General features: G+C 61.5%; 40 protein-coding genes, 7 pseudogenes and 1 other annotated feature (1 of these 48 running past the window's edge). Of the genes and pseudogenes, 21 read left to right on the top strand and 26 right to left on the bottom strand.

The features are described from left to right. Positions 1 to 743, top strand: the 3' portion of a protein-coding gene (locus ACG10_RS23400) for a helix-turn-helix domain-containing protein (RefSeq protein ID WP_089170238.1). It extends 412 nt beyond the left edge of the window; only the last 743 of its 1,155 coding nucleotides appear in the window; its start codon lies off the left edge, out of view; the stop codon is at positions 741 to 743. A gap of 34 nt (positions 744 to 777) precedes the next feature. Then, a pseudogene (locus tag ACG10_RS24690) lies at positions 778 to 927 on the top strand (GrpB family protein); the annotation flags it as partial. Between the two features lie 46 nt (positions 928 to 973). Here ACG10_RS24690 and ACG10_RS23395 read toward each other — a convergent pair. Further along, positions 974 to 2,458 carry a hypothetical protein gene (locus ACG10_RS23395; RefSeq protein ID WP_089170237.1) on the bottom strand — a complete coding sequence of 495 codons (1,485 nt, stop codon included), beginning with the start codon at positions 2,456 to 2,458 and terminating at the stop codon, positions 974 to 976. Positions 2,459 to 2,627: 169 nt separating this feature from the next. On the opposite strand from ACG10_RS23395, the pseudogene ACG10_RS23390 reads away from it, so the two are divergent. After that, positions 2,628 to 3,263 (top strand): annotated as a pseudogene (locus tag ACG10_RS23390) (IS5 family transposase); the annotation flags it as partial. Positions 3,264 to 3,436: 173 nt separating this feature from the next. Then, positions 3,437 to 3,898: a hypothetical protein gene (locus tag ACG10_RS23385; protein WP_089170236.1), complete on the top strand. Its 462-nt coding sequence runs from the start codon at positions 3,437 to 3,439 to the stop codon at positions 3,896 to 3,898. 609 nt (positions 3,899 to 4,507) lie between these two features. Here the strand turns inward: ACG10_RS23385 and ACG10_RS23380 are convergent. Further along, positions 4,508 to 5,491: a tyrosine-type recombinase/integrase gene (locus tag ACG10_RS23380; protein ID WP_232487331.1), complete on the bottom strand. Its 984-nt coding sequence runs from the start codon at positions 5,489 to 5,491 to the stop codon at positions 4,508 to 4,510. Between the two features lie 243 nt (positions 5,492 to 5,734). Here ACG10_RS23380 and ACG10_RS23375 point away from each other — a divergent pair, with 243 nt between their 5' ends. Continuing rightward, positions 5,735 to 9,379, top strand: coding sequence for an AAA family ATPase (locus ACG10_RS23375; RefSeq protein WP_089170235.1), 3,645 nt, complete (start codon positions 5,735 to 5,737; stop codon positions 9,377 to 9,379). 138 nt (positions 9,380 to 9,517) lie between these two features. On the opposite strand, the gene ACG10_RS23370 is transcribed toward ACG10_RS23375, so the two are convergent. Then, entirely contained in the window at positions 9,518 to 14,647 is a 5,130-nt protein-coding gene (locus ACG10_RS23370; RefSeq protein ID WP_232487330.1) for a hypothetical protein, read from the bottom strand. A gap of 743 nt (positions 14,648 to 15,390) precedes the next feature. Between ACG10_RS23370 and ACG10_RS23365 the strand changes: the two genes are divergently transcribed. Both ACG10_RS23365 and ACG10_RS23360 read left to right on the top strand, forming a co-directional pair. Then, a complete protein-coding gene (locus ACG10_RS23365; RefSeq protein WP_089170233.1) occupies positions 15,391 to 16,032 on the top strand; it encodes a nucleotide-binding protein in 642 nt (213 codons plus the stop codon). Next, positions 16,029 to 16,340 carry a ribbon-helix-helix domain-containing protein gene (locus ACG10_RS23360; protein WP_175559803.1) on the top strand — a complete coding sequence of 104 codons (312 nt, stop codon included), beginning with the start codon at positions 16,029 to 16,031 and terminating at the stop codon, positions 16,338 to 16,340. Before ACG10_RS23365 ends, ACG10_RS23360 begins: the two co-directional genes overlap by 4 nt. Positions 16,341 to 16,409: 69 nt before the next feature. Here ACG10_RS23360 and ACG10_RS23355 read toward each other — a convergent pair whose 3' ends face one another. After that, on the bottom strand, positions 16,410 to 17,327 hold the full coding sequence (locus ACG10_RS23355; protein ID WP_232487329.1) for a replication initiation protein: 918 nt from the start codon (positions 17,325 to 17,327) through the stop codon (positions 16,410 to 16,412). Between the two features lie 521 nt (positions 17,328 to 17,848). Between ACG10_RS23355 and mobH the strand changes: the two genes are divergently transcribed. Then, on the top strand, positions 17,849 to 20,266 hold the full coding sequence (gene mobH / locus ACG10_RS23350) for a MobH family relaxase (RefSeq protein WP_089170232.1): 2,418 nt from the start codon (positions 17,849 to 17,851) through the stop codon (positions 20,264 to 20,266). A 2,359-nt stretch (positions 20,267 to 22,625) separates the two neighbouring features. Here mobH and mobI read toward each other — a convergent pair. After that, on the bottom strand, positions 22,626 to 23,096 hold the full coding sequence (gene mobI, locus ACG10_RS24685; protein ID WP_089170230.1) for a conjugative transfer protein MobI(A/C): 471 nt from the start codon (positions 23,094 to 23,096) through the stop codon (positions 22,626 to 22,628). 1,805 nt (positions 23,097 to 24,901) lie between these two features. Then, on the bottom strand, positions 24,902 to 25,258 hold the full coding sequence (locus ACG10_RS24020) for a hypothetical protein (RefSeq protein ID WP_157731526.1): 357 nt from the start codon (positions 25,256 to 25,258) through the stop codon (positions 24,902 to 24,904). A 238-nt stretch (positions 25,259 to 25,496) separates the two neighbouring features. Between ACG10_RS24020 and ACG10_RS23330 the strand changes: the two genes are divergently transcribed. The 3 genes from ACG10_RS23330 to ACG10_RS23320 all read left to right on the top strand — a co-directional run bounded on the left by ACG10_RS23330 (position 25,497) and on the right by ACG10_RS23320 (position 26,643). Continuing rightward, positions 25,497 to 25,832: a hypothetical protein gene (locus tag ACG10_RS23330; RefSeq protein WP_089170214.1), complete on the top strand. Its 336-nt coding sequence runs from the start codon at positions 25,497 to 25,499 to the stop codon at positions 25,830 to 25,832. Between the two features lie 231 nt (positions 25,833 to 26,063). Further along, positions 26,064 to 26,303, top strand: a complete 240-nt coding sequence (locus ACG10_RS23325; RefSeq protein WP_089170248.1) for a hypothetical protein — start codon at positions 26,064 to 26,066, stop codon at positions 26,301 to 26,303. Between the two features lie 49 nt (positions 26,304 to 26,352). Then, a complete protein-coding gene (locus ACG10_RS23320) occupies positions 26,353 to 26,643 on the top strand; it encodes an HU family DNA-binding protein (RefSeq protein WP_089170229.1) in 291 nt (96 codons plus the stop codon). 87 nt (positions 26,644 to 26,730) lie between these two features. On the opposite strand, the gene ACG10_RS24015 is transcribed toward ACG10_RS23320, so the two are convergent. The 11 genes and pseudogenes from ACG10_RS24015 to ACG10_RS23260 all read right to left on the bottom strand — a co-directional run bounded on the left by ACG10_RS24015 (position 26,731) and on the right by ACG10_RS23260 (position 34,630). Continuing rightward, positions 26,731 to 26,919 carry a hypothetical protein gene (locus ACG10_RS24015; protein WP_157731530.1) on the bottom strand — a complete coding sequence of 63 codons (189 nt, stop codon included), beginning with the start codon at positions 26,917 to 26,919 and terminating at the stop codon, positions 26,731 to 26,733. A 33-nt stretch (positions 26,920 to 26,952) separates the two neighbouring features. After that, positions 26,953 to 27,558, bottom strand: coding sequence for a 3'-5' exonuclease (locus ACG10_RS23310; RefSeq protein ID WP_089170228.1), 606 nt, complete (start codon positions 27,556 to 27,558; stop codon positions 26,953 to 26,955). Beyond that, a complete protein-coding gene (locus ACG10_RS23305) occupies positions 27,558 to 28,508 on the bottom strand; it encodes a DNA-binding protein (protein WP_089170227.1) in 951 nt (316 codons plus the stop codon). Before ACG10_RS23305 ends, ACG10_RS23310 begins: the two co-directional genes overlap by 1 nt. 633 nt (positions 28,509 to 29,141) lie before the next feature. Beyond that, a complete protein-coding gene (locus ACG10_RS23300; protein ID WP_089170226.1) occupies positions 29,142 to 29,423 on the bottom strand; it encodes a helix-turn-helix domain-containing protein in 282 nt (93 codons plus the stop codon). A 112-nt stretch (positions 29,424 to 29,535) separates the two neighbouring features. Continuing rightward, positions 29,536 to 30,132 carry a putative adenosine monophosphate-protein transferase Fic gene (locus tag ACG10_RS23290; RefSeq protein ID WP_089170225.1) on the bottom strand — a complete coding sequence of 199 codons (597 nt, stop codon included), beginning with the start codon at positions 30,130 to 30,132 and terminating at the stop codon, positions 29,536 to 29,538. A 2-nt stretch (positions 30,133 to 30,134) separates the two neighbouring features. Then, a complete protein-coding gene (locus ACG10_RS23285) occupies positions 30,135 to 30,302 on the bottom strand; it encodes a YhfG family protein (RefSeq protein WP_089170224.1) in 168 nt (55 codons plus the stop codon). A 197-nt stretch (positions 30,303 to 30,499) separates the two neighbouring features. Next, positions 30,500 to 31,456 carry a quinone oxidoreductase family protein gene (locus ACG10_RS23280; RefSeq protein ID WP_089170223.1) on the bottom strand — a complete coding sequence of 319 codons (957 nt, stop codon included), beginning with the start codon at positions 31,454 to 31,456 and terminating at the stop codon, positions 30,500 to 30,502. Between the two features lie 87 nt (positions 31,457 to 31,543). Beyond that, the gene (locus tag ACG10_RS23275) at positions 31,544 to 32,272 is read right to left on the bottom strand and encodes a pirin family protein (protein WP_089170222.1); all 729 of its coding nucleotides are present in this window, start codon (positions 32,270 to 32,272) and stop codon (positions 31,544 to 31,546) included. Between the two features lie 48 nt (positions 32,273 to 32,320). Then, positions 32,321 to 32,743 carry a DoxX family protein gene (locus tag ACG10_RS23270; RefSeq protein WP_089170221.1) on the bottom strand — a complete coding sequence of 141 codons (423 nt, stop codon included), beginning with the start codon at positions 32,741 to 32,743 and terminating at the stop codon, positions 32,321 to 32,323. Between the two features lie 267 nt (positions 32,744 to 33,010). Then, a pseudogene (locus tag ACG10_RS23265) lies at positions 33,011 to 33,317 on the bottom strand (tyrosine-type recombinase/integrase); the annotation flags it as partial. Positions 33,318 to 33,355: 38 nt separating this feature from the next. Further along, the gene (locus ACG10_RS23260; RefSeq protein WP_089170220.1) at positions 33,356 to 34,630 is read right to left on the bottom strand and encodes an ATP-binding protein; all 1,275 of its coding nucleotides are present in this window, start codon (positions 34,628 to 34,630) and stop codon (positions 33,356 to 33,358) included. A gap of 261 nt (positions 34,631 to 34,891) precedes the next feature. Between ACG10_RS23260 and ACG10_RS23255 the strand changes: the two genes are divergently transcribed. Continuing rightward, positions 34,892 to 36,205, top strand: coding sequence for an IS4 family transposase (locus ACG10_RS23255; RefSeq protein ID WP_089170247.1), 1,314 nt, complete (start codon positions 34,892 to 34,894; stop codon positions 36,203 to 36,205). Positions 36,206 to 36,390: 185 nt separating this feature from the next. On the opposite strand, the gene ACG10_RS23250 is transcribed toward ACG10_RS23255, so the two are convergent. Next, positions 36,391 to 37,374 carry a tyrosine-type recombinase/integrase gene (locus ACG10_RS23250; RefSeq protein ID WP_089170219.1) on the bottom strand — a complete coding sequence of 328 codons (984 nt, stop codon included), beginning with the start codon at positions 37,372 to 37,374 and terminating at the stop codon, positions 36,391 to 36,393. Next, complete coding sequence (locus tag ACG10_RS23245; protein WP_089170218.1) at positions 37,367 to 37,606, bottom strand: hypothetical protein; 240 nt, start codon at positions 37,604 to 37,606, stop codon at positions 37,367 to 37,369. Before ACG10_RS23245 ends, ACG10_RS23250 begins: the two co-directional genes overlap by 8 nt. 832 nt (positions 37,607 to 38,438) lie before the next feature. On the opposite strand from ACG10_RS23245, the gene ACG10_RS23240 reads away from it, so the two are divergent. Beyond that, complete coding sequence (locus ACG10_RS23240; RefSeq protein WP_089168266.1) at positions 38,439 to 38,957, top strand: helix-turn-helix domain-containing protein; 519 nt, start codon at positions 38,439 to 38,441, stop codon at positions 38,955 to 38,957. A gap of 29 nt (positions 38,958 to 38,986) precedes the next feature. Then, positions 38,987 to 39,538 (top strand): transposase, encoded by a 552-nt coding sequence (locus ACG10_RS23235; RefSeq protein WP_089168265.1) that lies wholly within the window; start codon positions 38,987 to 38,989, stop codon positions 39,536 to 39,538. Positions 39,539 to 39,548: 10 nt separating this feature from the next. On the opposite strand, the pseudogene ACG10_RS23230 reads toward ACG10_RS23235, so the two are convergent. Next, positions 39,549 to 39,851, bottom strand: a pseudogene (locus ACG10_RS23230) (transposase); the annotation flags it as partial. Between the two features lie 187 nt (positions 39,852 to 40,038). Between ACG10_RS23230 and ACG10_RS23225 the strand changes: the two are divergent. Further along, positions 40,039 to 42,912 carry a CHAT domain-containing protein gene (locus ACG10_RS23225; RefSeq protein WP_157731528.1) on the top strand — a complete coding sequence of 958 codons (2,874 nt, stop codon included), beginning with the start codon at positions 40,039 to 40,041 and terminating at the stop codon, positions 42,910 to 42,912. 70 nt (positions 42,913 to 42,982) lie between these two features. Here the strand turns inward: ACG10_RS23225 and ACG10_RS23220 are convergent, their stop codons facing one another. Further along, positions 42,983 to 43,366, bottom strand: a complete 384-nt coding sequence (locus tag ACG10_RS23220) for a hypothetical protein (protein ID WP_157731527.1) — start codon at positions 43,364 to 43,366, stop codon at positions 42,983 to 42,985. 262 nt (positions 43,367 to 43,628) lie between these two features. Between ACG10_RS23220 and ACG10_RS23215 the strand changes: the two are divergent. Then, positions 43,629 to 43,859 (top strand): annotated as a pseudogene (locus ACG10_RS23215) (transposase); the annotation flags it as partial. A gap of 259 nt (positions 43,860 to 44,118) precedes the next feature. Beyond that, positions 44,119 to 44,205: a sequence feature (AL1L pseudoknot), on the bottom strand. Here ACG10_RS23215 and ACG10_RS23210 read toward each other — a convergent pair. The 3 genes and pseudogenes from ACG10_RS23210 to ACG10_RS24005 form a co-directional block, all read right to left on the bottom strand. Next, positions 44,127 to 44,483 (bottom strand): annotated as a pseudogene (locus tag ACG10_RS23210) (transposase); the annotation flags it as partial. Its footprint overlaps the feature before it by 79 nt. Positions 44,484 to 44,563: 80 nt before the next feature. Beyond that, positions 44,564 to 46,102, bottom strand: a complete 1,539-nt coding sequence (locus ACG10_RS23205) for a CAP domain-containing protein (RefSeq protein ID WP_089170246.1) — start codon at positions 46,100 to 46,102, stop codon at positions 44,564 to 44,566. A 1,970-nt stretch (positions 46,103 to 48,072) separates the two neighbouring features. Then, positions 48,073 to 48,429 (bottom strand): hypothetical protein, encoded by a 357-nt coding sequence (locus tag ACG10_RS24005; RefSeq protein ID WP_157731526.1) that lies wholly within the window; start codon positions 48,427 to 48,429, stop codon positions 48,073 to 48,075. 238 nt (positions 48,430 to 48,667) lie between these two features. Between ACG10_RS24005 and ACG10_RS23195 the strand changes: the two genes are divergently transcribed. From ACG10_RS23195 to ACG10_RS23175, 5 genes are all read left to right on the top strand, one after another. Next, the gene (locus ACG10_RS23195) at positions 48,668 to 49,003 is read left to right on the top strand and encodes a hypothetical protein (protein WP_089170214.1); all 336 of its coding nucleotides are present in this window, start codon (positions 48,668 to 48,670) and stop codon (positions 49,001 to 49,003) included. A 201-nt stretch (positions 49,004 to 49,204) separates the two neighbouring features. Next, complete coding sequence (locus tag ACG10_RS23190) at positions 49,205 to 49,474, top strand: transposase (protein ID WP_232487327.1); 270 nt, start codon at positions 49,205 to 49,207, stop codon at positions 49,472 to 49,474. 37 nt (positions 49,475 to 49,511) lie between these two features. After that, on the top strand, positions 49,512 to 49,826 hold the full coding sequence (locus ACG10_RS23185; protein WP_332460708.1) for an HU family DNA-binding protein: 315 nt from the start codon (positions 49,512 to 49,514) through the stop codon (positions 49,824 to 49,826). Positions 49,827 to 50,302: 476 nt separating this feature from the next. After that, the gene (locus ACG10_RS23180) at positions 50,303 to 53,794 is read left to right on the top strand and encodes a galactose oxidase-like domain-containing protein (protein WP_089170212.1); all 3,492 of its coding nucleotides are present in this window, start codon (positions 50,303 to 50,305) and stop codon (positions 53,792 to 53,794) included. A gap of 42 nt (positions 53,795 to 53,836) precedes the next feature. Beyond that, the gene (locus tag ACG10_RS23175) at positions 53,837 to 55,456 is read left to right on the top strand and encodes a hypothetical protein (RefSeq protein WP_157731525.1); all 1,620 of its coding nucleotides are present in this window, start codon (positions 53,837 to 53,839) and stop codon (positions 55,454 to 55,456) included. Between the two features lie 351 nt (positions 55,457 to 55,807). Here ACG10_RS23175 and ACG10_RS24850 read toward each other — a convergent pair whose 3' ends face one another. After that, positions 55,808 to 55,957 carry a peptidase dimerization domain-containing protein gene (locus ACG10_RS24850; protein ID WP_332460707.1) on the bottom strand — a complete coding sequence of 50 codons (150 nt, stop codon included), beginning with the start codon at positions 55,955 to 55,957 and terminating at the stop codon, positions 55,808 to 55,810. 630 nt (positions 55,958 to 56,587) lie between these two features. After that, positions 56,588 to 57,671, bottom strand: a pseudogene (locus ACG10_RS23165) (transposase); the annotation flags it as partial.

The raw sequence follows: 57,671 nt of genomic DNA, 5'->3' as shown, positions 1-57,671 counted from the left end.
GCAGTGCCCAAGCGCCAGAGGCTGCGGCGGAGATGCTTAGGGCACACTGGGGCCTAGGTGAGCAGCCGGTCAAGAACATGATTGCGCTTCTCGAATCGAAAGGCGTTCGTGTCTACTCACTGGCGATTGATGCGAAGGAAGTCGACGCATTCTCGATGTGGAGTGGTGGCCGTCCCTTTATGTTCTTGAATACCTTCAAGTCGGCCGAGCGTTGCCGCTTTGACGCAGCCCATGAATTAGGACACTTGGTTATGCACCAGCATGCCCACCCACAAGGGCCTGATTTAGAGCGTGAGGCGAATGCCTTTGCGTCGGCTTTTCTGATGCCACGTGCAAGCGTTCTAGCGATGGCTCCACGCTCGATCACCATCAAAAGCCTCATCAAATACAAGAAGCTCTGGTCCGTTTCTGTGGCAGCCTTAAATTACCGGCTTCATAGCCTGGGACTTTCCACGGAGTGGGCGTACCGAACGCTGTGTATTCAGATTGCTCAAGAGGGCTACCGAACCGAGGAGCCGGAATCTATTGCTCATGAGCGGTCAGTGGTCCTAGAGAAGATTTTCGCCGCGTTACGAGCCGATGGGCTTGGGAAAGCTGGCGTCGCGGGAGAACTGTCAATCAGTCCCGAGGAGATCAATGAGTTGACGTTCGGCTTGATGTTGAACGTTTTGAAGGGACAGAGCGCTAACCGCTCAGACTCCAGTGGGAAATCAGGTGCCCATCTTCGTTTGATCAAGGGTTGAAGGGGTTTCAATGGGGTCAGAACGTTGTCCTAAGTTCCGAGACTTGCTCAGCAGCGAAGCTTCGATCCGCCAGTAGTATCAAGACTTGAAGCTTGAGCTGGAAGCCATCAACACCGGCGGTATGGCTGAGTATCTGGAGATTAAGATCTCATTTATCTTCGCGCTGGAAGAACCTGTCGACTAGGGAAGTGGCGCGTTGATAGGCTGATCGAGCGTCTGCTAATGGCCCCCTATTCATGATGGCCGTGGCCGTGGTAGTGTTCTTCGTTCGGCTCGCGGACGTCGCCCGGTCCCTGGGTGAATCCGTCGTGGAAGGAGTATCCCTCGTGGAACGTCGTGACCTCCACCCTTGCGGTTTGGCGTCCAATCTCTTCCGCAATCTCCGCGAGTGACCTCAGCGCGAGGTCCGGCGTCCCGAAGTGATCGGCGACCTCGAGGGCGGCGGCGTATCGTTCGAAGCGCTCGCGCAGTCTCGAGATACGGGGGTCGCCACTCATTCGATCGACGGGTCCGGGGTCGCCCAGGTGCGGCGGCCATTCTGGGGCCACCTCATCCGGAATGCGGATGCGCCGTACGGTCTGCTCGACGCGCAGCGTCGAGCGCCGCGTCTTCTCGTCGATGGAGATGACCGTCACCGTGACACTCGGGCCGAGAACCGAGAAGCTCTTGAAGACCCTGCCGGCGACGAGGTCGTTCGCACCGTCCTCCGCCGCCATGAGGTAGGACCGGTTGCCCTGGACCCGATGGACCAGCACGCACGAACGCGGGATGCCAGCATCCCACCGGTCTTTCATTCTGACCTCGATGAGGAATCCGGCGATATCGAGCGCCGCGGCCTGCAGGCCACGGTCGTGCAGGGGTCCGAGAACGATGTCGCGCGTGACGGGCACGGTGCGCGGGATCACAACCACGCGGTCCTCGTTAAGCCATCCGCGAAGACGCATGTTGACGGCGTTGAGCCCTGGGCCGATCCGCGAGTAGTCCGCGTTCGGAGCGCTGTACGGGCTCCAGGTGCTCATCGTGTCCCAAGGATCGCCGTACTCGGCGGTCGAGCCGTCGAGGCCGGAGTGGTCGGAGCCGTACCCGTGACTCATCTCCTGTCCGAGCAGGTCGGGCGACAGCGAGTTGAGGTCGCACAGCGCCGCCATGCCGCCGACCCATCCGCACAGATCGAGCGGTGTGTAGCCGCACACGACGACCCCCGAGTACACGGTGAGGTCGATTTTGTGGGCGGATGCCGCGGCCCGGCCGGCATCGAGCACTCCACTGCGATTGATCTTGCCCGGTTGCGGTGGCACATTGCCGATGTAGTCGGCGCGCTTATAGGGGATCGTGTAGACACCGACGACCTCCGAATCGGAGACGTCGATCTTGCCGTGGCTGTTGTCGAGGAAGTAATCGACCATGTTCATGGTGCCCGTGCCGGCCTTCGTGAAGAGCCGTCGGTGGTGCGCGAGCACGTCGATCTTCTTGCCGTTTGGCAGTCTGTCCAACACGAAGATCGGCGGATCGTCTTTGAAGCGGATGACGACGACGAGCCATGGCGTGCGTTGGCGAGCCAGCAGCCCCGAGAAGAATCCCGCGATGACCGGCGACAAGAACGCGGATTCGGAGATCGTCGTCGCATAGTCGAGTTCCAATCCGTGGTGATGCGCGCGGGGCTCGAAGTTCACGAGCGCGGTTGCCGACGAGATCTCCTGCGTGATCCGAGCCATTAGGTCCTCCAAGGGGTCATGCCGAGATAAGGCAAGAAATAGGACATTTGCGAAGCAAGGATTGATCTGTAAAGGTTAGGGGGTGTTGACGTTTTGAGCCAGCGGAACGATGAGGAGGAAAAAACCTGCAAAATCAAGGTTCCCACACCGCCCCCTCCGCAGGCTGGCAATGCCCCGATTGATGCTCACTGATGAACTCTGGTCGAAGCTGGAAAAAGTTCTGCTCCAGCAAGCCATCTACCAAAAGCCGGATCTGCGCATCACGGTCGAGGGCATGCATCTACCGGATGCGCGCAGGCTGCCTCTGGAGAAACCTGCCCAGCGCCTTCGGGCGCTGGAACTCGGTCTACAAGCGCTTCAATGCGTGGTCGGCGGCCGGCAAGTGGCTCAAGGTTTTTCCAGGCCTTGATCGAGGAGCCCGATCTCGATTGGGCGTTCATCGACGGTACCTATGTGAAGGCCCACCAGCACAGTGCCGGTGCGGTCAGCGAGCAGCCCGAAGCCATTGGCAAAAGCCGTTCGGGACACACGAGCAAGATTCACCTGGCCGTCGATGCGCATGGACTGCCCGTGGCTTTCGAGATCACCGGGGGCGAGGTCAATGACTGTAGCTCGGCCCCTGAGCTGATTACCCAGCTGCCGTCCGCCGAGGCGATCGTGGCCGACAAGGGCCATGACAGCGAGCGCATCCGCGAACAGATCGAGGCGCAGGGCGCACGGGCGGTCATTCCCCGAAAGCGCAACTCGATCAAGGGCAATGGCGACCTGGACCGGGCTGTATCGCTACCGGCATCTGGTCGAGAATGAGTTAGGGCTCATTTTGATGTTTCCTGATGCAACTGCACCGGGATCTATGATCCTCAACCTGACGGTTCGAGGCTGATTTTCTGTGTTTTCCCCGCTTTGGAAAGTCGCGGCAGGTGACCGGTGGCGTGCGTGGCACAATAGCAGCACTTCCTGCGGATCTTGGATTTATTCGTGTCGCACTATTCCCACGGCCTTAAAGACAATGCGTTGGTGTTCCACCCTTGCGGGGTATGCAGCTTCGGCACGATTCCAGAGATGCCCCAATACGGTTTACCCGGTGGTGATGTGTTTCTGCGGGCTGGCGTGCACTTGGGCCCAAATAGGGGCTTCGGGGTGCGTCACATCTGGGAAGCCCATCAGGCTGATCTAGCGAAGCATGGCTGTATGTCGATCGAGGGGGTAGCGGCTCACATCGCTTCAATCGTGGTGCCCAATGCCCCGATCTACTGTGAATTTCGAGAGTTGCGTGGTGGTCAGCGCCTGGCCGTGCTCAAGCTCAAGATGGGCTCGCTGATCTTGGAGCCGCGTCAGGAGCGTCGAGGCTTTGGTTATTACGTGGTGACCTGGTATCCAAAGCCCAGGCCGAACGGGACATTGGTTGGCCGAATCGTGGATCCAACTCGCCAGAAATGACAAAGGCGCCCCCTCTGAGGCGCCTTTGCGAAAAATATTGAGGAGCGGTCGCAGCGATTCTTTAGCACCCGGCTTGCGCCTTCGGGTTCAGAATCCGATCTCATTGATCGTCACCGCTTCGGAGAGTGCCAGTTTCTCCGCTGCCGAATTCGAGGGGGCCAATGACTGGCAAGCCAAGCCTCAAGATGCGCAGTTGCAGTCCTCAAATTCAGATTAGCAATTTGTATAACTTTAAGTCAAACAGATTTGAGCAGTGGTGATCGGTGGAATCCATTAATGACGCGGTTTTCAGCGATTTTTCAAGGGGTTTGCGAATTAGCGCAGCGCGTCTCTAAGCGAGACCTTTCCGTGCGCGTACTGCCCCGCAGAATTTCCTGCGGTCAGGCGCGGTGCTCCTGGAGCAAGCAAACGACCAAACGACCGTTCTGCGCAGGGTTACATGTGTGCGGCGAAGCCTGCTGGCGTTGCCGGGCCTGCCAGAGGCCCTTTAGCCCGCCGGGGCTATGGGGGACCCCGGCGCGTGCCGGGGTAGCCTGATCCGCATTGTGCGGCCTGACAGCCGGGGCCGATCGGGCCGAGCAAGTCATGCTTCACGCCTTCCCCTACAACCTACAGCCGAATCCTCTCCACCTCGTCGAGGCTGATCTCGTCGCGGCGCCGGTCGTAGAGCTGGGTGGTGCGGGTCGAGGCATGGTTGGCCATGGCCGCGGCGTTTTCTAACGTCCCCCCGTTCTTCAGGTAGGCGGTGATCCCGGTGGCGCGGAAGCTGTGGTTGCCGATCGGCGTGCGGATTCCTGCCGCCTGGGCCCGGCGGCGAACCATGGCATGCGCATTGGCCTGGGCCAGGGGCCGCGCGCTGAGCTGGCCGGTGCCGCGCTGGAGGGTGCGGAACAACGGGCCCCTGGGGTCGTGTTCGATCCCGGTCCCCTCCAGGTAGGCGTGCAGGTACTCCTCCAGGCTGTGATGGCAGGGCATCGCATGGGCCTTGCCGCCCTTTTCGCGCAGGCGGATCCACAGTCGCCGGTTCTGCGTGTAGACGTCCTCGACGCGCATGGCCAGGGCCGCGCCGACCCGGGCGAAGGCGAACACCATCAGCCCGATCAGCGCCCGGTCGCGCAGGCCGATCGGCGTGTCGGTCTCGATGCTCGCCAGCAGCTGCCGGGCCTCGGCCGGCTCGAGCACCGGGGTCTTGCCGGTGCGCGCGCTGTGCCGCGGCCCGCGCACCGCGGCGGCCGGATTCAGTGCAATCACCTGCCCCGTCACCAACCAGTCGAAGAGATGGCGCACTGCGGCCAGGCGCAGCTTGACCGTCGGCGCGGCGTGGGTGCGCGTCTGCTGCTCGACCCAGGCCGCCACGTGCAGCGGCTGCACCGTGTCCAGGGTCGGCACCCCGGCCGCCTGGCACCAGCTTAGGAAGTCCCCCACCGCGCGGGCGTAGGCCCGCCGGGTGTGCGGGTTGCGGATCTGCGCGGTGAAGAACTCGAGAAAGCGAAGCTGGGCGCGTTCGCCGGCGGCGACCACCAGGGCCGGCAGCCGCTCGAGGGGGCCGGCGGGGAGCAGTAGCGGGGGAGAGTCTGGGGGGAGAGCAGGCACGGGCGGGCTCGGGGGTGTGTCTATGTGATAAAGGACATTATCACATATAGCCGGAGCGGCAAGCGGGGGGTGGACACGCAAGAAGGCAGAAGCGGCGAACGGGGACACGGCAGGCAAGAGGCGGCCAACAGCGGAAGTTAGCCCGGTAAACTGCGGCAGTTAACCGAGAGTGGACGTCAAGGTCCTTCGAATTGGCAGCAGTCCATAATACCGCAGGCCAGAAAGCTACAGGGGGAGTAACAGATGGGGTGGCACTTAACGGCGCGACTGGCATGGCACGACGACGGCTGGAATGGCCACGTCTGCAGCGCTCCACAGAAGAACACCTACTGCGTCGGTGCGCACTCGTACCCAGGGGACATGATTGCGGAACGCCGTGATCTGGCATGGGAGCAATCCTGCGCAGGCAAAGCCTGCTCCGGCCTTAACGAAGCGCCCCCCTGCATCTACAGCATCAATGCCTTTGGTGCAGAGGCCCTAATAGCGTTTGCCGATCCTCCTTCCTTCTTCAACAAGGAAAGCAAGCGGCGTGACTGGGCATTGCCTCCGGCGACGGTCTGCGTTTGGCCCTATGAGGAGATGTACCGGGACGAAGTCCGCGATGGCAACCGCTACGACGCACGTACACGGAAGAAGTACGCTGACGACTTCTTCGCCAAAATCGAGAAGAACGCAAGCCTGATCTTCTACTACTCAAACTACTCCAACCCGTTTAGTACGGACGAAGAACCGCGCTATGCACTGATCGGTCTGTCCAGGGTAGTGGAGATAGGAGGCGAACTGTTCTACGACGGCTGCGACGAGCGCACCATGGATCGGTATGGTGGCTATGTCTGGGACCGCAATATCACCTCGGCCTACCCGGAGCAGGGGCTGCGGCTGCCCTATCATCTATACAAGGACGATCCTTGCATCGAGCGGTTTGCGGTCTTTCCCGACAATCCTCTCCTATGCAAGTACGGCTCGAAATTGCTAACCGATGACGAGGCCTTGGGACTTGTCGAGCAGTTTCACCAAGCAGTGCTGGTACTGATCGAACTTGGTGACACCAGCGAAAATTGGGAGGCCAGGCGCAAGTGGCTCGAAAGCGTCATTAGCGAGCTATGGCAACGGCGTGGTGCCTATCCCGGCATGGCCGAGATCTGTGTCTACCTCAAGCTGCACGAGGCAATTCCGTACCTCAAGAACCAATTTGCGCTTGGACGGGAGATCAAGGCCGTCGAGGCTATCTGGTTGCTCCTGGAGGGCAAGTCAAACACTCTGGGGGGCAAGTCGCTGAGCAAGAGCGCGGTTAGTGCCGCACACCGATCTTGGAGGCTCTTGGAGGCGGAGAGTCAGGCCCTGCTGAAGAACGTGCTGGCTCGTCTCGACATCAATGCCGAGACGATCACACGAATCATCGAGGGTCCGTACTACCCGCATGGCTTGTATGCCAGGACCGCTGACATCGCGGCGAACCCGTATCTGCTGTCGGAGCAGTACGTCGGGCTCAACACGGACGATCGGATCACCTGGGGCAAGCTCGATCGTGCGGCAATCCCGTCACCTGAGCTGGGTGTGCCCGAGCTCGTAGGGCACGACTCGCCACAACGACTGAGAGCCCTGGCCGTGGAGTGCCTATTACGCGTGAGCGGACACACGTTTGTCGAGGAGAGTGGGCTCGTCGCACTCATGAATCGGCGTCTGCAGAGTGTTCCGGAGTGGAAGCAGGTCCAGTTTCGTGCGAAGTACTTCGAGGTCGACGAGACCGAGTACTCCGATGCCTTGTACTTCCGCAGCGAGGATGACGGCAACTATGTGTACCTGCGTATACATCAGCAGGCAGAGCAGCGCATCGAGCGGGAGATCAAACAGCTGATCCAGCGCCAGGACATCGCCTTGCGTGTTCCGATGACCGAAGAGAACTGGCGCGACTTCCTGTTCAAGGCTGACAGCCCGCTCGCGATGCGCGCCAAGAAGGAATACGACGAAGCGATCGAGACTCAGGTGGCGACCTGCTCGCAGGTATTCACCCGAGGGTTCTCCGTTCTGTGTGGCGCAGCAGGAACAGGCAAGACGACAGTTCTCGCCTCGATCGTTAGGGCAATCCGCAAGGTCGATGGTGTCGGCGCGTCCGTCATCGCGCTGGCGCCCACGGGTAAAGCGGCCGACCGTGCCCGCGAGGTATTCGAGCGAGATGCAGCGCTCGGTGGCGCCGTGGAGACGGCAACGATTCACTCGTTCCTTGCCAAGCGCGGTTGGCTCAACGACAACTTGACCTTCAAGCGAATTGGAGGCGAACAGGAGACCGAGCGCCAAACGATCATCATCGACGAATGTTCAATGATGGATCTTCAGCTCTTTGCCACGCTGTTCCTGGCGATCAAATGGTCGACGGTGAAACGGTTGATCTTGGTCGGAGATCCCAACCAACTGCCGCCGATCGGAACGGGGCGGGTATTCGCAGATATTGTTCACTACTGTCGAATCAAGGCTCCGGGGTCCATTTCAGAGCTAACCGCGAACCTGCGGCAGCTGGAAAGCCGTGCGGAAGGCAAGGGGACCGGGATCATTGATCTGGCGAGCCTCTACAGGCAGTCGGACGTTTCCGATGAGAAGGACGAGGATAAGGAGGCGGCCATTGAAGATCTGCTGCGGCGCGTTCAGGCCTCAGGCGACGTCGACAAAGACCTTAGGGTTCTCTACTGGCAGGAACCGGAAGACCTCTCGTCGCTCTTGCTGCAGCGCATAACAGCGGATATGGCTGAAGATGCAGGTGTCGATCCCAGCTCGGTTCCTTTCTTCAAACTTTGGGACCAAGCCTACGACTGGCGTCCGGAGTACGCACAAGTCTTGAGCCCCTACCGTGGCGAGCTCTACGGTATCGAAGCGCTGAACTTGGCCATTCAGCTGCACAAGAGCGGAGATATGATTAAGCGCAAAGGCACACTGGATGGCATCGCCCTTTTCGACAAGGTTATCCAGATCCGAAACCGGACATCTTCGGATCCCATCTATGGGTATGACTTCCGTACACAGCGTGTGGATCAGTGCGATGTGTTCAACGGTGAGCTGGGCTTCGTCGGGCCTCACGGTTATGACAAGTCTGAGTGGAAAAAATGGAACTTCCGTCTACAGCGCTTTGCGGTCAAGTTCTCCCGCAAGGGAGACATTCGGCTCAATTATGGAGCCGATCTTGGTAAGGACGCTCGCGGCCGTTACCTTCCGAATCAGCGAGTCGAGGAGAATCTGGAGCTTGGGTACGCGATCTCGGTCCACAAGGCTCAAGGAAGCGAGTTCGACCGCATCTATGTCGTCATCCCGGCCTCGAAGCGTCAGCTGCTGAGTCAGGAGCTGCTCTACACAGCGCTCACACGAGGCAAACGCCACTGCACCCTGCTGATCCAACGTGACGCAGGGGCACTCATCGACATGCGGCGCCGAGAGCGATGCTGGCTGAGTCGGATCAACTCATCGCTTCTGGGGTGGCATGTCGCACCGCCTCAGCTTCTCAAGTTGGAAGAAGGTTGGTACGAAGCAGGCAAGATCCACAAGGCTCTGTCAAACGACATGGTTCGAAGCAAATCCGAAGTGATTATTGCCAACATGCTTCATGAGCGAGACATCACCTTTTTTTACGAGAAGCCGCTCTTCGCTTCTGATGGAACTATGTATCTTCCCGATTTTACTCTGGTATGGCAAGGTGAGGAGATTTACTGGGAGCATGTCGGCCGATTGAATGATCCGATTTACGTTGAAAAATGGATTGCGAAGCGAGCTTGGTACGAGAAGTTCTTCCCCGGAAAGCTCAGGACCACGTACGAGAAGAACCCTGGCAACGCGCCAGGTGCACCAAAGGCTCCGCTGGACGTGAGCCTCCAGGCTGACGCAATCATCAGACAACTGTGAGTTCGGTTGAGCCTAATGCTGAGCTCACCGACCAAAGCGACCAATGTCTGCTGTTCAGGCCAAGGTTGCTACTGGGACGGACTATCTATATTGGCTGATTGCTGCCGGTATAGATGGTGGTTATCTTGCTGCTAGTTGTCAGGCGTCTGCATTTCGACGGGCCTCGAGGTGCTCCTCGAGCACCCTCGCCAACGGCGTACCACATTGCACTAGGATGTCGACAATAGAGGTGAGTTCCGCGCTATCAAGCACCGTCGGCGAGACAGGCGAGCCAAGCACCGCCTTGTCGATCCACTCGCACAGGCGACGCCCGATCCCGTGATCGATCCAGAACTCAGTATTTGCGCCCTGCACCCGCCACCACGCAGCCACCACACGGGCTATAAATATCAGCCGATTCGCGTGCGGTTCGATCTCCAGCAATTTTAGGAACGCGATAGCGACGAACGTGGACCCGGCTGCCTGCTCGGCCAATTGCGTGAGCATGGGCAGGAGCAAGTCAGCGCGGGCGGCTCCAGGGGGAAGGACGTAGCAGCGAGCTCCTCGTCTTATGTCGTGCTGCCCCATGAACATCGCGGTAACTGCTCCGGCAACGTGAATGCCTATGCCCACGGAGCGCTCGGACGCCAAGTGGCGCCATGACCAAGTCGCCATAAGCCGCTGCGCCAGCGCCTCGCGGATCGACACGGCAGTGCTGTCCGATACCACGCCGCCGTTCAGCCACAGCTGATCCAATGTATGCAGCACGGTCTCCGCGGCATCGAGGAATCGCTTTTCCGGCAATTGGGCGAGGGGATCAAGCACGTACTCCTCAATACCTGCGTTTCCGATCGAGACCCCGGCTGCGAGCGCGGCTGCGAAATAGGCATCGTTCCATTCGAATGCCAGCTCGCTAGGCTCCTCATTGGGCCCACAACCCACGCCATTCGCGCCGGCGGTCCATGGCCAGCAATACCGTACCACCGCGCAGAGCAGATCGGGATTAGACACACACCAGAGTTCGACCGCGAGCGATAACCATTGCGCCGCTGCCACTTCGTCCAGCGCGAAAACACGTGACTGCACAGGGGATCGCTTCTGTCGCGGCCGCGGCTTGCTCAGCGAGATTCCACGTCGCTCTTTGGGTGGGTACGGATCGGGCAGTTCAGGCCAGCTGGGCTCTGGACCGTCGCCTGCGAGCCAGTGTAGTTCCGCCGTCACCGCACTCTGCAGCCTCTTTTGTTCAGCCTCCTTGCGCACGGTCTCTAGCGCTTGCTGGCGCACAAGATAGTCATCGATGCTACCGAAGTTATCGTCATCGTCATCGTCATTGCGTTGCGGCACAGCATAGATAGCAGATGCCACGCCAAGGCGAACCAGCGACCGTGTGAGTTCCGGACGCAATGGGCGCTGCGCTGCTACCTCGGCGCGAAGCACCGATGTCATGCCCGTATCGGGTCTGGCCGCCAAGTGAAGCAGGCGCGGCAGGTCCGGATGTTCATGGTCGTCGCGGTATGCAGCCAGAAACCCGATCGCCGCGATCGCGGCGACGTTGTACGGCAGTTGCCTCACAACACCGATATCGTCCGGTTTGCGCATTGCCGCTTCTACCAGTTGCGCGTGCGCCCAATCACCCTGCGCGGCCTTCAGCTCCCGCGAACCATCGCGTATCACCAGCGCGGCAACGATGAACCGCGTGCGCTCGATCCATCCCTGCTCATCCTTGTCCGGATCAGCCTGCGACGCTGACGCGTCGCGTGTCGCCCAACGCACGCCCTGTTCGAGAAGCTGCGCCGGACAGCGCGGTTCGGTTAGGGCTTGCATGAGTTGCCCGCGAATCGCAACCTCGGCGCCGCCGAGCAGCCCCTTCCTCTGGAGCTCGGCGAGTAGTCGCGCTTCGTCAGCGGGTGGCACGTACTTGACAGTCGACTGGCCGTCCTCGTCCGCGTCTCCCGGCACGTAGTTCGCGGCATCAAGCTGATTCAGTGCGCTCATGGCGGCAAACCTCGGATCGGCCATGCCGCTGCTGTTGCTATCCGGCGCTCCGATTCGTGCCTCCTCGCCCCGTAGTGCCTGCTGCATCGCTTCGCGCACGTCGGCGGGTCCATGCAACCCAAACTCTAAGAGCACGACATCAAGCGCCATGTGGCGCGAGGGCCGACGTCGCAGGCTGTCCAGCCTGATCGTTCCGGCCGGCTCAGGGCGCCCCCAAGCGGTGTAGATGTCGTTGCTGTTCACGGTGTCGTAGGCGAACCGCTGACGATCCATTGCCAACAAATCGGCCGATGCTGCAAACGGCCACAGGCACTCTCGCGTCTTTGGCCAATGCGACAGCATCACGTCGACCGCGACGAGTAGATAAGCCGCGGAGGATCCTTCGGGGCCCAGAACGTCATCGATTACTGCCTGCACAGGCTCCCCGCGCTCAATGCGCAGGTGCGCCCACGCTTCCAAGGCCATCAACGCCGACGCGACGATGTAGCTGTCCTGCGAGCGGGCCCACATGTATGACTGGTACCAGGGGAACGAGCGCCGCCCGCTGGGAAGTGGAACCTCGATGCGGTTGTCGTCTGGCTCACGGCCGCGAGAGCGGTGCCGTACAGCGTGCGCGACGACACCGCGCACCAACCGCAGCCCTTGCTCCTTGTTCGCATTCAGCAGATCGAGGAAGGGCGCGCGCGCCGGCGACGCAGGCAAATACATCAGATCCCATGTCGAGAACGGGTTCCGCATCCGCGATCGTCGATCATCTTCTTCATTGTCCCCTCTGAGCAATGCTTGCAGGAACAGATCGGCCATGGCTTGCGGAGCCGCGTACGGCGCAGTGCCCACGAACGGCAGCAGCTGGCGGAATAGAACGTGCAAATGCGGATGGGTGGCCAACCCCTGCAAGTACGACTCTGCGTCGGCCGGGCGAAGCTTGCACCACAGGAGAAAGGCCGTTCGAAGGTCGCTCTCCTGCGCCGTCGTCATCGACAATCCGGGCGCCTCCTTGGCGGCCATCCACACCTCGAAGCCTGACGCCTTCGAATGGTTTTTCGCCTCAACCTCGACCAGCCACGTATACAGGCGCGCTACCAGCAGAGGCGACAATGCGTCCTGCCCCGCAAACGCGCTGCACCAGCGGCTGTAGAGGTCGACGAACTGAGGCACCGCAGCGTGAGGCAGGCGGTCTCCGATGGCGAGCGACCAGGCAATCAGGTTGAGCCACGCCGGACCACACGGCACGACGAAGTCATCGGTGAGCTTGCTCGTGTCGGCACCGAGTGCCGCCCAAAATGGTGCGGCCGGCTGGGAGTCGACAGTGATGGCTGCACGGATGAGATCAGCAAGCAACTCTGCGTTGTCCGCGGCCAGTGCGGGTAAGCAGCGGTTCAGCGCCTCTCTCGCGCGTTCCGAACGCGCGAGAGCAAGCAAGACGGCACGTCTCCACGAGCCGTGCGCACCGGGCACGCTCACCTGATCAAGCAGCCCCCCCCATGCCATTGCGTTGCTGTCGAACTCCGCATGCAACCGCGCAGCAAGTTCCACGCCGCGCGCAAGGCGCACCGGCGCAGGACTCTCCAGCGCCAACGCAGCGAAGTGCTTTGGATCTTCATACAGCAGGCAACCGATCGCCCAGTCGCGCAGCACATCGTGTGCGGGTTCGACGCGAACCGAGCTGAGCGCACGAAGTGATCCGGTCTCGGTCAGCGCAGTGATCGCCCCCGCCGGCGAGGTACTGGTATCCATCGGTGCCGACGAGGCCAGCGAATGCACCGCCAACGACCGCAGCAGGCGACACCGCTCCAGGCGACCCATCGCTTCTGCCGAATCGCCCGTTGTCCACCACTGCCATGCCATCTGCGCTTCGCTGAAGGGCGCTGCGGCTTCGGCTGCTACGCCGCGCGCCAGCCGCTCCAAACGGTACAGGTTGCGCACTAGCTTCTCTGCAGGGTGCCCAGGCCGCAGTAACGCGGCAAGCGCGGGGTCTGCATCCCGAAGCCGAGCCACCTCGTCGTCGCCGAGCTCATTGATGACCAGCGGTGACGCTTCGCGGAGTTCCTGCAGCGCCTGCGCCGGCAGCCACGCGCGCGCATCAGCAGCGAAGTCCAGCCGAGCAGTGACCACTACCCGGAACCCGCGTACCTGCGCAGCCGCACGGATCAGATCCGCGACGGTGGCCCGCTGCCCGGGGTCATCGAAGCGATCAAGACCATCGATGAACAATATTCCCCCACCGTCGCCCGCCAAGTCGGTCAGCAGCTCGCGCGCGTTCGCGTCGCAACCGAGCTGTGCCTGCAGCGCCGCCCAACCTCCCCCGGGAACACGATGCGGTGCGACGACGAGAACGCGGGACTCAACGCTGATACGCTGTGCGAGATCCTTTAGCACCCCCGACTTGCCGACGCCGCCGCTGCCGCGGATCTCAAGATACCTGCCTTGCTCAAGTGCTGAGAGTGCGGCGGCAACATGGCCGGAACGGTCGATTGCCACGCTGTGCACGCGCGAGCTGATGGTAGCCAGCGTGTTCTCCGCGCTCTCGGCGAGCCGCTCGCGTGCGACGTGCAAGCGCCGGTCGCCCGCGAGCCGGTAGCCGCGCTTCCCGGCAAGTCGCTCGCGCAGTGCGGGAGCGTCCAGGTCCCCGCCAGCGGCATCGGCCTGCAACGCAATCTGCTGCAGCGAGTCCCACAGCTCGCCAGCTCGCACCGCGTCCTGAGGCACAAGTTGCAGCGCGCAGCGCTCGCGGGCCAGCTGCACGCAGACCGAGCCGGGCTGCTCGAAGTCGAATGCCAGCACTTGGAAGCGAGACAGCAATTGCCACACGGCCGCGTCGTCATGCGCCGCGCCGGCCGTATGCATGTGGCCACGGAACGCCGCGACAAACTCGCCCATCGCCTGGTGCGTGGCACCGGGCTGGTTCAGTCGGCCAAAGAAGCCTTCAGCGTCCTGGTACTCACGCGCCCACTTAAGCACCTCCTGGATGTGCTGCTCAATCTTGGTGGACGTGCGTGCAATCGCCACTGCAAGCTCGTAGCGCGTCGTCTCGAACTCAGGCTTGGTCACAGCCCGACAGGCCAGCGCGACCACTTCCGCGAAAATCTTGTCGCTCGCAGTGAAGGTGATCGTGCGCTTCGCTTGCAGTTCGAGCGTGGCCGGGCAGCCTTGACGATCGTGGCCAGTGACGATGACGTCGTCCATTGGATGGTTGAAGCCAGCCCGTTGGAACGCCACGCGAGTAACCACGATGCCCGGCAGTCCCCGCGCCTCCCCTCCCGACAGCAGCGGCAACAGGTACTGCGCGCCCACATGACCCTCTAGCAGAGGGCCGGAAGGCCCGGTTGCGGCCGGACTGGCGATGGCGGGCGCGTCATCGGTGCGGCGGGGCACGCACGCACGCTTTGCCGCCATCGCTCCGGATTCCTTGGCGGCGGCTTTCTTGCGCTTGGGCGCGGACTTGGAGGATTTGGTCTCGGGTGGGCTCGCCATGTTCGTCTGTCGCGTCTGTGTCGCTCGCAGCCAGCGTCGGATTGATTTAGCGCGCGATAGGTAATTACAGGGATTCTCGCACAGTACGCCAGAGTCAGTCTGGCCAATAAATTTCCGATTATGGGGCGGAGCCGAATACATACTCTCCCGTATTAAGCGTGGTACACACCGCACCAGCCGCCAACCTCCGCTGTGGGGACTGCCGTGCTTGCCCTTGATAAGGGCGCCTTATCCCAGGGGATAGAAAACCGGCAGCAAAAACCCACCATCAGGGCCGCTCACAGCAGTACGGCTGAGTGTACGGCCGGAGCTAGGCGAGCCCCTCCCCGGTTTCCACCAGCTTGGCAACAAGCTTCGCCACGAGGTGCTTTTCCTCATCGCACTCATAGAAGAGTGCGGTAACCGCTGATTTAGCCCTATGTCTATCCGGTAGCCGGGGGCCGCTTGCTTGCGCAAGTTATGGCCATTACGTAATTTGCGACGCTTGCTTCACTGATTGCACTTACATAAGTATCATCAGTTACATCACTAGTTTCAGCTGCATAACTTACGGAGCTTCAGTAATGATTCTTGTCTTGGGTGGGGAGAAAGGTGGTAGCGGCAAGAGCTGCCTGGCGCAGAACTTAGCGGTCTGGCTGCAGCGTCAAGGGCATGACGTGCTTCTAGTGGATGCGGACCCCCAAGGCACATCGTTGGATTGGGCGCGGGAGCGCGAACAGAACCCAGACTTGCCGGACCTTCGGATCGAGACCGCCCAAGGTGATATCCGCAAGACGCTGCTGGATCGAATCAAGCGCTACGAGAAGATTGTGGTGGATGCCGGCGGGGCCGACTCAGTGGCCTTGCGCTCGGCCTTGACCGTGGCCACTCATGCCCTGTTTCCCTTCCGGCCCAAGCGTCGGGACCTCAAAACCCTGGCGCATGCCGAAGAGATGATCACGCTGGCCCGGTCGGTGAACCCGGGGCTAATTGCCCGCTCAGTGATTACCCAGGCCCCTTCCCTGCCCAGCCAAGTGAAACGCATCCTGGATTCCAAAGACGCCTGTACCAGCTACGGGTTCGAGCCGCTGCAGTCGTTCACGACTGCCAGGAATGTGTATGACGATGCTGATGAGGCCGGCTCGTCGGTTCTGGAAGCAGGTACAGATGCCAAGGCGGTCGAAGAGATTGAACAGATCGCTGCCGAACTGTGGGGGACTGAATGATGGGGGTCGGTAATCTCAAAAAGCCAATCAACCCAGCGGCCACGTCGCCCGCCGCAGATGACTTTATTAATGGAGCGAAGGTGGATGGCAAAAAGCCAATGCAGGTGGCGTCGGCCCGTGAGCGGACCTACAAACGCATTACCTTCAGCCTGTCAGATGAGTTGGACCGGGAAATCGAGCGCTTGAGCTTGATCCCCCGTGACTTCCGGGCCAGTCGCTCGGACGTGATCCGAGCAGCCGTGGCTCTGCTGGCCGCACAGGATGAGGCAGAAATTGCACAACTTATGAAAGAGGCACAACAAAAGTAAGTTACGTCAGTTATTGTGATTACGTAAGTTACATGGCTTGCATAAATTATGTTGATTACGTAATCAGCTTCAACAAAGAACAGCATGCAGGCGGCGCAGGGCGCCTTCGCGGGATTCGCCAGGGTATGCCAGGCGACTTAGCTCGGCCTCAGTAAGGAGACGCGGTTGCTCCAAGTCGAGCACTTGCTTTGGTGTGCCCTTAGCTTTTGCCTTGGTCCCAGGCTTGGTCTTGGCTGTTGTTGAGGCGGCTGCTTTAACCGTGAATGTGAAGATGAAGTGAGTGACGGTCCGACCGTTCTTGCGCTGTGTCCAACTGACCTGAAGAGGGCTGTGCTCGTTCACTTGCTTGACTGCGGGATCGATGACCCATTTCTTCAGATCGGCAAGCAAGGGGTAGCGGTCTTCGAGCTGGAAAGCCCGGCGCAGCCACGCTACCTCAATCTCGCGCTGGCCGGCGCCACGCCATTGCACCAGCAGCTCGTACAGACGGATACCGTGGGCGGAGGTCATCTTGGCTACATCGGTGATCGGGTAGATGGTATAGCGCTCAGATAGGTCGGCCAGATACGGAAGGATGTCGGCGGCAAAGCGCAACCGTACCAGCCCCTCGGTCGGCACATAATCGACCATCTGGACCCAGCGAAAGCGACGCACCGAGGCGCGTTCTCCCTTGGGGCCATAGAGTACCGAGACATACCGTTCAAACAGCGTCTGCGCTGAAGCGGTCAGCTCCTGATAGGCGCCTTGTCGGGTGATGCCGGCATATTCCGCGATTTCTATAGCTCGGATTGTATAGATGATCTGGTCACTGATTGGCTGATCACGTCGAACCTGGGCAATGCAAGCCAGAATGATCCGATGCTCCCCAAGAGTGAGTTTGTACCCGGCTTCGACTAAGGCGTTTGACTTGCAAATGCGCCATTCGTCCATGGGGCGTGCTTTGGAAGCCTGTGCGGAATCAGGATTGGTGGCTGCCTTGTGAGGCATGTGTGGCTCCTTGGATGCTCCTCTGGCACAGAGCCTACTCATATATGGAGGCCGAGTTCAACTCTCCACATATGGGTAAATTTCTCTCCACATATTGGTAAGTTTTTCTCCGCATATGGGTAAATTTCTCTCCACATATTGGTAAATTTCTCTCCACATATTCTGGCTGAAAGCCACGGATTACGCGGGTTCTAGAGGTCTTAAAAGGAAAAAAGGATTAAAAGGAAAAAGAAGAGCTTTCTTTAAAACTTTGGAAAAGCCGAAGAGCTCATGAGGTCGAAGGCGGTAAGATTTTCTCCACATATTTGAACGATCGTCCCGCTATGAGCGGTAAGTTTTTCTCCACATATCGGCCTACACCTCAGGGACTTCCTCCCATTCGTCGCCCCTGAACAGCCGTCCCACCTGCAGCTTTTTGCTTTTCGTGCTTCCTTTCGAGCCAAAAAGTGGCGCGAAATGGCCGCACAGCCGCCATTTGATTGCCGATCATCAGGGCTCCATCCACTGAAGCGAGAGTCCTCATGTTCCTGTCCTTCCTCAAACGCTGGTTGTTCGGCGACAACCACGCATCGCCCTTCGCCAAGGCACCCCATCCGGCCGAGCGGCTGATTCCCCCGGAGCTTCGCCCCTACCTGGAAAACCATAACTGGCGGAACCTGCGCTACCCCCCTTACCAGGAAGGCTATCCCGGCAAGGTGACGGGCGAGTGGTTAATGCGCCACTACCAGCACAAGCTGATCGACCGCATCGCAGGCTCCATCGGCCTGCCGAAGGACGAGTACCAGCGCTACGTCGAACCGATCCTGATCAATTTCGCGGAGCTGGCGCACCTGCTGCCGGCCTCGGAGAACCATCACCACGCCGGTCCCGGCGGGCTGCTGCGGCACAGCCTCGAAGTCGCCAACCTCACCCTGGATGGGTGCCTGACCACCGCCTTCGACACCGCCGAGACGCCGGCCCGGCGCAGCACTCGCCGGTGGCGCTGGAATGTGGCGGGCGTCGCGGCGGCCCTGCTGCACGATGCCGGCAAGGCCATCACCGACCTGCGCGCCACCGACTTCGAGGGCAAGCTCGAGTGGAACCCCGGACGGGAAACCCTCCACCAGTGGGCGATGCAGCACAAGCTCGATCGCTACTTCCTGCACTGGAATGCCCAGCGCCACGAAAAGCACGTCCAGGTCTCGGTCGCCCTGGCACATAAACTCATCCCCGATGAGACTGTCGCCTGGCTTATGGAAGGCGGGCGGGACATCTACGAGGCCCTATTCGATGCGATTGCGGGCAACGCGAACCCCGCGCCCCTGACCGAATGGGTGCGCCGGTCGGACTCGGCCTCGGTCAGGCGCGATCTGCTCAAGGGGCCGGGTAATGCCCGAGGCGGGGATACCGGCGTGCCGGTCATCCGCCTGGTCAGCGACGCCATGCTGTGCCTGCTCGGCACGGGACGCTGGACGGTCAATGTGCCGGGCAGCCGGGTATGGGTGGCCACCGATGGCGTCTATATCGCCTGGCACAGCGCCGCCGAGGAGATCGTCCGCCTGCTGGTGAAGGACGGGATCGTGGCCATCCCGCGCTCGCCGGAAATGCTCCTGGCCATCCTGGCGGATCATGGCCTGGCCCAGCGCCAGGACGATGGCGAGCTCTACTGGCTCGTCACCCCGCACGTCCTGTGCAGGAACGGCAAGGGGCCGGTTCTGCGCTGCCTGAAGCTCAGCTCCCCGGACGTGCTGTTTCCGCATGTGCCGGTCCCGCCGCCGACCTCCATCCGCCTCGGCAAGGAGGGCGAGCAGGTCGAGCTGATCGCGCCCAACGAAAAAGGCCTTCTCGATCGCCGGACGCCGGTTTCCGCGGCGACCGGGGTCGCCGTCGGGCGGCCCGTGCTCGAGGCGGGGGAGGCCACGCCGAACCGGCTCAACGCCGATCCCGCCCCGGAGCCAGCGCGAAGCGTCATTTCGACGCCCAGCCGGCCGGCCGAGCCCCGTATCCCTTCGACACCGGACCCGGCTGCCGTCAAGGCACAGCCCAAGCCTGCCGCCCTCGAATGGGCCAACCAGAACGCCCAGCCAGGAGAGAACGATCCGGATACGGCCCCGGAAAGGAGGCAGCCGGCAACGAGCCCGCCTGTGCCCGTTGCCGAACCGCTGCCCATGGCCCACGCCCCCGCGGACTCCGCGTCCGAACCGCAACCGCCGGAATTTCCCAGGAAAAACGCCCGTGGCCAGATCTCGCTGGCCGAGCTGCTGGGGGAACCGAGCTGCCCGCCGCTCCCCCAAAACCCGCCCCAGCCGCATCCGGAGCCCTCCAGGCCGCGGCTCAAGCTCCAGGGGCACGCCGCTGGGCGGGTGACACCCAGCCAGGAGGCCCGGCTGACGCCGGCGGAAATCGCCTTGCTCAACGCCCAGCCGGTGTTGGCCGGCAAGTTCGTCGCCTGCCTCGATCGGGTGGAAGAACTGCGCCCGGTCGCCGACCGGGTCTTCGTGCCCTTGTACAAGACGCCCTTCGACGACGACGACCTCCAGCCCTTGTTCGACAGCGACTGGCTCTGGCGGGACTTCACGCAAGAGGGGGCACCGCTCACCCGGCGGGTCAACCGCCGCCGGGGGTTCCTGCTGACGATTCCGCTGAGCGCGCTGTTCTGCCAGTTGGGAGAGCTCGACTGGGGGATTCCCGACATCGGCTCTCTTCCAGAGGCCAAGATCGCCCGCTACCACGGCTACCTGGCCGCGGTCCTGGAGAAGGCGCGGCCCGAAACGCTGGGGGACGTCGACACCCTGGCCATCAGCGAGAGTCAGGTCGAGGCACTGGCCCGGCAGCTGAAAGCCTTCCCGGAAGACGTCGAAGCCGCCGTGCTGGGCCTGCGCGATGCCGTCAGGATCCCGGTTCGTAAAACGCTCTATATCCGCGCCCGGCCCGAGGAGGTGGCGTCCCGGCCGGGTTGAGGTCGTCGCCCTGGCTCAGCGGCGGCGAAGGCCAGCCTTCCCTGGAAAGGGCTGGCCTGCCTCCGAGCCACCGGTAGTGCTTCCGCTGGCCGAACCGGCACTCGATCACGCGACGCGCCGGGTCGAGCTGCCTGGCGCAGGGGACTTGCTCGATGCGGTAGATGCCTGGACGGCATCCGCCCTCGAGCGCTGCTGCGCAGTATCCAGTGCACTGCGCCGACGCAGCGGCGACAGGCGAGGAATCGGGCAAGCCGAATGCCCTGGGGCCCCCAGCGCCGAGCACGGTAGGGTCGAGAGGAGGGAGCCAACGTCGAGGACCGGCAGAGCTACGCGGATGAGCTCCGCCTGGCATCGGCGCTATGATCGCGCCGCCCAGGAAACCGTGCGAGACGCCACGCAACGGATGAGGGAAAAGACCGCCCCGGTACGCGAGAAGCGGGAGCCGCGGTCGGATGGAGCCCAACAGCGACACAGGATGGAAGGGGGTAGGGTGATGAAATTAGTCTATGTGGTGACGGGCGTCCTCCTGGTGCTTGGCAGGGTGGCCGTCGTGGGTTACCAGGTCACCCAAGCGCTCGACAAGCGGTACGGTACCGACCAGGAGTAAGCGGCACCCTGTCCCGAAAGGGCTTCGCCAGCGGCGCTTTCGCGCCCTGCTTGAGGCCTGGGATATTCAGGCAACGGAATGGCCGGCCAGTGTCCTGCATGGCATACACGCGCCAAGGCCCCTAGGAAGCCGCAGAGCGCGCTGCTCGCCACCAGGTATGGCAACCCCCGTAGGGTTATCGGGAAAACGCGTCTGTGGCCCGCTGAGAGGCCCTCCGCCTAGGGGTGACGGTCCGCTGGACTGCCAGATCCTGGCTGCCCCTTGCGTAGCCGCCCCGCGCGGCTACGCAGCAGGGCTCTAACAGAAAACGTTATTTCCCTTTCCCACTGCCTGACCTCGGGCAGAAATCGCTCCCCGTACATCGACTACCGACCGAGACGCTCTTTTCTGATCAACTTCCCCATGCCCCGATTGGCAACGAGTTTCCGCTTCGAAAAACGATTCGAACGCCAGTTGACTCAACTACCAGGTCACTTGTCCTTGCCGACTCTGTCGCTCGCACCTTATCCGGCGTAATAAACACGGCGTAGCTATTCGGTCGCCTTGTCGGTCAGTACCCGCAGACAACAGGTCGGCGCTGCTCGCGATATCGATTCGCCCAGCGCTTGAACGACAGGAGCCACACGGCCAATAGCCCAGCACTTCCGGGAAATTTATTCTCCTGGGCGTGATAAGGCATTTTCCAAACGCTCAGCATCTATTTCCCCGCTGGGAAGAGAGTTGCCTGCGTCTTGAATAACACATCACCCAGACAATATTTTTTGGGTGAATCCGGCGCCTCTTTCCGTTGAGGAGAACAACCGCTCTGTCATTTCAGACGTGCGCTGACTCCCACACAAAAGATTCCCTGCAGCTTCGTCTTGCACAACTTCATGTCCCTGCGTGGAAACTTCATAACGGCCCTATGCTGTTTCTTCGGAAAGTAGGGGACCCGATTCTGCCAGAAGCACTTTTCAAGACTCTGGATGCGCGCGCTTCTTTCATGCATTCAAGTCGGTTATAGCCGTACGCGATTGTCTGCCCGGGCTACCGCCACTCATCCCAAATGGCCCGGCGGATTTTCTCCCGTCGACTCCGGCCCGTTCAGGTCGGCCACAATCCTGCTGCCAGTCACTATTCTGCCCCTGGGAGGATGTCCCTCGGAATGAGCCGATCCCGCGCAACCCTCCGCTTCGCGACACAGTGCTCTGTCGACCCGCTTCGCGACACAAAATCAGTCGAAGTAGCTGACTGGACTATAACTATCTATTTCAGTCTGCTAGCTCACTGACATAACGAAAACAGTGTTTTCAGCTGTCATGGAGCCAATCAGTGAAAACCGCCTGTCTAATCAGTGAAAGCCACGTGGTTACTGGCTTTTAGCAATTTCGACTGGGGCATTGCCGGATTTGGATGAGCCAATCAGTGAAAGCCCCGGCCAATCAGTGAAAACCGCCCGTCTAATCAGTGAAAGCCGCGTGGTTACTGGCTTTCAGCACTTTCGACTGGGGCATTGCCGGATTTGGATGAGCCAATCAGTGAAAACGGGCAGGTCCAATCAGTGAAAACCGCCCGTCTAATCAGTGAAAGTCGCGTGGTTACTGGCTTTCAGCACTTTCGACTGGGGCATTGCCGGATTTGGATGAGCCAATCAGTGAAAATGGGCAGATCCAATCAGTGAAAGCCCCGGCCAATCAGTGAAAACTACCCGTCTAATCAGTGAAAGCCGCGTCAGCACTGGGCTCAGCCTTTTTAGAGAAGTATGCGTGGTGCTTACGAAACCCCGTTGTAACTCAGGTCATCCATTACCTGGACTTTCTGGTAGCGCCCCGTCCACGCCAGTGTGGTCTTGCGCAGGGCTCGGTTCTCCGCAGCCAGCTGACGCAGCTCCGCCAGTCGGGCTTCGTAGTTCCTCACCCGCAGCAGGAGCGTGCCTTTCACGAAGCTGAACGCCCCGGCTGGGTATTTGTGGCATGGCCCTTTCGGGATCTTCCGCGCCACGGCATTCCCTTTTCCGTCCTCCCGGACATAGTGCACCCGAACCCAGTAGAAGCCCCAGGCGTTGGGGCTGATCTGCTGAACCCAGATCAGTATCGGCACATGGGTTTTCCCTTCCTCGCCAAGGAGCTGCTGGGCCTGCTCGAAATACTGCTCGGCCAGGCGCCTGGCCCGCTCCACGATCTCCAGGTAGGCCGCGTCGAGGAATTCAACGGATAGCTCGGTCATTCGCTCGATATCGATCATGGGTCATCTCCCCCTATGGCTGGGAGGTATTTTCGGCAAGCCCAACGGCTTTGTGCGGCCCTTTCAAGCCAGAAAATGGCCTGAAAGGGCCGCACAAACCCTTTTCGGATCAGGATCATCGTCGATGCGCTGTCATCTAAGGACCCTTTGGCAACCGTCCTGTGCAGGGATGGCCTCCGGAGTACGACTGGGGATGAGCTGACACCCGTTTATCGTCATGAGCCGTGTCATTGGGCGACCGTCTGGTGTGCAGACAGTGCCGCAGGATCGAACCAGGAGAACTACCCTGGGGAAAAAGTCGGGCTGGATATGGGCTATAGCAACGTGATCGCCGTCTACAGCGGCAATTCCGGCAACCAGGAGTCCATCGTGAGGCCGGCGCGCGCCTGCCCGGGCGACAGCCCACCATGGTGCACAGCCCGGCGAATTTTCTCCGTCGACGCCGGCCCGTTCCGCCCGGCCACACTCCGCTGCCTGTCACGGGGCCGTTCCTGGGCAGAGGCCTGTCCGCCCCGCTGCGCGACACACCATCGGCCGAAACAGCTGACTGGACTACAACTATTTATTTCAGTCTGCTAGCTCACTGACATAGAGGAAATCGGCGTTTTTCAGCAGATTTCCAACAGTGACCCAAAATGTGCTGAAAGCCCCGTCGTTGCTGGGCTCAGCCTTTTTTGGGGCGGGCGCCGAGGCGTCAATCCGCGGAAAGGCTGAGCGAAAGACTGAGCGAAGGCTGACTGAAAGGCTGAAAGCCCCGGCAGGACTGGCTTTCAGCACATTTCCAGTGGTCGGCGGCAGCCCCGGATCCTCCTGCCGCCGGCTAATCAGTGAACGCGGCTCGAGCAATCCGTGAAAGCCCCTCTCGAATCTGCTGAAAGCCCCGTCAGCACTGGGCTCAGCCTTTTTCAGGAGGGCTGCAAAGACTGAAATCGGAAAATCTTCTGAACGCTGCCGGCCAATCTCCTGAAAACCTCGTCGGGCAGGAACACAGCCCCTCCCGTCGTCATCGGCGGGCCGTTCGCTGTCGCTCCGACACCGGCCCGGCCCGATTGAATGGGCGGGGCTCCCGCTTGCTCGGCCGTCGTCGTCATTCGACGACCGTTTGGCGATCGTCCGTCGCTCGCCAATCTGCCCCACGCAAGTTCGTGCTCGGTCCGTCGTCATTTGACCGCCATCGGATGTGCGTTTGGAGCCTTTACCGGGATTCGACTCTCTCCTGCCTGGTCCTCGTCGTCATTTGACGGCCGTCCGGTGTGCGTTCGGGGCGTTTGCCGACGTTCGACTTTCGCTTGCCCGGTGATCGTCGTCATTCGACGACCGTTTGGCGATCGTCCGTCGCTCTCCAATCCGCCCCGCGCAGGGCCGTGCTCGGTCCATCGTCATTCGGCCGCCGTCCGGTGTGTCTGCGTGGGGCGTTCGCCGAACACGGCCTGCGGCTTTTCCCCCGGGAGACCCGGTTTGGATCGGCCTGCCCAACCAGAAGGGCGTTGGCCTGTGCACGGCAAGGCCATCGCGCCTGACCTTCGAGGCGGCGTCGCGTGTTTCGCCAATGGCATCCTGGAAATAAAGAGAAGCCCCGTCTGAGAGGCTTCTCTCCATTGGAAAGTCCGGGGGCTTCAAACCGAAGGCCGGAATTCCAACAGATAATTTTCCTGGCATGCCGGGCTCGAGAAGGCCGTTCCTGCTGGGCTCGTCAAACGAGGGAAAATAGATTTTCCCGGTTATCGCTGTCCGGCCTGATAACTACAGGGCGGGTCGTCATGCGGGCCAGGTGAGTAAGCCTGGGAAACATTGATTGAACCCACTCAGTTCACCAACCAGCGTCCGAAGCGATATACGGCATAAACCGACAGAATATTTCCGGCGAGCAGGACTTCCGAACTGTCCAGCCAGACGGAAAGTTTGAGCACGCTGCCGAACAGCAGCGCAAACATAATCAGCGTCAGCGGAATACTCAGCAGTTTCATGAAGAGACTGCCGCGCAACGGACTGGGCTCTTCCAGCTCGTCCCAGTATTCGGACAGACAAAACGGGCAGCAATTGGAGATGGGTTTTCCGCCGCCGATTCTCCATCCATTAACGCCTGGGAAACTACGGCTGTAAATGACGCGTGGCACCATCCAGCGATTACAACGCCTGCACAACACATGACTGCCTGCCATCTCTTTTCTCCTGATAGGTCTTTTGGCGAAGTGGACGTCCCACTCCCCATCGAGGCTCTCATCCCGGGGGCAAAACCCAAGTCGGGGTCTTGGCACTGTGCATATGTCCGCTGCCGACGCCGGCTTCAGCCCTTGAATTGTCCTTTGAAGATTCGGCGCAGAAACCTGTGCCGGCGGACTTGGGTTTTCGGGCAGCGGTGTTACCAAGGAGATGCATCTCAACCCAAGGAGGCTGTTCATGAACCCATTACCCCTGCGCGCCGAGGCGATCGGCCTGATCCTGTTCGCGTTTCTCCCTCTGGTCATGCTGCTGGTGGGCGGATACGCCGTCTGGGAGTGGTGGTACCTCGACCGCTTGCCGGCTGGAGAGGCCGCCGCCTATGGCACGGCCGAACGCCTGACGCCCGGTGTGCTGGCCGTCGTGATGTTTTTCCTGTGGATGGGAGGGCTCCTGGTGTCCGTCGGCTGGACCCTGGCCTTGCGGGTCATCGCCCGGTACCGCTGGCCGTTTGGCGCTTCGTTCGCCCTGCTGCTCGGTATTCTGTGGGTGACCCGCCAGACGCTGGCCCTGTGAGGACAAAGGGGGCCGCCCCGATGAGGCGGTCCCCTTCGCCCGCCCATCGACCCTGGCCGGCCACAGGCGAGTTTCTCCCTGGAGGGGAAAAGGCTTGGCGAAAGCGAATCGACCCAGGCTGTCTAGACTGCACCTTGGCACCCGGAAGCGACCTCCGGGATAATGCGTTGCTTCAAGGAATGCCGTAACGGATACGCCCGCTTGGATACGAAACAGCTTCTCGAAGCCGAAATGCGCGAGGCCCTGGGACTGGCGCCCGCAAAACCCGCCCCCAAACGATCCGGACAGCGTCCGTCCTACATCCAGGTGGAACTGAGTGTTCGCAAGGGCAGTGGCGGTCCCGCCTTTCGCTTCGAGCACCGGTCCCGTTCGCTCAGCACGCTGGAAGCCCAGCTCGAGGCCGAAAAGCGCGTGCGCCAGAAGGGCTGGGAAGTCTGGGCCGTGCTGGACGTACGTCAGGTCTCCGAATAACCCCACGGCCTGCTCTTCAGGCCTTCACCTCCCCGCCATGGAACATGCCATGAACAAAGCCGAGCTCATCGACGCCATCTCGACCGCCACCGACCTGCCCAAAGCCACGGCTGCCCGCGCGCTGGAGGCTTTCACCGCCAGCGTTACCACGGCCCTGCAACAGGGGAACGACGTGTCCCTGGTGGGGTTTGGCACCTTCACCGTGAAGGCGCGGGCCGCCCGCGAAGGGCGCAATCCGCAGACTGGGGCCGCGCTCCAGATTGCGGCCGCCAAGCTGCCAGGCTTCAAGCCGGGCAAGGGCCTGAAAGACGCCGTGAATCAGGACGTGTCCGAGGCCTAAAGATACAAGGGGCCGGCGATACGATTCCGAACCGGCTGGGGATATCAGCGATCACAGGGTGTAATTTCAACCATCAAGTGGATGAAATTACACCACCATACCCGCGAAGCATCCGCCCAGTTCTCCTCGAGGTGCACTCCCGTCGTGCGGGTCCATGGCGCCCGCCAGACCGGCAAGAGCACGCTGGTCCAGGATCCTGGCCGGGAGGCTGCGTACCACGCGCTTGACGATCTTGCGGTCCTGATCGCAGCGCAGGCCGATCCCTTCGGCCTTCATCGAAGGCTCATGGCCGTTCCCAAGCGTTGAAAATCAGTCGGCGGATTCTGCCATGGCGCGCACCACGCCGAGGGTCATCCGGCAGTCGGCCAGGGCTCGGTGTGCGCCGACGACCGCGATGCCCTGCTGCTGGCAGGCCTTGCCCAGGCCCTGCCATTTCCACTGACGGCGGCGGGGATCCCACTCGCCGTGGAAGCGGGCGTACTCGAGCATCGCGCAGTGAGCGATGGTGTCGTTCTCCAGGCGGCTCAGGGTGCCGGCGCGGCGGACCACCTCCGGCCAGGGCAGCCGGTGCTGGCTGGCGGCCTGGGCGAGCATGCGCAGGTCGAACTCGGCGTTGTAGATCACTACCTGGCGGCCCTTGAGCAACTCGAGCAGGCGCTCGTGAATTTCCGGCCAGCGCGGGGCGTCGGCGACCATGGCGTTGTCGATGCCGTGGATGCGGGTCAGCGCCGGCGGGATCGGTCGCTTGGGGCGGATCAGGGTGTCGAGCAGCGGCTGGCCGCGGCTGTCGATCAGGGAGAGTTCGACGATCTCCGCGCCGGCGTGCAGGCCGGTGGTTTCGGTGTCGAGGAACAGGGCGTCCCCGGCGAGCCAGCGGCACGCGGCCGCGGCGGCTTCCTGGCGATCGCGGCTCATCAGTGGCGACCTTTGTGTGGCTGGGGTGACGTCTTGCCGTCCTTGAGACGGGCGATCTCCTGCTGCAGGGCTTTCAGCTCACCACGCCGCTCGGCGGCGCTGGCGGCGGCCTGTTTCGCTTCGTCGCGGGCCTCACGGGCCTGCTTGCGCGCCTCCTCGATCTCGCGGGCGGCGCCGTCGAGGTGGGCCTGGGCGGCCTGCAGGTGGACGCGGCCGTCCTCGGCGTCCTTGCGCGCCTTTTCCAGGTCGCGGCGCAGTTCGGCGCTGAGCTGGGTGTCTTCCTCGTGCTGCTGCATCGCGGCGAGCAGCTGGCCGTTGGCGGTGGCCTCGCGTTCGCGGGCGGCCTGCTCGGCCTGACGGGCCTGCTGCAGCTGTCCGAGCAGGTCGGCTTCGCGTTGCGTGGCGGCCCGCGCCGCTTCCTTCGCGACCTTCTCGGCGGCGTCGACACGCTCCCGCATTTGAGCCAGCTCAACAGCCTGGCTTTGGCGTTGCGCCAACCCCTCTGCCAACTGATCCCGACTCGCCATTAGCTCACCTCTGGCGCCATCCAGCTGCTGTTCCAGATCCTCGATGGTCTGCGCCGCGTCGGCCAGCTCCCGTTCGGCCAGCTCGCGTTGCTCGCCGGCAGCCTTGACGACTTCTCTCACACGCCGCTCGGCGGCTTTCACGGCCTTGTCGTTCAGCTCGACTGCCAGGGCCGCCAGGCGCTCGGTCAGCGCCTTTGCGACGGCCGCCAGCGCCTCGGCTACCTCCACCGGCAGTTCGGCCACCGGCTCGGCCTCGGCGACGGCCGACCGAGCCAGGTGTTCCTCCCAGACCTGTTTCAGTCGATTGGGATTGCCGCCGCCGACCTTCTGCCGAAGGGCGAAGCCGGTGACGTTGCGCCCGGCGGCCTGCAGGGCTTCGCCGGCCTGGATAATCGTGTCGGGGGCGTATTCGGCGGGGCGCATGCCTTCTCTCCTAGCGATGGTTTGTGTTGAAGCAATATTAACAAATAAACAAACTAACAAATAAAATAACAAATTAATTCAGGCAAACCGCGCCCGCCAGGCGGATTCGTGAAGTGGCTGCCCTTTCCCAGCATGACCCGGTACACGGCAAGTCTCGCCCTTCAGGGCGGCGAGCGTCAGCGAGAGGGAGGGGAGGATAATCAACCGATCGGCAGTCGAACCGACCCAGGGTCAACGCGGGCACGAAGGGCGTTGGCCCAGCCTCTCCCAGGCTGTAAGCCATCGCCTACAGCAGATCGGGCGTTCGCCCAATAGGCGCGGAACGGCTGCCGGCGTAGATTGAATCCCACCAAGACGCCGAAGGAACGGCGCAGGCCGACCACGGAGGGCGGCCAAGGGGACCGTCGCAGGATGCGGCGACTTCATCAGGATGATGAACCCAGGGATGCGGTTGAACGACATGAAACGGCGAGGCTAATCCCCTCGCCGTTTTTGTTTGGCGCCGAAGGTGGTGGGCCCCCGGCGTTTACAGTACCTCGTCGCAAAACACCGCGCTGTTGCATCGAGCGCACCCGCATCGTCACACCGGACGTGTTTTGCAACGAAGTGCTGTGCTTGGGGTCGGCGTTTGAATCAGGCGTGAAGATCGCGCAGGGCCTCAGGATACTGTGCTGCTATGCGCAGGAGGGTCTGTGCGGCGCCGGTGGGCTTCCGCCGGCCCTGCTCCCAGTCCTGCACGGTGCGTAAGCTGACTCCGAGCAGCTCGGCAAAGGCATTCTGCGACAGACTGACCTTGGCGCGGGCTTCGGCGGCTGGGGTGAGCTTGACTTGGGTGGTCCGCACCGCCTTGCCGGCTTTCACCTGGCGTACGGACTGAAGCAGGTCCGCCTGGAATTGCTCAAGCTCTTTATCCATCGGTGATCGCCTTTCAGGAAGGCGGTGGGCAGGTTGTCGAACTTGGCCTTGGTGTCGGCGATGAGCAACCAGATCTGCCCTTCCGGCAGAGTGTTGTAAGCGCTGGGCAAGATCATTCACCGATGGGCTGGCCGATACACCTGTCGAAGACCCGCTCCAGTTTGGTGTAGTCACAGAAGACGGCAGCGATGTTGGCCTTGATCCACTCCGACTCCTCCACGGCCCACCAACTGATTTCGAAGCCCGCGTTGACGATCAGGTGCTCGAACAGGATGCGTTGGGCGCGACCATTGCCTTCTCGAAAGGGATGGAGCATGTTGATGTCGCCAAAGCACTCGGCAACCGCAGGAATCAGCCGCGAGCGTTCCCAGCCCTCGAACCAGTTGGCCTCTGCCATTTTCCGGAAGATCTTGCCTGCTTCGGGTTCGATGCGCTTGACGTTGCAGAAGTGCGTGTCGCCCTTGGCGATATCCACGCTACGAAGCTCCCCCGCCCAGTCGTAAATATCGCCAAACAGGGCTCGGTGGATATGCTTCAGGTAGTCCAGCCCGTAGGGAGGAGGCTCAAAATCGAGCTGGCTGGCAGCCAGCTCGGAAAGCTCGCGCTCGGCACGCGATAGCTGCCCTTCATCCTGGAGGTCGAGACGATTGCGCAGGATATCTGTACCGGGATAGCAGTAAGGGTCCTGCCCTGTACCGTACTTGTCCAGGGTCAGGACTGCTTGCGGTAAGCGTTCAGGATGGCTTCGCGGGTAGGCAGTTCGCGCTGGGATTCCGCCAAGGTGACCTCATAGCCTTCCAGACGCAGGCTGGCGACATAATTGGCACGACGGGTCTTGGCGCAGTAGGCCTTCTTGGCTTGCAGACTGAGGGCGCTCACGGTTCCAACCTCATCTCGTTGCAGAGTGTTCATTGTAACGAAGTCTCTTTCAGTCAACGAGCCAAAACGTGCCTCGCCCAAGCGGGATCCCGGGCCCACCCCATTCACTTGGGCCTGCCATGTTCAGGATCCTGCCGCCTGCGCCGAGTCCGCGAAGCGCCTCGCAGGCCCTGCGGCGAACGCCCACCGGTCCTGGTTCAGGGAATCAGGATCACCTTCTCGCTGCGCCCTTCGTTGAAATCGGCATAACGCGCCGGACCTTCGGCAAGGGGGGATTCGATCAACCCCTCCGGAGCGGGCAGGGTGCCGTCGTCGAAATGCCGGCCAAAGCGCTCCAGCATCCGTGCACATTCGGCGCAGCCGTAGAGCAGCGAGTTGATGCCCACCACCGAGCCGCCACGGCGATACAGGTCCAGCGCGGGCAACTGCACCTGGCCGTCGACCGGCGCCGCGATAATCGCGATACGGCCAAAGGTCGCCAGCGCCGGAACCGCGGCGGCGAGCCAAAAGCCGGTGGTATCGAAGATCACCTCTGCGCCGCCCTCGAACACCTGTTCGACCTGGCTGGGCAGCGCTTCCGGACTGGTCAGCGACAGCGCTTCAAACCCCTGGGTCTGCAGAGCCCGCCGCTGTTCCTCGCGGCGTGCCGCACCCAGCACGTGCGCACCCCGTACCCTGGCCAGTGCCAGGGCCGCACGGCCCACCGCGCCGGCGCCGATCACCAGCAGCCGCGTGCCACGGCCCACGCCGCTACGCTCCAGGGCATCCCAGGCGGTGGTATAGGGCACACCGAGGCTGGCAGCCTGGCTGAAACTCAGGGACTCCGGTTTCAACGCCACGCCGTCGGCGGGCAGTTTCACGTAGGCGGCGTGGGCGCCGTCGTTATAGAAGCCCAGCTCCTTGCCGGTCCCCCACACCGCTTTGTCCAGCAGGGACGGCGGGCCTTGCACCACGACGCCGGCAAAGTCCCGGCCGGGAATCCGCGGCAGGGTGGTGTAGGGGAAACGTCCGAGCACGTTCTTCACGTCGCTTGGATTCAGTCCGCTGGCTCTGACCTCCACCAGCACCTCGCCGGCGGCAGGGAGCGGCGTCGGCAGGTCGAGATAACGCAGCGCAGACAGGTCGCCGGTTTGGGAAAATTGCAGTGCTTTCATGAGGACTCCTTCAAGAGCGCCAGTGAGCGATGGGTGGTTTCGGCGGGCGGCTCTCGGCGCTGTCCGCAGGGAGCCCGCGGGGGCCATTCAGGGCATTCGTGGCCGTTCGTTGGGGCGTAGGTCGAAGACCAGCACCTCAGCCCGTTCACCGTCGGCGAACTCCAGGCGCTCGGCGTGGCGAATGCGCAGGCCGTCGCCCGCCTCCAGGCGCTGGCCGTTGACGCTCAGCGCACCGCGCGCCAGGTGCACGTAGGCGTGGCGCTGCCCGCCGAGTTCCAGGCTGGCCCGTTCCGCGCCGTCGAACAGCCCGGCGTAGACCCGGGCGTCCTGATGGAGGCGCAGCGAGCCCTGCTCGCCGTCCGGCGAGAGGATCAGCTGCAGCCGGCCGCGCTTGTCCTCGGCGGCGAAGCGCTGCTGCTGATAGCCCGGCGTCACGCCCCGGACGGCCGGGACGATCCAGATCTGCAGGAAGTGCACCGGCTCGCGGGGCGAGGCGTTGTACTCGCTGTGGGCAATGCCGGTGCCGGCGCTCATCAGCTGGATGTCGCCCGGGCGGATCAGCGAACCGTTGCCCAGGCTGTCCTGGTGCTCGAGGGCGCCGTCGAGCACGTAGGAGAGGATCTCCATGTCCCGGTGCGGATGCCGGCCGAAGCCCTGGCCGGCGGCGACGCGGTCGTCGTTGATCACCAAGAGGTCGGAGAAGCCGACCTGCTCGGGGTCGTGGTAGTCGGCGAAGGAAAAGCTGTGGCGGGACTGCAGCCAGCCGTGGTCGGCCTGGCCGCGCTCGCTGGAGCGGCGCAGTTCGTGGGTGTTCATCTCGGATTCCTCGGTCGGCGAGGCCCGGCCGGAGCCGGGCGGGAAGCTTCAGGCGTGGGCGATGCGGCGGCTACGGTAGGCATCCAGGCTCAGGGCGCCGGCGCCGAAGGCGGCCACCTGCAGCAGCCCGCCGGCGATCGCCAGGTTCTTCAGGAAGTGGATGAGCTGGTTCTGGTCACCGAACTGGTTGTGGAACGCCAGGGCTGTCGCCAGGGTGAAGCCGGCCATCACGGCGGCGACCAGGCGGGTGCGGTAGCCGACCAGCAGCGCCGTGGCGAAGCCCAGCTCGATCAGCAGCGCGGCCGCCAGGGCCAGCGTGGGGAAGGGCATGCCGGTGCTGCCGATATAGCCGAGGGTGGCGGCCGGGGCGGCGGCCTTGCCCAGGCCGCTGACGATGAACAGCGAGCTCAGCAGGGCGCGGCCGGCGAAGGCAGTGGCGGTGTGGGTGGCGGTCGAGGTCGAAAGGGTCATGTCCGTGTCTCCTGGTAGGTAGGGGCGCCTTGTTCAGCACCATGAGCACAGACTAGTGTCTCCTTGCGATTCGATTAAGAGGCCGGAAAGCGCAATATTGTCTACTCAGAAGAGACAATGAGCCCGCTTGAGGACCTGCGCCGGTTCGTCGCCGGGGTGGACGGCAGGAGCTTCACCGCAGCGGCCGAGGCGCGGGTCCGTTGTCGTGCGGGTCTCACGCCTGACGACCGATCGTGGTGGATTCCGACCCGGGGCCACGCGGTGCTGTCAGTAGCGCACCTTGAAGGTGGGCGAATCCTCCGCCCGCAGGTGCCGGCGGTCGTAGAGCCGGGTGGTGCTGATGTTGGCATGGCCCAGCCACTGCTGGACCTTGGCGATGTCGGCCTCGTGTTCCAGGGCGTTGGTGGCGGCGGTGGCGCGCAGACCGTGGACGCCGAGGCCCTCGACCGTGATGCCGGCCGCCCTGGCGTAGGGCATAGATCCCGTCGGCACTGATCCCGCTGCCGGTCCGTTTGCCGCGCAGCGGCAGGAACAGCGGTGCCTTGAGGTCTTCGAGATGGTGCCCCGAGGCCTCCGGCCTGCCGGGTGTACCGGCCGACCCGCGCGAACTGTCTATGGGGAACTTTGCAGGTCTGACGCAAGGGAATCTCTCTGCCACAGCCGATCCATGGGAACAGCAAAGGCATTGGGTATTTCGGCCAGCGGCAGCGTGTTGGTTCCGGTGTAGAGCAGAATTCCGCCCTGCCAGCTGTCGCCGGCCTGCTCGGCAAGTCGCGCCAGTCCCCGGCCGTCCCGGGCCTGGAGGGAGGCGGCCTTCTTGACCTCCACGCCCCAGAGGCGGTCATCCTGCTCTATGACCAGATCCACTTCGATCTGGTCTTTATCCCGGTAATGGGAGAAGCGGAGTTCGTTGTCGACCCAGCCCGACTGGCAGATCAGCTGTTGTACGACGAAGCTTTCCAGCATGCCGCCAAAAGGCTTGGTCGGTTGATGCCAGTCGGCTGTTTTGAGCCCCGTGAGGGCGCATCCCAGTCCCGAGTCGACGATGTGGATCTTGGGTGCCTTGATCAGGCGTTTGGCGGCATTGCGGTGCCAGGCGGGCAGCGTTCGGATCAGGAAAAGGCGCTCCAGTACCGACAGGTAGCGGCCTATGGTGTCGCGCTGCAGGCCGACGTCCTGCATCAGGTTACTGATGTTGACCAGGTTACCGGTGCGCAGAGCGATCAGCTTGAGCAGGCGTAGCAACTCATCGGAGTCGCGGATGTTGGCGATATCCCGGACATCACGCTGAATGATGGCGTTCAGGTACTGGCGATACCACTGCTGGGCGCGCAGCTCGGTGCGGGTGTTGGGCTCGGGATAACCGCCGCGTACCACGGCTTCGGCGACGCCGGCGATCGGTGGCTGAATGCCGGTGATCGCCGGCTTGAGCGACCCGGAAATCATGGCTTCCAGCAGCGAATAGGTGCTGTGGTGTTTTTCCTGCTCGGAAAGGGGATTGAGGTAGATCACCTCCATCCGGCCAGCCAGTGACTCCTGTACGCCCGGTAGCAGCAGCAGGTTGGCCGAGCCGGTCAGAATGAAGCGACCTGGGCGGCGATCATGGTCTACGGACAGTTTGATCGCTGGCAGCAGCTCGGGAACGCGCTGCACTTCATCAAGAATCATGGCGGCCGGCAGACCGGCCACAAAACCCATCGGATCGTCGCGGGCGGCAGCGAGCAGGGTGGCATCGTCAAAGGAGATGTAGGTTCGATCCGGCTGCAGCCGACGTGCGAGCGTGGTCTTGCCGACCTGGCGCGGCCCGAGGATGCACACTACGGGGGTATCGGCCAAGGCATCCAGCACCTGCTGCTGCAGATAACGCGGGTGGTGTACGGTCGTCACGGGGTTACCTGTCGGAGGCGATCGATCAACAGGCCGAAGTGTAATGAGGGACTTGGTTATCCGTCCAATTGCATGATTCATCTCCGTCCAAATTAATGGTTTGCTGTCGTCTATTTTTGTAGTTTATGCGCGTCCAGATGACTGATAAGGCCCAGCCCTTTCAAGGTCTTTGCGTAAACTCTCCCGATAATCGATCGGGAGGGCAAGACGATGTGGGATGCAATTCTGGCGCGGTTCGAAAAGCAGGCACCGGCCAGCGTCATGGCGCGTCTGGCGCTGGAGCGGGCAATGCCGGCCGCCTGGATCGACGAAGTGTTCGAGGCCAACCGGCAGCGCCAGTATCCACGCGAGCTGCTGTTTTCCACGGTGGTCGAGCTGATGTCGCTGGTTTCCCTGGGGTTGCGCCCTTCGCTGCACGCCGCCGCGCGCCAGATGGACCACCTGCCCGTATCGCTGGCGGCGCTGTACGACAAGGTCAGGCGTACCGAGCCGCCCTTGCTGCGGGCCCTGGTACAGGGCAGCGCCCAGCGCCTGGAGCCGATCGTCTCGGCCCTGGGCACTGCGCCCTGCCTGCCCGGCTGGCAGGTGCGCATCGTCGACGGCAACCATCTGCCGGCCTCGGAGAAACGCCTGGCGCCGCTGCGCAACCAGCGCGCCGCCGCTCTGCCGGGGCATTCGCTGGTGGTCTACGACCCCGACCTGGACCTGGTGACCGATCTGGCGGTCTGCGAGGACGCCTACGAGAGCGAGCGCACCGGCGTCCTGCCGCTATTGGACAGTGCCCGGCCGGGGCAGCTGTGGATGGCCGACCGGCATTTCTGCACCCGCACGATTCTCCAGTCGCTCCAGCAGGCCCTGGCCGGTTTCATCGTGCGCCAGGATGCCAAGCATCCGTGCATCGTTCACGAGGGGCCCTGGCACGACCGGGGCCGGGTGGAAACCGGCTGGGTACTCGAACAGGACATCCACATAGACGAGGGCCAGGCGCCCTGGCGCCGCATCGAGCTGCGTCTGGATCGGCCGACGGAGTCGGGCGAGTCCGTGCTCTGGCTGTGGAGCAACCTGCCCGCGACGATCGACGCCCGGCAGGTTGCCGAGCTGTACCGTCGGCGCTGGCGTATCGAGGGGATGTTCCAGCGCCTGGAGTCGGTCCTGCAGAGCGAGATCCGCAGCCTGGGCCATCCCCGGGCGGCGCTGCTGGGGTTTGCCGTGGCGGTGCTGGCCTGCAACCTCCTGGCGGTGCTCAAGCGCAGCGTCGAGCAGGCCCATCGCGAACAGCTTCCCGAGGGCTGGGAGGCGTCCCCCTACCACCTGGCGGTCCAGGTCAGAAGCCGTTACGAGGGGATGCTCGTCGCACTGCCGGTGGAGCACTGGCCCGCCTGGGCCGACGACTCGGCCAGCACACTGGCACAGCGCCTGCTGGAGTTGGCGCGGCACATCAAGCCCAGCCAGGTGGCCACCAGCAAGCGCGGCCCCAAAGTGAAGAAGACCAGGGAGTGGGTCGATGGTGCCACGGCTCGCGCTCATGTCTCTACGGCCCGTGTAATCGAGGCCTCGAAAGGCAAAAGACCTTGAAAGGGCTGCTGATAAGGCCGCTTGAGCCGCCGTCTTCTTGCAGGGGGGCGGCAGGTGCCGCGATACGGCACTGAGGGGGCCGTATGCCTGGGGGCAGTGTTTCCAGTCCCCGATCCGTCGCCAGGCAAGGCCATGTGCACGTCGCGCTCCGGCGTCGGGCGCGAGCCTTTCCGTTGCCGGGTGGCTCAGTAGCGGACCTTGAAGGTGGGCGAATCCTCCGCCCGCAGGTGCCGGCGGTCGTAGAGCCGGGTGGTGCTGATATTGGCATGGCCCAGCCACTGCTGGACCTTGGCGATGTCGGCCTCGTGTTCCAGGGCGTTGGTGGCGGCGGTGGCGCGCAGGCCGTGGACGCCAAGGCCCTCGACGGCGATGCCGGCCGCCCTGGCGTAGGCCCCGACCAGGGCATAGATGCCCTCGGCGGAGATCCCGGCGCCGGTCCTTTTCCCGCGCAGCGGCAGGAACAGCGGCGCCTTGGGGTCCACGAGGTGATGCCCGGAGGCCTCCAGGTAGCCATGGATCCGCTCGGCGGCGACCGGGTGCAGCGGCAGGTAGCGCAGCTTGCCGCCCTTGCCGTGGACGCGCAGGTGCTTGAGGCCGCGGCGGTCCTGGAGGTCGTGGACCGCCAGGCGGGCGGCTTCCTCGCGGCGCAGGCCGTGATAGAGCAGCACGGCGAGCAGCGCCCGGTCGCGGCGGCCCTTGAGGGTGGCGGGATCGGGGGCTTCGAGCAGGGCGCGGGCCTGGTGGTCGCCGAGAGCCGGGGTCTTGCCTTCATTCGTTTCGAGCTTGGGCCGCTTGACGCCGTGCACCGGGTTGCCGCCGGCCACCGCGTTGCACTCGAGCAGGTGGTCGAACAGGCTGGTGAGGGCGGCGAGCTTGCGGCGGAGGGTGGCCGCGGACAGACCGCGCTGCTCCAGGTGCTTGCGCCAGGCCAGCACGTGGGCGCGGGTGACGGCGCGAAACTGCTCCGGCGCCTGCAGCCCGACGAAGGCGCAGAAGTCCGCGAGGTCGCCCTGGTAGGCGCGGCGGGTGCGCGGGTTGTCGAGGTTGGCGAACCACTCGGCGGCGGCCGGCACCCGGGCCAGGCCCTGGAACTCCGCGGCGGTGAGGCGGCGTTCGCCGGCGACCGTCAGCTCGCCCGGCCGTTCCTCCCGTTCGATCCGCTCAGTCATGGCTGACCGCCTGCGGCGCGGGCCGCTCGCCGAGGGGCAGGGCGGCGTCGAAGGGCTCGCGGCCCCGTTCGCCGTCCGCGTGCCGGCCCGGGAGCCGGGCTTCCCGTTCCCGGTCGGCGCCATCGCCGGGTAGCGGGCGGAGCCTCGGCCGCTCGAGCCCGGTGAAGACCGTGCCGGGCAGCCGATCCTGCCGGGTTTCGAAAGCGCGGCGAAGGCGTGCGGCGTGGTCCATCGGCGGGGCGCTCCAGCGGGTTCGTCCGGTCGCGGGCGCGACCGGGGGCCCCGCCAGTATAATTAATGATAACGGATTTTATCGGGAATTTTGGAAACCAATCATCTGTCGTCCAAGGTCCGCGGCAGGTCCCCTCGTCCCGGCTGGCAGAAGCAACTCCACCCGGAAGCCGGCGAGGCCCGGATGAGTGCTTAAAACCGTGTTCACGACGGCTGGGCAAGCTCAATTCCATTGAGCCAGAAAAGGATAGCCCGAGTTACTACTCGTCAGTTGAAGCGGTTTTCAAAGTGGTCGCCGCTTGCAAATATATGTGTGCCTATCTTTTCTTTCTGTAAGAAAAGTCCTAAAGCAGATTTGAAAGCTCTCGAGGATGTTTTGAAAAACATTATATTCTTGAGGGGATAGGTGCATTTCTGGAGTATTTTTCGCTTCGTTGCTCAGGGGCAACTGACTTTCGTATATAACATAAGTTCTAAGTGTTTCTGTTTTCTGGCTGTTTTGGTGGAATATTTTTGGCTGTCTTCTTAACGGTTGACGGTTGGGATTGATCACGTATGGTTTAGTGGTTGGCGGTAGCGTGTCCATTATTAAAGCGCAGCGTCTCAAAGCCTCTGGTTAGTACGAGGTGGCAGTACCAGGAAGTCATGGTGCATTCTTGGGCCATCATCAGGAGGATGCGCTATGGCAAAAGGTCTTCATGGCTCAGCCCGCACAACGCCGCGAGTTCGAGCCGAGTTCGGCGCATGGATTAGAGTTGCATCCACGATGGTTCCCTAGTGCAGTTTCATAGATGAAGTTGTGGAAATTATGGCATCAGGCGATGCTATGCCCCATGAAAGCACCTCTATTCGTTCGCCCTTTGACTACCGAGGAACGGCAGGCCCTGCAGGTTGGCTTGCGTGCCCGGGAAGCCTTCACGCTGCGGCGCTGCCAGATCCTGCTGGCCAGCGCTGACGGCAAGACCGCCACGGAAATTGCCGCTCTGTTCGGCTGCGCCACGCAAACCGTACGCAACACCCTGCGGGCCTTTGCCGCCGAGGGGGTGTCTTGCCTGACGGAGAAGTCGCATCGGCCCAAACGTGTCCGTCCCTTGCTTGCGGGCACGCAGGCCGAGCGCTTGCGCTCTTTGCTGCACCGCAGCCCCCGCGATTTCGGCAAGCCCACCCGCTTGTGGACCTTGAGCCTGGCCGCCGAGGTGGCCTTCGAGCAGGGGCTGACCGAACGGCAACTGAGCTATGAGTCGATCCGCCAGACGCTGATACGCCTGGGCGTGGGCTGGAAGCGGGCCAAGACCTGGATTACCAGCCCGGATCCCCACTATGCGCGCAAAAAAAGCGACGCGACTGGCTGATCGAACTGGCCACAACGCACCCGGACTGGGTGCTGGGTTTTCAGGACGAGGTCTGGTGGAGTCGTTTTGCGCGCCCATCCCTGAAGGCCTGGAGCGCGGGTCAGGCCCTGCGCCTGCAGCAGTTGTCGGTGGATCCGCAGGATGCCGGACCCAAGGCGCTGAGCTGCTATGGCCTGCTGCGCGCCGACACGGGGCAGATGCTGCTGCGTTTCGTCAAGGGCCGCCCGGTCAGCCAGGTGACCGAGGACTTCCTGGAGTGGGTCTGCGAGCGCCTGGCGAGCGAGGGGAAGAAGGCGCTGCTGATGATCTGGGACAACGCCAGCTGGCATATCAGCCACCGGGTGCGGGCCTGGATCGGGGCGCACAACCGCCGGGCCAGGGCCGAGGGTGGCGTACGGATCGTAACCTGCCGCCTGCCGAGCAAGAGCCCCTGGCTGAACCGGATCGAGCCCCGCTGGGTGCATGGCAAGCGGGCGATCCATGAACCCGAACGCCCGCTGACCAGCGCTGAGGTGATGGAGCGAGTCTGCACCTATTACGGTTGTGAACAGCTCCCGCCACTTGAACAGGATGTTGGTTGAAACTGCACTAGCGCAGGGACAACCCATGCTCCCCCAGATGTTCGTTGATCACCTCCAGGATGCTCGAGATCAATCCGTGCCGCTCCAACCGATGGCGGAAATTCATGATGGTGGTGTCTTCGGGAATGCTGCCCTGGCTCAGTAACTGACGCAGCGAGATAATTTCGTACAGAGCTTTCTCCATCTCCGGATCGCTCAGGGCCAGCAGCCCCTCCCATGGTACCACCTGTTCCATCTCTGCCAGAAACCGTTCGCGGCGGGTCTGCTTGCGTTTGCCGGCGTACTCGGCGTCGGAGAAGCTCATCTGGGTCATGCGGCAGGGTTCGGGCTGAACGGCGGAAGGGCTATTTCAACAGATTTGGCGGGGCTTGTTCGGAGTTTCCCTCGAGACTTTCCGAGACGGTTACTCGAACCCTTATTCGCTATATTCATCAAATGGAAGTACATTTCCAACGCTGCCGTTGTCAAGTAGGCTCTTTGTTTCATTGAAGGGGATGGGCATGCCTCCCGAAGAAACTTTTCAGGCCGGGCTTCAGTACAAAGCTGCAGGCGAATTTAAGCAAGCCTTCGATCAATTTGCCGAGGCGGCCGATGCCTTCGGACAGCACGAAGACGCGCACGGAACCAGCTTGGCGCTCGCCCACGCTGCTGACTGCTGCAGAATGCTGGAGGACTTCGACAATGCTCGGGCGTTGGCTGAGGCCGCTGTTCAGATTGCGGAAAGCATTTCGTCACCTGAGTTAATTTGCCACGCGCGAATGATTCAAGGTCAGGTGTATGAAGATCAGGGTGACCGGCGAAGAGCAGCTTCGATTCTGAAGGAAACAGCCGAACTGGCAGAGCGGCATATTGAAGATCCTCTCGTCCGTTGCAACGCGTTTCTCTGTTATGGTGATGTGCTTTACATGCTCGGCAAGGCTCTTGAGGCAAAGCGGTGGCTGGAAAAAGCTGCCTGTATCGCGCGGGACGAACTCACCGATTTCGAGACACAGGCCAGTCACCATCGTGCCAAGTGCAACAGTTTCGTCAGCTTTGGGGAAGTGTTACTCTTTCTTAATGACGAGCAGGGGATTGAGTGGCTAAAAGAAGCCGCAGGACTTACACAGCATACGTTTTGCGATCCCCACACCAAGTGCATCATCTTCAAGAGCTACGGTGAAGCGTTGCGAGTGTTGGGCCGGCGATTGGAGGCGCGCCAGTGGCTAAACGAGGCAAAGCGTATAGCCGACGACCAACCACTCGACTTGGAAACACGCTGTCAGGCAAATTTGGCCTATGGACAGATACTTGGCGATTTGAAACAGCTGGAAATGGCGGCAGAACTGTTCGGCACTGCAGTACAACTTGCCGAAGAATTAGATGATGACCATTATCGCTGCCTCACCCTTCATCGGTTTGGTGACGCCTTGCGTTCAAGGGGCGCTCTCCAGGAAGCGGAAATGCAGTTGTCGAAAGCGGCAACGTTGGCAGGGCGTATTCCTGACAAGCATACCGGTTCTGCAGCACTTCGCAGCTACGCCGAATTGCTCATCTCCCTAAACAGGTTAGACGAGGCACGCCTGCAGTTGCGCAAGGCTCAACGACTGTCGAAGGGCGTGCCGGAACCGCTACTCCACTGTAATTTACATGCGAGCCTCATGCACATTTCAGCAAAGCAGGAGCTGTGGGAGGAAGCATGGCAGGAGGCAAAATGTGCGCAGGAATTTGCTCTTAAAACTGTTGGTTCCAACCGATCAATGCGTGGAATTGCTCATTTTCTCTCGGTCTATCACCCGATCTTGGATGTTGCGCTGACGTCAGCGGAAGAGATCTGGCGCCGCGACAAAACCTTTTCCCATGAAAAGCTGCCGCCGCTCGATTTGATTAAGATCATCGATGCAAGCAAATGTGTGGCAATCCGAGAAGGACTGCGCAGGCATCTCGCAGCTTCCGACACGACAACACCCGGTAAGACCGTGGCTTGGCGTCCGGCTCCCCAACCTTGGCAGTCAGCATTCAAACAACGATCACTACCTGTCGAAAAAGGGGCGAGACAAAGGCTTAGGGGGCCAGTGCAAGCCGGCGAGGAACAGTCTTCTGTTGAGTTTATAAATCCCCTTGAGCTTCCCTCGGGCGTCACTGAGAAGAATCGCTACTGTGCGACGATCGACGAGGACGGACTCCGGCGAGTTATCGACGCAAATCTTCTCCTTCTTCACTTTGTTTTCCATGGCAATGATTTGCTCGTCGCGCCTCTGTGTCGGGACAGCGCAGGGATCGTAAGGATCGTGAACGCCTGCAGCAGCAACTTCCCCTTTTATAGGGCAAAAGACGTACGCAAGCAGGTGCAAGAACTCGTTTTGAAACAACGCGATCTCATCTACAAGATCGGAAACGAATTTGAGGACGCCAGCGTCCCTTCGGCTATTGATGCCGCCTATCTGAGCCAATCAGGCCACGATCTGTCTGTTATTTATGAGGTGATTTCAGAGATTATCGGCCTTCCCGCAATATTAGGTGGACTTAAGGAAAAAATCGGATCCCTTGATCCTTGGCATTTGGTTGTCATTCCGGACGGCCCGCTCTATCAGTTCCCTCTCCACGCGCTAAGAGTGGGCGAAGGGGACCGGGTACTTTACGAAAAGTTTGCCTCCGTGCACTATGCGGTTTCACTGCGAATGTTGGATCTGCTGGGAGCAATCAGTCCCCGTTCCTTTTCGCAGCAACAACACGAACCTGAGAACATAAAAGGGGTTGTATTCGCGAACCCCGATAAGGGACTGAATTATGCTTTTGACGAGGTACGGGAATTGGTCGAGGCAACAAGTCCAAACCAGTGGTGGGTGCACGGTGACGCTGACCAGGCGGAGTACCAGGCAACACGTTTTAACTTCGAACAACGCCACGCCGCTGGCAATCTTCTTTGGCTGATTGGGCATGGCAATGACCAATGCAAGGACGTGATCGAAGGCGTTACCGTCTTTGAACCAGCCTTTATTCTAAAGGATGGGCCGCTCGGTATCTCCCGATTGCTCCATTCGACCCCTGACTTCACTGGAGTTGAACTGCTCATGATATCAGCCTGCTGGCTTGGTAAAGTTGATTCAGACCGAGGATTCTCGCGAGAAATCGAGAGCTATCACGCCTTACTTTCGCTGCATGGCTGTCGGCGAGTAACCACGGCGCTATGGCCTCTGGCTGATATTGTTGCTCCTAAGTTCGCCCGCTGCTTCATAAGAACACTCGGCGAGTATGCGTTTCGCAGCACTGCACCGCAATCAAATTCGTTCGCCTGCGCCCATAAACATGCTTTAAACGCATTTCGAACCCAAGACGGCGGAAGATTCGATCACGAATTTTTTTGGGCACCTTACACGCTCTATGGCCTCGGATGAATGTTGCAAGTTAGTGCACTGGATGAGTTCCACCAAATGACAGCATCATGCGCCCGGCCGTGAAGTTTTTTTACAGAAGTTCGATCCTTTTTATCTCGCGCTCCCTCCTCATAATCTGGTTTATTTCAGCATACTCCAAGATTTTCTCTGGTGGGATCGACGCAGGGAACTCCATCTTTCCGCCTTCTGTATCGGTGAAAACAATCTTCTGTGCCCCCCTGGCAGCGACATGAGTATTAATAATGTTGAGCAAACCGCGGACCAGTGCCACAACTGCAGCCGCTGACAACAGCGTGATGGTGATGGGTTCAGCTCGAAGTGATGACTGCGCCTCCTGCTCGTCGTTGATCCTAACGCCCTCTCCAGACCAGTTCGAGGTGGCGCCTGCCTGTTTCAGAGCCGCGCGAAGTTCGTCCTCTTTTATCATGGGCGATGAGATTCGAATTTGAGTCATGTCCGTATCCGATATAGCCAATGTCTGGGATGGCACTGTCCGGCCAATGGAGCGTGAAATGGCGCGAATGTGCCTTTGCACATATTAGACTTCTCCCTGCGATGTTAGTTTTGTTGATCAAGAGAATGACATGCGACTCGTGGCCGAGTGATGCGGAAAGGAATCCGTGGATCGAGCTCATGCATCACATCCGTAAGGGAAATCCTGAAAAAGACTTCCCGATTCTGCTGAAATACGTCCGTCCCATTGCCCGAGTTCTCCGATGAAGCAATTGTCCTTCGCCGATGCCGAGTATGCCGGCAAGCGCAAGCAGACCCGCCGCGAGCGTTTCCTGCTCGAAATGGACGAGGTGGTGCCGTGGGCGGGGCTGATTGTCCTGATCGAGCCCCACTATCCCAAGGGCGAAGGCGGTCGGCCTGCCTACCCGCTGGCAGCCATGCTGCGCGTGCACCTGATGCAGAACTGGTTCGGCTACAGCGATCCGGCGATGGAGGGGTAGAACAAGCAGTCGTGTCACCAGCCGCCATCTGACTGAATGCCTGCATTGGCGGGTGCTGTCGCCAAACATCTGTTTCTCGATACAGGCCTAAGCGAGTCGAAAGCAGTGAGGAAAACCTGCACGGAAAACGCAGTCGGATTGCTGAGCAGCCGGAAACCTAGCTAATTTGGTTTTCCGACAGCGAAATGGCGGCTGGTGACGCGACTGCTTGTTCTACCCCTAATTCCGGTCGAAAATCATCTTGATTGCAGGTCGTTACACGTAGGCCTGGCGGTGATCATCGATGAAGGTCTTCATCGCTTGAAGCGGCGGTCGAGCTCCGACCTGGGCAAAATACGCCGAGGCCTTGCGCAGGATCTCGTTGGCCTGACGCAGCTCTCGAACTTCACACTCCAGAGCCTTGATCCGCTCACGCTCGGGCGTCGTCTGCCCCTCGCGCAGTCCGGTATCGCGCTCGGCCTGCCTTACCCAGCGGCGCAGCGTTTCGGCCGTGCAACCGATCTTCGCCGCGATGGAGTGGATCGCCGCCCACTGCGACTCGTGCTCGTCCTGATGCTCGAGCACCATACGAACTGCCCGCTGCCGGACTTCCGGGGAATACTTCGTGGCTGTCTTCATGGCTCCATCCTCTCAAAGGTTGGAGCCTCCGGAAAACCCGGGGCGGTTCAGCGTGTTTGTACCGAACACTTACAAGCATGTCATTGCAATTCATCACACCTAGTATTGAATGATATGCACTTACCTCGGCATATCCTAGAGCCTTCTGGGCAGATACGGGGGCTAGGCGGTGGCCCTGGGCAGAAGGTAGGCCCTAAAGTAGCAGCGACAGCATTGCTGCAACGCATCCCACTTGTATTCTTCGCACATACGGCTAGCACAGTATCACCTTCTCCCGAATATTCCGCATTGATCAAGCCAATATCATGAGCGACTCGATATATCGGCATGGTAAAGCCAGCATTGTGAGCGATGAAAATAGTGGCAGCAGCCAAAGGAGCATTGCATTCAATATCTATACCTCCACACGTTGGTGGGCTGGCCATAGGAATCCTGCAGCCATCTGGGGCTTCTGGAATTGGAGGCTGAAATGAAAGTCCTGAGGACACTGATGCACTTATTTCCGCATCGAAATAAATCGTAACCTCATCATTTTCATCTTCTCGCCTCATGTTAAGCGTTTTATCATCTTTGCTGTCATTTTTATCCGTACCAGCTTTAATCTCTGCAAATGCGCTACCTACTAATTGCCATAAGGACTTATCAAAAGGCCAAAAGGCACGATCATATTCTTGCGCATGACATGTAAGCACAGCAGGAAAATTTCCGTCAAATGTCAGGCTTTTAACTTTAAACTTATCCGAGTGTATATTATCGCCCGTGTCGGCCTCTTTCATTGTAAATATTTCTGTGTCTGGCTGAGCATTTAGCCTACATGTAAGCCTCCAGTCACATATTCCTATAGGATCACTGCATTCATTAATAAATACTCTATTAAAATTAACAGTAGTAACCTTAGATTGCGAGCCTGATCCGCCTTGATTATTTTGCCCTCCATTCTGTCCACCTTGCTGTGGATCCGGGTTAGATGAGCATTTTCCCAAAGCAACGACGTAGGTTCCTTGTTCCCTACTTGCGTTAGCGGCTAGATCTGTAACTGGCACTTTCCCGGCAACAGCAATCCCCAACTCTTTATACAGAGGATCTAATATTGCCTCTCGATGTCCTTCTTTACTTATATTCATCCACCAGTTGACTGCCGCTAGCGGCGTAGAGTCGCTACCAGTCCCCCAGTAAGTAATCTCGCCCTCTCGGTACTCAGCAGCATTTGGAGAGCAATATCCTGAGCGCTTTATGCGTCCCCCAATAGCTAATTTTGGGCTCAATAATTCTTTTGTTGCCGGATCGATATCAAAGTCAGGGTCAACATGTGGGTTGCCTTCACCCCACCATTTTATAGTTGTGGATCGCTCCACATGACCAGTGGCTGCATTAGTTAAATTTACATTAACTTTTAACTCCTGCAGGCCGAACTGAGCGCGTTCTGCATTAATCAAACATTGTAGAGTATCTTTTATTAAATAAACCTGAGTTTTGAGATCCAGACTAGCGGGAGAGGTTCTGATATGAGCGCCGCAAGTTTGCTCACCTGCCACTGGCCCTGCCAAAGCGGGAGTGACAGCGCTGCTCAGTAAAAAGGCAGCTATAACACTTATTATGTCGCTTGCGAGGAGTCTCATAGTGCATCCTTCCACTTAAAAGCAGAGGCTCGATACTAAGCTGACTCACATCGCAATTCGCGTCAGGATACGCTACAAGAAAGAAGCTGAATTTCTTAAGCGAGATTCGAGCGCAAACAATATTAATATTAATTTAGTAAATAGTGGCTAAACAATAATAGTCAAGCTTGTTATATAATTTCCGACAAATGGCCTTGCAGCTATCCATTCGCCAGGCCGGTGGGCAATTTTCGCCATCAATTGCTTGCTGGCCAGGGCGCAAGCCACAACATCCGAGGGGCGGCGACTGTACAGAGCGCACCCACTCGGCCAATCCACCGGGTTGATACTCGGGGTCGTCGCAGAAACGGAGAAAATCGTACGTTTAGCCTCGAACCGTCAAGTTGAGGCCATAGACCCAGATGCAGTTGCGTCAGGAAACATCAAAATGAGCCCTAACCTGACGCTGCTGGCTGGTCACGTCTGACGTCTGGTTGGGGTATAACCCAGCTGGACACCCAAGGCCGGCTGCGGCCTCCAGCCAATCACCTGGCGCTTAGCGTAAGATTTTTTCCGAATTCTGCGGGCTCCCCATTGTGCACAGCCCGGCGAATTTTCTCCGTCGACGCCGGCCCGTTCCGCCCGGCCACACTCCGCTGCCTGTCACGGGGCCGTTCCTGGGCAGAGGCCTGTCCGCCCCGCTGCGCGACACACCATCGGCCGAAACAGCTGACTGGACTACAACTATTTATTTCAGTCTGCTAGCTCACTGACATAGAGGAAATCGGCGTTTTTCAGCAGATTTCCAACAGTGACCCAAAATGTGCTGAAAGCCCCGTCGTTGCTGGGCTCAGCCTTTTTTGGGGCGGGCGCCGAGGCGTCAATCCGCGGAAAGGCTGAGCGAAAGACTGAGCGAAGGCTGACTGAAAGGCTGAAAGCCCCGGCAGGACTGGCTTTCAGCACATTTCCAGTGGTCGGCGGCAGCCCCGGATCCTCCTGCCGCCGGCTAATCAGTGAACGCGGCTCGAGCAATCCGTGAAAGCCCCTCTCGAATCTGCTGAAAGCCCCGTCAGCACTGGGCTCAGCCTTTTTCAGGAGGGCTGCAAAGACTGAAATCGGAAAATCTTCTGAACGCTGCCGGCCAATCTCCTGAAAACCTCGTCGGGCAGGAACACAGCCCCTCCCGTCGTCATCGGCGGGCCGTTCGCTGTCGCTCCGACACCGGCCCGGCCCGATTGAATGGGCGGGGCTCCCGCTTGCTCGGCCGTCGTCGTCATTCGACGACCGTTTGGCGATCGTCCGTCGCTCGCCAATCTGCCCCACGCAAGTTCGTGCTCGGTCCGTCGTCATTTGACCGCCATCGGATGTGCGTTTGGAGCCTTTACCGGGATTCGACTCTCTCCTGCCTGGTCCTCGTCGTCATTTGACGGCCGTCCGGTGTGCGTTCGGGGCGTTTGCCGACGTTCGACTTTCGCTTGCCCGGTGATCGTCGTCATTCGACGACCGTTTGGCGATCGTCCGTCGCTCTCCAATCCGCCCCGCGCAGGGCCGTGCTCGGTCCATCGTCATTCGGCCGCCGTCCGGTGTGTCTGCGTGGGGCGTTCGCCGAACACGGCCTGCGGCTTTTCCCCCGGGAGACCCGGTTTGGATCGGCCTGCCCAACCAGAAGGGCGTTGGCCTGTGCACGGCAAGGCCATCGCGCCTGACCTTCGAGGCGGCGTCGCGTGTTTCGCCAATGGCATCCTGGAAATAAAGAGAAGCCCCGTCTGAGAGGCTTCTCTCCATTGGAAAGTCCGGGGGCTTCAAACCGAAGGCCGGAATTCCAACAGATAATTTTCCTGGCATGCCGGGCTCGAGAAGGCCGTTCCTGCTGGGCTCGTCAAACGAGGGAAAATAGATTTTCCCGGTTATCGCTGTCCGGCCTGATAACTACAGGGCGGGTCGTCATGCGGGCCAGGTGAGTAAGCCTGGGAAACATTGATTGAACCCACTCAGTTCACCAACCAGCGTCCGAAGCGATATACGGCATAAACCGACAGAATATTTCCGGCGAGCAGGACTTCCGAACTGTCCAGCCAGACGGAAAGTTTGAGCACGCTGCCGAACAGCAGCGCAAACATAATCAGCGTCAGCGGAATACTCAGCAGTTTCATGAAGAGACTGCCGCGCAACGGACTGGGCTCTTCCAGCTCGTCCCAGTATTCGGACAGACAAAACGGGCAGCAATTGGAGATGGGTTTTCCGCCGCCGATTCTCCATCCATTAACGCCTGGGAAACTACGGCTGTAAATGACGCGTGGCACCATCCAGCGATTACAACGCCTGCACAACACATGACTGCCTGCCATCTCTTTTCTCCTGATAGGTCTTTTGGCGAAGTGGACGTCCCACTCCCCATCGAGGCTCTCATCCCGGGGGCAAAACCCAAGTCGGGGTCTTGGCACTGTGCATATGTCCGCTGCCGACGCCGGCTTCAGCCCTTGAATTGTCCTTTGAAGATTCGGCGCAGAAACCTGTGCCGGCGGACTTGGGTTTTCGGGCAGCGGTGTTACCAAGGAGATGCATCTCAACCCAAGGAGGCTGTTCATGAACCCATTACCCCTGCGCGCCGAGGCGATCGGCCTGATCCTGTTCGCGTTTCTCCCTCTGGTCATGCTGCTGGTGGGCGGATACGCCGTCTGGGAGTGGTGGTACCTCGACCGCTTGCCGGCTGGAGAGGCCGCCGCCTATGGCACGGCCGAACGCCTGACGCCCGGTGTGCTGGCCGTCGTGATGTTTTTCCTGTGGATGGGAGGGCTCCTGGTGTCCGTCGGCTGGACCCTGGCCTTGCGGGTCATCGCCCGGTACCGCTGGCCGTTTGGCGCTTCGTTCGCCCTGCTGCTCGGTATTCTGTGGGTGACCCGCCAGACGCTGGCCCTGTGAGGACAAAGGGGGCCGCCCCGATGAGGCGGTCCCCTTCGCCCGCCCATCGACCCTGGCCGGCCACAGGCGAGTTTCTCCCTGGAGGGGAAAGGGCTTGGCGAAAGCGAATCGATCCAGGCTGTCTAGACTGCACCTTGGCACCCGGAAGCGACCTCCGGGATAATGCGTTGCTTCAAGGAATGCGGTAACGGATACGCCCGCTTGGATACGAAACAGCTTCTCGAAGCCGAAATGCGCGAGGCCCTGGGACTGGCGCCCGCAAAACCCTCCCCCAAACGATCCGGACAGCGCCCCTCCTATATCCAGGTGAAGCTGAGTGTTCGCAAGGGCAGTGGCGATCCCGCCTTTCGCTTCGAACACCGGTCCCGCTCGCTCAGCACGCTGGAGGCCCAGCTCGAGGCCGAAAAGCGCGTGCGCCAGAAGGGCTGGGAAGTCTGGGCCGTGCTGGACGTACGTCAGGTCTCCGAATAACCCCACGGCCTGGGCTTTAGGCCTTCACCTCCCCGCCATGGAACATGCCATGAACAAAGCCGAGCTCATCGACGCCATCTCGACCGCCACCGACCTGCCCAAAGCCACGGCTGCCCGCGCGCTGGACGCTTTCACTGCCAGCGTTACCACGGCCCTGCAACAGGGGAACGATGTCTCTCTGGTGGGCTTCGGCACCTTCACCGTAAAGGCGCGTGCCGCCCGCGAAGGTCGCAATCCGCAGACCGGGGCCGCGCTCCATTACCGCGCCGTGGCGTTCCGCTACGACAAGCTGAAGCGAAATTACGAAAGCATGGTAGCCATGGCCTGTGGGTTTCTATGGCTCCCGATGTGAATCGTCAACAGCCCCTAGATGGATGCAAAATTTTTTAGCAGCTCCGGCTACCCTGGTCTATACGTAACGCATGACCCGATCTGGATGACGCCTAGGTCTTACTGCTTCGGGGTGCAAGTGTCAAAGAACACAAGCGAGAGCAATACGACCCGCAGGCCCAGCCGGCGCCGGACTACCAATTCGATCAGCGCATCGCCTGGTAGCTCGACGAGGATCTCATATGGCCCGTCGGGGAAGCGCTCGTGCCATCGGTCACCGAGACGGCCTCGGCGGCCGCCCCGGCGAACCACGGCACGACTTGCGTTGTGATTCTGGCGCGGTTTTCAGGCTTCATCAGCACGCAGTTCGCGCGTGACGACCGCTGACACCGTCCTGTAGCGATCCGGAATACCCGGGATACTTGCGGAAATGACGTTGATCCGTTTGTATTCGACAGGCCTTCAAAGCCGAAAGCCGCCGAGGGCAAGGAGGCCGATATGGAGATCATCGCGAGGGGCGTGGTCCGGATCGCCGAAACCGGGCTGGGATTGGAAGGACTCAAAGTCCAGCTGGGCCAGGGCGCGGGAGACCGCTGGGCCATGCTGTGCGACGGCGAAACCTCGGCCGACGGCTCATTCGAGATCTGGGCCACGGGCGACGAGACGCAGCTGCTGCTCGAGCGACGCGCATTGCTGCATGTACGGGCCCTGGATGCAGTCGGGACCGAGCTCGGCCGCGCTGCCTGCATCTGGCGTCGAGGGTTCCTGGACTGGTGCCCTGTCGCGGTGCCCGCCGCGCGGCGCGGAAAGGAGGATCACGACCACGCGCATGACCACGGCTCCGGTCATTCGCATGGATTACATGGTCATTCGGACGATTCTCATGGCACGGGGCATGACCACGACCATGGCTCAGACGACCACGGTTCCGGCCGTTCGCATGAATCGAATAGCCCTTCGGATTCCCACAGCCTAGGCCACGACCACGGTTCCGGTCATCCGCACGATCACGGCGAGTACGACCCTCATTCGCGCTGCCGCCGCATCTATCTGAGGATCGAACGCCTGCAGTCGTACACGCCGGTGGCGCCGGACGAAGCCGATCACATGCGCTACAAGATCGACTGCATGCGTGGGCCGGGACACGAAGACGGCACAATTTCGCCGAACGAAGTGGAATTGCGCCGGTTCGACGCCGTGATCTACCGACGCTATTTCGACGCCGCGCATACGGTGCCCGATACCTCGCCATTGGTCGTCGCTGATATCAACGAGCCGCCATGGGATCGCCGCATTCCCGGCTGCGTGCTCTACGCCGATCCGGGCGAGCGCTTGTTCATCCACGTGTACAACGCGGACGCGGAACCGCACAGCTTCCATGTCCACGGCCTGGACTACGGGATCGATTCGGACGGCTCGTTCCCGTTCGGCGTCGCAGATCATCACCACCATCGCAGCGATGCAATCTGCCCTGGCGAAAGCTGGTGCTACGTGTTCGATGTCACCCCCGACACGATCGGCGCCTGGCCATTCCACGACCACTTCATGAACATCGACGCGGTGGTGTCGCGGGGCCTGTTCGGCGCGATCATAGTGCGCGATCCGAAGGCCAAGAAGGCCGACTACCACGTGCCCATGTTTCTGCACCGCCTGCAGGGACAGTCGGACGTCACCCGCTTCCGCTTCGGCCCGCTGTCGCCGGGCGACCCGCCGGTTTCCTTCACCTTTGCCGACGAAGGCACCTACGACTACTTCTGCGAGATCCACACCGCGATGACCGGCGTGGTCCGCGTGGTCGCCGGCGGTCCGGCGACGGCCGCGGTCAGCATCATCGATTCGCCTTCCAGCTTCGCGCCCAACGACGTGACCATCGGCCCGGGCGGCACGGTCACCTGGACGCACGCCGGCAATCAGCAGCACACCGTCACCGATCGCGGCACCGCGGCGATGCCGTCGTGGTGCCTCAACGGCCGCTCGTTCGTGGGGAATACGCCGACCATCGTCGCCAAGTCGGGCAAATGCATCCGCTGGTACGTGTTCGATCTCGACCTGTCCACGCAATGGCACAACTTCCACATCCACGGCCAGCGTTTCCACCGTGGCGACGAACGCTACGACACGCGCAGCCTCGGTCCGGCCGAGTCGTTCATGGGCGACACCATCGTGCCGAACGTGATCCTGATGCCGATCGATGGCTGCTGCGAGTGCCATGAAGAGTTGCACGATAGCGAAGCCCCAGCAGAACGCTGGCGGCCACCCACCCGCAAGGGCGCAGTGGAGCTGAGGGCCAAAGCGATCGCCACTGCCGTGACGCGGATGACGGCGATGCATTCGCCCAAGCTGGCGCACGGCCAGGCGGCCGATCACGCGAAACCGGTGCTCTCGTACGACGGCCACTGCGTGCAGCTGCGCGGCGATTTCCTTTTCCACTGCCATGCCGAGATACACATGATGATGGGCATGGCCGGTCTCGTCCGCGCGTCGCAAGAGATCGAAGCGACCAAGGAACTGAAGGCCTGCCTGGGCTTCGAACTGCCCATCGACGACGGCTCGCCATGTCCCGATGTCGACATGCCGTGCATGTCGCACGCCGGCACGTGGTCGACGGTTCCGGACCTCGATCTCTTCGTCGTACATGCCGCCGTGCTGAAGACCGGCAAGGTGCTGTTGTGGTCGGGCACGGCCGAAGCGGGCTATCCGACACAATCCAGAGTCTGGAATCCCGCGACAGATGCGCGCACGAACCAGGCCTACGCCGCCGACCTGTTCTGCAGTGGGCATGCCTGGCTGCCGGATGGGCGATTGCTGGTCGCAGGCGGTGCGCCGATTGGCCTGATGAATCAGACCCACATCTTCGATCCGGCGACGGAAAGCTGGACGGTAATGGCGAACATGAACGAACCGCGTTGGTATCCCACGGTGCTGACCTTGCCCGATGGTCGCGTGCTGGCGGCGTCGGGCTCGGGCGCTTCCGGCCTGGAAATCTGGGATCCGGCCACCAGCAACTGGACGATGTTGGCCGGCGCCGACCGCACATTCCCGGAACTGTTCCCCAGCCTGCATCTGCTGCCCGCCGGCGGCGTGTTCTACTCGCGTTGCGGCTGGGCCGCACCGGACATGTCGCATCGCGAATCCGCGCGACTCAGCTTCACCGGTGCCAACAACGGCAGTTGGGCCGATCTCGGACTGTTGCAGTTCCCCGATCGCCAGGAAGGCATGGCGGTGTTGCGCATCGACGACACGGTGTCGCCACCGGCCACCGAAGCGTTCGTGGTCGGTGGTGGCGTCAGCGGCGTAGCGACGTGGCGCAATCCGCAGACGCTGGAGCGCATCGACCTGACCGATCCGGCGACCGCTGCCTGGAGCCGCGGAGCAGACATGGCGTTTCCGCGCGTCAACGTCACGGTCGTGCTTTTGCCCAACGGACATCTTCTTGTCGTCGGTGGTCAGCGCAACGGCAAGTGGGCCGCCGATCCGCAACCCGTGCTCGAAGCCGAGATCTACGATCCGGCGAACAACGTGTGGACGACGCAGGCGCCGATGCTGCATCCGCGGCAGTACCACTCGGTCGCCGTGCTCCTGCCCGACGGGCGCGTGCTGGTGACCGGCGGCATCGATCCCACGCTCGGCACCACACCGATGCGCGATCAGCGATCGATGGAGTTGTTCAGTCCGCCCTATCTCGGCGGCGGTAGTCGCCCGTCGATTACCAGCGCGCCGGCCAGTGCGACCTGGGGAGCGGCGATGTCCATCGGTACCGCGGAGCCGGGCGATGTCGACAGCGTCGTGTTGCTGCGGCCCAGCGCCCTCACCCACCACACTGATGCCGGCCTGCGCTGGATCAAGCTGCCGATCCTCGGCGTCACCGCGACTGCCGTGCAGGTCCGCGCCCCCTCCAGCGCCGCGGTCGCTCCGCCGGGTCCGTGGATGCTGTTCCTGCTGGATGCGGCGGGTGTGCCGTCGGAGGCGAGATTTATCGACCTCGCGTGAACAGCGAGAACTGGCGGCAGGCGCGAACAGGAGTGAACTGCGATGGACAGATCCGCAATCCGAAATTCGACAGGCGTGCTGCTGTGCTCGTTGCTGGTCGCATGCCGATGGCAATCGAGCACGCCCACGACCGAACCCACTGGACAATTTGGCGGCGGCACCGGCGCGTACACCGCACAATGCTCAGGAGATTTTCCCGACTGGATCTCCGATCATCCGCCGCAAGCGGATGCGAGTGGCGATGTGAACCCGAACGAGCCGGGCGTGCAGAAGAGCTTCCAACTCGCGCAGGCGTATCCGCTGGGCGTTCCGGTAATCACCAACGATGCGCAGGGCCAACCGCACATCACTTCGTGGAATCCGCCTGCGGCGGAAACCAATGGACCGTGGCGGACCTTCTCCAATTTGTCGATCCCGGCGCAGCGCGACGGCTATCTGGCCGCACTCAAGACCTACATCCTGCAGGGAATGTCGGACCCGGGCATCGACTTCGACGCGACCAAGAACAACAGCAACTGGGCCTCGCGCAAGTGGTACCACGTGCCGATGATGACCGCGTCGGCCAGTGCACGCCGCGAGCCCTACCACGGCGTGACCAACGAGCGGCCGCTCAATCCCAGCGAGCAGACGCACTGGCTCACCAGTGGCGGGAACCTGCGCGCCGTAGCGATCGGCTACTACAACAGTCTCGGCGGGTACACGATCGGGCAGGTGTTTCCCAGCTACGACCTGACCCAGACCCAACCCTCCGCGGCGCACTTCATCGACGGCACCGTGGTGTTCAAGCTGCTGTTCGCCGAGTATGTGCCCTCACGCATCCAGGCACCGGATCCGCTGGCGCACGCGCCGCGCTGGTTCGTGCAGGTGCCGGCGAACTCCGCTGCCCCGCCGATCGAAGTGCGCCTGCTGCAGGTCGACGTCGCGGTCAAGGACGACCACTTCAGCAGCACGACGGGCTGGGTATTCGCCACCTACGCCTACGACGAGCGTCTGTGGCCGGCCGAAGGCAACGGCTGGCGGCGACTGACGCCTATCGGCATGCAGTGGGGCAATGATCCGACCGTGACCGGCACCGCGATCACCACGCTGCAGGAAAGTTGGATCAATCCGGACATGCCGCCGGCCTTCCGCGACCACGTAGGTCGCGCGGGGCGCCTGATCGGTCCGGTCGACAATCCGCGCTCGTCCTGCCTCAGCTGCCATTCGACCGCGCAGGTCGACATGGCGCAGACCGGCAACGTGACCGGCATGTTCGCGACGCAGGCCATTCCGCCCACTGCGTGCAGCACGCCGATGGCGTGGTTCCGCAACCTTCCCAGCGGCCCGAGCGGCGGCACCGCGTTCGGACGGCTGCCGGGCGGCAACTGCCCGGTCGATGTCGCCACGACCGGCCTGACCTCGCTGGACTATTCGCTGCAGCTGCAGGTCGGCGTCATTTCCGTGTTCGGGTTCCAAAACCCGAACCCGTGCGCGTCCCACGCCCAGGCGCACTACGCCGCCACCAACGCGATGGCGCTGCGTCGAAACCAAGAGCAGCTGCGACAGCCGCCAGGCCGCGAACAGCAATTCCTGCGCGAACTGCCGGCGCAATCGCAGCGGGTGCAGATCACGCGCGACGGCAGGCTGCTACGCGAGGAGATACCGCCGCAACACCGACGCTGACGCGGTACGAATTGCGAACGGAAGAAAGAAAACGGCGCCCTCACGACGCCGTTTTTTGCTTGCGCAACGGGTCAGGACAGTGCGTTCGCTGCCTCGACCACCTTTTCCACCGTGAAGCCGAAATGCGGGAACAACTTCTCGCCAGCGCGCTGGCGCCCTAGCTGTCGATGCCGATCACCGCGCCGTCCAGGCCGACGTACCCGGCGGCCGCCCCGGCGAACCACGGCACGACTTGCATTGTGATTCTGGCGCGGTTTTCAGGCTTCATCAGTACGCAGTTCGCGCGTGACGACCGCTGACACCGTCTTGTAGCGATCCGGAAACCCGGGATACTTGCTGAAGTGGCGATTCCTATCCTTTGACCACGGTCTGCAGGGCCTGCACCAGCTGGCTGCCGGCAACGATGGCGTGGATTCCCTGGTGTGGCGTGGCGGCGTGGCAGCCGTGGCCGCGCTCCGTGATCTCGAAGGCGCAGGTGCCGGCCATGACCGGCTGCGGCATGACCGCCATCCCGGCCAGTTGTGCAGACCGAACACCGCCTCGACCGGGACTCGTGGCCGCAGGCGTGCAACTTGCCAGGATGGCGGGTGTGGTGGGGGAATTCGTTCAGTTCGGCGAGCGGCAGGGCGTCCATGTCGGCGAGCACGTGTTGTAGGAGGCCCGCGACATGCTGCGGTCTTGCGGATTTGAGTCCAGCGGAATCCCACTCCGACGCGAAGCTCTGCAAACTCGCATCACGGCTTCCGGACGTGCCGTGCGCGCTTGGAACTAGGCGATCCACCGACATCGGGTCTCCAGCATGGGATCCGGTCTTGGAAAGCTGCGTAACCGCTCTTCATCGGCCGATGAGCGCAAGTCGTGCCCACGTCGGCTGAGGCGGAGTTGTGTGAATTGCCCTTGCGGCAGGTTTCGGAGGCGGAGCGCCCCCCAGATGGCGGCTTTGTGGAAACGTCGTGCGGCAGCAGTTGGCCGATTCTGTTGAAAAAGTCGGTTTTTACAGTAGGCACGCCGCCTTCACGTTTGCCACCGAAGGGCTGGCCCGCCACTTTCAGTGGTCTTTTGATGTTTTTGCTGAGCCTGCAGGCTCGAGTTTTGAGGTATTTGGAGGGTTTCTGCCCCAAACAGGCAGACCTATCCCGTGATGGGTGGCCCTTGGGGTAGCAATTTGGCCATCCGACGCAGATTCTGCACTGCCGCAGCGAGCGTGAATTCGTCGGTTGCCTCCGTCAGTCCCCGTAGCCGCAAGCAATCGACTTTCAGGATCCGTTTGAGATGGGCAAAGAGCATCTCGACCTTTTTGCGTTCGCAGCGGGAGCGTTGGTACGCCGCTGTGGTGGCGATGCGCCGAGCCACCTCCGGGCGGCTTCAATGAACGCTGCGGACGATCTTGCGCATCGGCGTATTCGGGCAACACCACGGCTTCAGCGGACAGGTTGTGCAGTCAGCCTGGCTGGACCGGTAGATCACCGTGTTGGCCTTGGTGACGTGGGAGCGCTGACGCTTGAAGGCCCGCCACTCGCTACGCAGGGGCGTCCGGCCGGACAGCGTATTCCCCTACCTCTTCATTCCAGTGGAAATCATTGCTCGAGAAGGTGTCGTTCTGGCGTTCGGTTTTGTCCCACACCGGGACATGCGGTTCGAGGTCCCTTTCTACCATCCAGGCCAGCATGGGTGCTGTCCCATAGGCGGTGTCGCCGATCAGACGTTCCGGTGTGATGTCGAAACGCTCTTCGACGCGTTCCACCATGGTCTTGGTCGACTCGACCTCGGCGGTGTGGTGAGCAGGCGTGGCTTCCACATCCAGGATCACACCGTGCTCGGTGTCGATCAGGTAGTTCGTGGAATAGGCAAAGAACGCCGGACCGCCTGGAGCCGCCGTCCAGCGGGCCAGAGGGTCGGTCAACGACAAGCGCTTGGGTAGCGCTTCGTCATCGAGCGCCTCGAGGTACTCACGCACGGCGCGTGTGCTGAGTGCCGGATCCCCCCAGTTGATCGCTTCATCCCCGGCGACGCCACGCTGCCGGCTGGCATCCGCCTTGATGATGCTGGCATCCACGGCAAAGCCTTCACCCTTGACCAGGCCAGCGGTCATGCAGCGACGTACCACTTCATTGAACAGCCAGCGAAACAGGCCGCTGGCCCGAAAGCGGCCATGCCGGTTCTTGGAGAACGTCGAGTGATTGGGCACTTCGTCTTCCAGCCCCAACCGGCAGAA

This window comes from Azotobacter chroococcum, from assembly GCF_002220155.1.
Classification (GTDB): domain Bacteria; phylum Pseudomonadota; class Gammaproteobacteria; order Pseudomonadales; family Pseudomonadaceae; genus Azotobacter; species Azotobacter chroococcum.
The sequence above is the reverse complement of the archived record's forward strand: the minus strand, read 5'-3'. Positions and strand labels throughout refer to the sequence as shown.

Bases quoted from the DNA above. Each gene is read 5' to 3' on its own strand.
- mobH (WP_089170232.1), top strand. From the start codon at position 17,849: ATGTTCCTGTCCTTCCTCAAACGCTGGTTGTTCGGCGACAACCACGCA.
- ACG10_RS23365 (WP_089170233.1), top strand. From the start codon at position 15,391: ATGATTCTTGTCTTGGGTGGGGAGAAAGGTGGTAGCGGCAAGAGCTGC.
- ACG10_RS23175 (WP_157731525.1), top strand. From the start codon at position 53,837: ATGGACAGATCCGCAATCCGAAATTCGACAGGCGTGCTGCTGTGCTCG.
- ACG10_RS23395 (WP_089170237.1), bottom strand. From the start codon at position 2,458: ATGGCTCGGATCACGCAGGAGATCTCGTCGGCAACCGCGCTCGTGAAC.
- ACG10_RS23195 (WP_089170214.1), top strand. From the start codon at position 48,668: ATGAACCCATTACCCCTGCGCGCCGAGGCGATCGGCCTGATCCTGTTC.
- ACG10_RS23220 (WP_157731527.1), bottom strand. From the start codon at position 43,366: ATGACTCAAATTCGAATCTCATCGCCCATGATAAAAGAGGACGAACTT.
- ACG10_RS23355 (WP_232487329.1), bottom strand. From the start codon at position 17,327: ATGCCTCACAAGGCAGCCACCAATCCTGATTCCGCACAGGCTTCCAAA.
- ACG10_RS23255 (WP_089170247.1), top strand. From the start codon at position 34,892: ATGGCGCGTCTGGCGCTGGAGCGGGCAATGCCGGCCGCCTGGATCGAC.
- ACG10_RS23360 (WP_175559803.1), top strand. From the start codon at position 16,029: ATGATGGGGGTCGGTAATCTCAAAAAGCCAATCAACCCAGCGGCCACG.
- ACG10_RS23180 (WP_089170212.1), top strand. From the start codon at position 50,303: ATGGAGATCATCGCGAGGGGCGTGGTCCGGATCGCCGAAACCGGGCTG.
- ACG10_RS23325 (WP_089170248.1), top strand. From the start codon at position 26,064: ATGCGCGAGGCCCTGGGACTGGCGCCCGCAAAACCCGCCCCCAAACGA.
- ACG10_RS23305 (WP_089170227.1), bottom strand. From the start codon at position 28,508: ATGCGCCCCGCCGAATACGCCCCCGACACGATTATCCAGGCCGGCGAA.
- ACG10_RS23185 (WP_332460708.1), top strand. From the start codon at position 49,512: ATGGAACATGCCATGAACAAAGCCGAGCTCATCGACGCCATCTCGACC.
- ACG10_RS23250 (WP_089170219.1), bottom strand. From the start codon at position 37,374: ATGACTGAGCGGATCGAACGGGAGGAACGGCCGGGCGAGCTGACGGTC.
- ACG10_RS23205 (WP_089170246.1), bottom strand. From the start codon at position 46,102: ATGAGACTCCTCGCAAGCGACATAATAAGTGTTATAGCTGCCTTTTTA.
- ACG10_RS23240 (WP_089168266.1), top strand. From the start codon at position 38,439: ATGAAAGCACCTCTATTCGTTCGCCCTTTGACTACCGAGGAACGGCAG.
- ACG10_RS24015 (WP_157731530.1), bottom strand. From the start codon at position 26,919: ATGAAGGCCGAAGGGATCGGCCTGCGCTGCGATCAGGACCGCAAGATC.
- ACG10_RS23225 (WP_157731528.1), top strand. From the start codon at position 40,039: ATGCCTCCCGAAGAAACTTTTCAGGCCGGGCTTCAGTACAAAGCTGCA.
- ACG10_RS23310 (WP_089170228.1), bottom strand. From the start codon at position 27,558: ATGAGCCGCGATCGCCAGGAAGCCGCCGCGGCCGCGTGCCGCTGGCTC.
- mobI (WP_089170230.1), bottom strand. From the start codon at position 23,096: ATGATCGATATCGAGCGAATGACCGAGCTATCCGTTGAATTCCTCGAC.
- ACG10_RS23330 (WP_089170214.1), top strand. From the start codon at position 25,497: ATGAACCCATTACCCCTGCGCGCCGAGGCGATCGGCCTGATCCTGTTC.
- ACG10_RS23300 (WP_089170226.1), bottom strand. From the start codon at position 29,423: ATGGATAAAGAGCTTGAGCAATTCCAGGCGGACCTGCTTCAGTCCGTA.
- ACG10_RS23270 (WP_089170221.1), bottom strand. From the start codon at position 32,743: ATGACCCTTTCGACCTCGACCGCCACCCACACCGCCACTGCCTTCGCC.
- ACG10_RS24850 (WP_332460707.1), bottom strand. From the start codon at position 55,957: ATGCCGCAGCCGGTCATGGCCGGCACCTGCGCCTTCGAGATCACGGAG.
- ACG10_RS23280 (WP_089170223.1), bottom strand. From the start codon at position 31,456: ATGAAAGCACTGCAATTTTCCCAAACCGGCGACCTGTCTGCGCTGCGT.
- ACG10_RS23375 (WP_089170235.1), top strand. From the start codon at position 5,735: ATGGGGTGGCACTTAACGGCGCGACTGGCATGGCACGACGACGGCTGG.
- ACG10_RS23320 (WP_089170229.1), top strand. From the start codon at position 26,353: ATGAACAAAGCCGAGCTCATCGACGCCATCTCGACCGCCACCGACCTG.
- ACG10_RS24005 (WP_157731526.1), bottom strand. From the start codon at position 48,429: ATGGCAGGCAGTCATGTGTTGTGCAGGCGTTGTAATCGCTGGATGGTG.
- ACG10_RS23245 (WP_089170218.1), bottom strand. From the start codon at position 37,606: ATGGACCACGCCGCACGCCTTCGCCGCGCTTTCGAAACCCGGCAGGAT.
- ACG10_RS24020 (WP_157731526.1), bottom strand. From the start codon at position 25,258: ATGGCAGGCAGTCATGTGTTGTGCAGGCGTTGTAATCGCTGGATGGTG.
- ACG10_RS23275 (WP_089170222.1), bottom strand. From the start codon at position 32,272: ATGAACACCCACGAACTGCGCCGCTCCAGCGAGCGCGGCCAGGCCGAC.